Annotated in this window: 53 protein-coding genes and 8 pseudogenes (2 of these 61 running past the window's edge); 26 read left to right on the top strand and 35 right to left on the bottom strand. The window is 58.3% G+C overall.

From position 1 onward, the window contains the following. From ACVTFQ_RS29280 to ACVTFQ_RS29265, 4 genes and pseudogenes are all read right to left on the bottom strand, one after another. Positions 1 to 146, bottom strand: the beginning of a protein-coding gene (locus ACVTFQ_RS29280; protein WP_112436993.1) for a ChrR family anti-sigma-E factor. 508 nt of this gene lie to the left of the window's left edge; the window shows 146 of its 654 coding nt (coding positions 1-146); the start codon lies at positions 144 to 146; the stop codon falls past the left edge of the window. After that, positions 143 to 820, bottom strand: a complete 678-nt coding sequence (locus ACVTFQ_RS29275; RefSeq protein WP_470424376.1) for a sigma-70 family RNA polymerase sigma factor — start codon at positions 818 to 820, stop codon at positions 143 to 145. The genes ACVTFQ_RS29280 and ACVTFQ_RS29275 overlap by 4 nt, the downstream gene beginning before the upstream one ends. 110 nt (positions 821 to 930) lie before the next feature. Then, complete coding sequence (locus ACVTFQ_RS29270) at positions 931 to 1,347, bottom strand: DUF2177 family protein (protein WP_111565251.1); 417 nt, start codon at positions 1,345 to 1,347, stop codon at positions 931 to 933. Between the two features lie 182 nt (positions 1,348 to 1,529). Beyond that, positions 1,530 to 1,958: pseudogene (locus ACVTFQ_RS29265) on the bottom strand (NAD(P)-binding protein); the annotation flags it as partial. A gap of 746 nt (positions 1,959 to 2,704) precedes the next feature. On the opposite strand from ACVTFQ_RS29265, the gene ACVTFQ_RS29260 reads away from it, so the two are divergent. The 3 genes from ACVTFQ_RS29260 (at position 2,705) to ku (ACVTFQ_RS29250) (ending at position 4,950) form a co-directional block, all read left to right on the top strand. Beyond that, positions 2,705 to 2,983, top strand: a complete 279-nt coding sequence (locus tag ACVTFQ_RS29260) for a hypothetical protein (protein WP_113037631.1) — start codon at positions 2,705 to 2,707, stop codon at positions 2,981 to 2,983. A gap of 258 nt (positions 2,984 to 3,241) precedes the next feature. Next, positions 3,242 to 4,126 carry a non-homologous end joining protein Ku gene (gene ku, locus ACVTFQ_RS29255; RefSeq protein WP_111565253.1) on the top strand — a complete coding sequence of 295 codons (885 nt, stop codon included), beginning with the start codon at positions 3,242 to 3,244 and terminating at the stop codon, positions 4,124 to 4,126. A gap of 2 nt (positions 4,127 to 4,128) precedes the next feature. Beyond that, positions 4,129 to 4,950, top strand: coding sequence for a non-homologous end joining protein Ku (gene ku / locus ACVTFQ_RS29250; protein ID WP_470424375.1), 822 nt, complete (start codon positions 4,129 to 4,131; stop codon positions 4,948 to 4,950). A gap of 604 nt (positions 4,951 to 5,554) precedes the next feature. Here the strand turns inward: ku (ACVTFQ_RS29250) and ligD are convergent. The 5 genes from ligD to ACVTFQ_RS29225 all read right to left on the bottom strand — a co-directional run bounded on the left by ligD (position 5,555) and on the right by ACVTFQ_RS29225 (position 11,399). After that, entirely contained in the window at positions 5,555 to 8,206 is a 2,652-nt protein-coding gene (gene ligD / locus ACVTFQ_RS29245) for a DNA ligase D (protein ID WP_112436997.1), read from the bottom strand. Between the two features lie 581 nt (positions 8,207 to 8,787). Continuing rightward, positions 8,788 to 9,528 (bottom strand): DNA polymerase III subunit epsilon, encoded by a 741-nt coding sequence (locus ACVTFQ_RS29240; RefSeq protein WP_111564333.1) that lies wholly within the window; start codon positions 9,526 to 9,528, stop codon positions 8,788 to 8,790. Positions 9,529 to 9,561: 33 nt separating this feature from the next. Beyond that, complete coding sequence (locus tag ACVTFQ_RS29235) at positions 9,562 to 10,599, bottom strand: NAD(P)-dependent oxidoreductase (RefSeq protein WP_111564190.1); 1,038 nt, start codon at positions 10,597 to 10,599, stop codon at positions 9,562 to 9,564. A 32-nt stretch (positions 10,600 to 10,631) separates the two neighbouring features. Then, entirely contained in the window at positions 10,632 to 11,165 is a 534-nt protein-coding gene (locus tag ACVTFQ_RS29230; protein WP_470424627.1) for an IS5 family transposase, read from the bottom strand. 33 nt (positions 11,166 to 11,198) lie between these two features. Further along, the gene (locus ACVTFQ_RS29225) at positions 11,199 to 11,399 is read right to left on the bottom strand and encodes a transposase (protein ID WP_470424374.1); all 201 of its coding nucleotides are present in this window, start codon (positions 11,397 to 11,399) and stop codon (positions 11,199 to 11,201) included. A 238-nt stretch (positions 11,400 to 11,637) separates the two neighbouring features. On the opposite strand from ACVTFQ_RS29225, the gene ACVTFQ_RS29220 reads away from it, so the two are divergent. The 3 genes from ACVTFQ_RS29220 to ACVTFQ_RS29210 are packed head-to-tail and all read left to right on the top strand — an operon-like array spanning position 11,638 to position 13,520. Then, on the top strand, positions 11,638 to 12,009 hold the full coding sequence (locus tag ACVTFQ_RS29220; RefSeq protein WP_413396732.1) for a type II toxin-antitoxin system VapB family antitoxin: 372 nt from the start codon (positions 11,638 to 11,640) through the stop codon (positions 12,007 to 12,009). Beyond that, the gene (locus ACVTFQ_RS29215) at positions 12,006 to 12,179 is read left to right on the top strand and encodes a type II toxin-antitoxin system VapC family toxin (protein WP_283193642.1); all 174 of its coding nucleotides are present in this window, start codon (positions 12,006 to 12,008) and stop codon (positions 12,177 to 12,179) included. Before ACVTFQ_RS29220 ends, ACVTFQ_RS29215 begins: the two co-directional genes overlap by 4 nt. Before the next feature lie 18 nt (positions 12,180 to 12,197). After that, positions 12,198 to 13,520 carry a hypothetical protein gene (locus ACVTFQ_RS29210; protein WP_111564191.1) on the top strand — a complete coding sequence of 441 codons (1,323 nt, stop codon included), beginning with the start codon at positions 12,198 to 12,200 and terminating at the stop codon, positions 13,518 to 13,520. A gap of 3 nt (positions 13,521 to 13,523) precedes the next feature. Here the strand turns inward: ACVTFQ_RS29210 and ACVTFQ_RS29205 are convergent, their stop codons facing one another. The 3 genes from ACVTFQ_RS29205 to ACVTFQ_RS29195 are packed head-to-tail and all read right to left on the bottom strand — an operon-like array spanning position 13,524 to position 15,248. After that, positions 13,524 to 14,096 carry a hypothetical protein gene (locus ACVTFQ_RS29205; protein WP_111564192.1) on the bottom strand — a complete coding sequence of 191 codons (573 nt, stop codon included), beginning with the start codon at positions 14,094 to 14,096 and terminating at the stop codon, positions 13,524 to 13,526. Next, entirely contained in the window at positions 14,086 to 14,631 is a 546-nt protein-coding gene (locus ACVTFQ_RS29200; RefSeq protein ID WP_111564193.1) for a hypothetical protein, read from the bottom strand. The genes ACVTFQ_RS29205 and ACVTFQ_RS29200 overlap by 11 nt, the downstream gene beginning before the upstream one ends. A gap of 14 nt (positions 14,632 to 14,645) precedes the next feature. Then, a complete protein-coding gene (locus ACVTFQ_RS29195) occupies positions 14,646 to 15,248 on the bottom strand; it encodes a hypothetical protein (RefSeq protein WP_146618535.1) in 603 nt (200 codons plus the stop codon). Between the two features lie 1,176 nt (positions 15,249 to 16,424). Here ACVTFQ_RS29195 and ACVTFQ_RS29190 point away from each other — a divergent pair. The 7 genes and pseudogenes from ACVTFQ_RS29190 (at position 16,425) to ACVTFQ_RS29160 (ending at position 22,508) form a co-directional block, all read left to right on the top strand. Beyond that, entirely contained in the window at positions 16,425 to 17,678 is a 1,254-nt protein-coding gene (locus ACVTFQ_RS29190) for a cation:proton antiporter (RefSeq protein WP_111564195.1), read from the top strand. Further along, positions 17,627 to 17,887: a PQ-loop domain-containing transporter gene (locus ACVTFQ_RS29185; RefSeq protein ID WP_111564196.1), complete on the top strand. Its 261-nt coding sequence runs from the start codon at positions 17,627 to 17,629 to the stop codon at positions 17,885 to 17,887. Before ACVTFQ_RS29190 ends, ACVTFQ_RS29185 begins: the two co-directional genes overlap by 52 nt. A 1,067-nt stretch (positions 17,888 to 18,954) precedes the next feature. Beyond that, positions 18,955 to 19,182, top strand: a complete 228-nt coding sequence (locus ACVTFQ_RS29180; protein WP_111564198.1) for a hypothetical protein — start codon at positions 18,955 to 18,957, stop codon at positions 19,180 to 19,182. A 1,018-nt stretch (positions 19,183 to 20,200) separates the two neighbouring features. Continuing rightward, entirely contained in the window at positions 20,201 to 20,452 is a 252-nt protein-coding gene (locus ACVTFQ_RS29175) for a GlsB/YeaQ/YmgE family stress response membrane protein (RefSeq protein WP_111564199.1), read from the top strand. A 719-nt stretch (positions 20,453 to 21,171) separates the two neighbouring features. Next, a pseudogene (locus ACVTFQ_RS29170) lies at positions 21,172 to 21,327 on the top strand (transposase); the annotation flags it as partial. A 243-nt stretch (positions 21,328 to 21,570) separates the two neighbouring features. After that, complete coding sequence (locus tag ACVTFQ_RS29165; protein WP_111564200.1) at positions 21,571 to 21,882, top strand: PepSY domain-containing protein; 312 nt, start codon at positions 21,571 to 21,573, stop codon at positions 21,880 to 21,882. Positions 21,883 to 21,905: 23 nt separating this feature from the next. Further along, positions 21,906 to 22,508 (top strand): general stress protein, encoded by a 603-nt coding sequence (locus ACVTFQ_RS29160; protein WP_111564201.1) that lies wholly within the window; start codon positions 21,906 to 21,908, stop codon positions 22,506 to 22,508. Between the two features lie 396 nt (positions 22,509 to 22,904). Here the strand turns inward: ACVTFQ_RS29160 and ACVTFQ_RS29155 are convergent, their stop codons facing one another. Beyond that, positions 22,905 to 23,030, bottom strand: coding sequence for a hypothetical protein (locus ACVTFQ_RS29155; protein ID WP_283193637.1), 126 nt, complete (start codon positions 23,028 to 23,030; stop codon positions 22,905 to 22,907). A gap of 239 nt (positions 23,031 to 23,269) precedes the next feature. On the opposite strand from ACVTFQ_RS29155, the pseudogene ACVTFQ_RS29150 reads away from it, so the two are divergent. Next, a pseudogene (locus tag ACVTFQ_RS29150) lies at positions 23,270 to 23,794 on the top strand (transposase); the annotation flags it as partial. Positions 23,795 to 24,529: 735 nt separating this feature from the next. On the opposite strand, the gene ACVTFQ_RS29145 reads toward ACVTFQ_RS29150, so the two are convergent. After that, complete coding sequence (locus ACVTFQ_RS29145) at positions 24,530 to 24,907, bottom strand: response regulator (protein WP_111564335.1); 378 nt, start codon at positions 24,905 to 24,907, stop codon at positions 24,530 to 24,532. 371 nt (positions 24,908 to 25,278) lie between these two features. Between ACVTFQ_RS29145 and ACVTFQ_RS29140 the strand changes: the two are divergent. After that, positions 25,279 to 25,716 (top strand): annotated as a pseudogene (locus tag ACVTFQ_RS29140) (Mu transposase C-terminal domain-containing protein); the annotation flags it as partial. A gap of 329 nt (positions 25,717 to 26,045) precedes the next feature. Further along, positions 26,046 to 26,600 (top strand): hypothetical protein, encoded by a 555-nt coding sequence (locus ACVTFQ_RS29135; protein ID WP_470424373.1) that lies wholly within the window; start codon positions 26,046 to 26,048, stop codon positions 26,598 to 26,600. Between the two features lie 358 nt (positions 26,601 to 26,958). Here ACVTFQ_RS29135 and ACVTFQ_RS29130 read toward each other — a convergent pair whose 3' ends face one another. The 3 genes from ACVTFQ_RS29130 to ACVTFQ_RS29120 form a co-directional block, all read right to left on the bottom strand. After that, positions 26,959 to 27,450, bottom strand: coding sequence for a hypothetical protein (locus ACVTFQ_RS29130; protein ID WP_111564203.1), 492 nt, complete (start codon positions 27,448 to 27,450; stop codon positions 26,959 to 26,961). A gap of 178 nt (positions 27,451 to 27,628) precedes the next feature. Next, positions 27,629 to 27,838, bottom strand: coding sequence for a hypothetical protein (locus tag ACVTFQ_RS29125; protein ID WP_111564204.1), 210 nt, complete (start codon positions 27,836 to 27,838; stop codon positions 27,629 to 27,631). A gap of 167 nt (positions 27,839 to 28,005) precedes the next feature. Continuing rightward, a complete protein-coding gene (locus ACVTFQ_RS29120; RefSeq protein WP_111564205.1) occupies positions 28,006 to 28,215 on the bottom strand; it encodes a cold-shock protein in 210 nt (69 codons plus the stop codon). Here ACVTFQ_RS29120 and ACVTFQ_RS29115 point away from each other — a divergent pair. Beyond that, complete coding sequence (locus ACVTFQ_RS29115; RefSeq protein ID WP_162746484.1) at positions 28,214 to 28,444, top strand: hypothetical protein; 231 nt, start codon at positions 28,214 to 28,216, stop codon at positions 28,442 to 28,444. The genes ACVTFQ_RS29120 and ACVTFQ_RS29115 overlap by 2 nt on opposite strands. On the opposite strand, the gene ACVTFQ_RS29110 is transcribed toward ACVTFQ_RS29115, so the two are convergent. The 3 genes from ACVTFQ_RS29110 to gcvA form a co-directional block, all read right to left on the bottom strand. Further along, on the bottom strand, positions 28,433 to 29,302 hold the full coding sequence (locus ACVTFQ_RS29110; protein ID WP_470424372.1) for a transglutaminase family protein: 870 nt from the start codon (positions 29,300 to 29,302) through the stop codon (positions 28,433 to 28,435). The genes ACVTFQ_RS29115 and ACVTFQ_RS29110 overlap by 12 nt on opposite strands. A 78-nt stretch (positions 29,303 to 29,380) precedes the next feature. Further along, entirely contained in the window at positions 29,381 to 30,469 is a 1,089-nt protein-coding gene (locus tag ACVTFQ_RS29105) for an extracellular catalytic domain type 1 short-chain-length polyhydroxyalkanoate depolymerase (protein ID WP_470424371.1), read from the bottom strand. Between the two features lie 442 nt (positions 30,470 to 30,911). Further along, a complete protein-coding gene (gcvA, locus tag ACVTFQ_RS29100; RefSeq protein ID WP_113177662.1) occupies positions 30,912 to 31,853 on the bottom strand; it encodes a transcriptional regulator GcvA in 942 nt (313 codons plus the stop codon). A gap of 236 nt (positions 31,854 to 32,089) precedes the next feature. Here gcvA and ACVTFQ_RS29095 point away from each other — a divergent pair, with 236 nt between their 5' ends. Both ACVTFQ_RS29095 and ACVTFQ_RS29090 read left to right on the top strand, forming a co-directional pair. Then, a complete protein-coding gene (locus ACVTFQ_RS29095; protein WP_162718203.1) occupies positions 32,090 to 32,251 on the top strand; it encodes a hypothetical protein in 162 nt (53 codons plus the stop codon). A 12-nt stretch (positions 32,252 to 32,263) separates the two neighbouring features. Then, positions 32,264 to 32,716: a VOC family protein gene (locus ACVTFQ_RS29090; protein WP_113177660.1), complete on the top strand. Its 453-nt coding sequence runs from the start codon at positions 32,264 to 32,266 to the stop codon at positions 32,714 to 32,716. Positions 32,717 to 33,037: 321 nt separating this feature from the next. On the opposite strand, the pseudogene ACVTFQ_RS29085 reads toward ACVTFQ_RS29090, so the two are convergent. The 4 genes and pseudogenes from ACVTFQ_RS29085 to ACVTFQ_RS29070 all read right to left on the bottom strand — a co-directional run. Then, positions 33,038 to 33,250: pseudogene (locus ACVTFQ_RS29085) on the bottom strand (transposase); the annotation flags it as partial. Continuing rightward, positions 33,248 to 33,473 (bottom strand): annotated as a pseudogene (locus tag ACVTFQ_RS29080) (XdhC family protein); the annotation flags it as partial. The pseudogenes ACVTFQ_RS29080 and ACVTFQ_RS29085, both read right to left, overlap by 3 nt. A 72-nt stretch (positions 33,474 to 33,545) precedes the next feature. Continuing rightward, entirely contained in the window at positions 33,546 to 34,658 is a 1,113-nt protein-coding gene (locus tag ACVTFQ_RS29075) for an FAD binding domain-containing protein (RefSeq protein WP_112980588.1), read from the bottom strand. Between the two features lie 2 nt (positions 34,659 to 34,660). Continuing rightward, the gene (locus tag ACVTFQ_RS29070; protein WP_112980589.1) at positions 34,661 to 35,896 is read right to left on the bottom strand and encodes an MFS transporter; all 1,236 of its coding nucleotides are present in this window, start codon (positions 35,894 to 35,896) and stop codon (positions 34,661 to 34,663) included. Positions 35,897 to 36,001: 105 nt separating this feature from the next. Here ACVTFQ_RS29070 and ACVTFQ_RS29065 point away from each other — a divergent pair, with 105 nt between their 5' ends. After that, positions 36,002 to 36,922, top strand: coding sequence for a LysR family transcriptional regulator (locus ACVTFQ_RS29065; protein WP_111564213.1), 921 nt, complete (start codon positions 36,002 to 36,004; stop codon positions 36,920 to 36,922). A 4-nt stretch (positions 36,923 to 36,926) separates the two neighbouring features. On the opposite strand, the gene ACVTFQ_RS29060 is transcribed toward ACVTFQ_RS29065, so the two are convergent. From ACVTFQ_RS29060 to ACVTFQ_RS29025, 8 genes and pseudogenes are all read right to left on the bottom strand, one after another. Beyond that, the gene (locus ACVTFQ_RS29060; RefSeq protein WP_111564214.1) at positions 36,927 to 39,170 is read right to left on the bottom strand and encodes a molybdopterin cofactor-binding domain-containing protein; all 2,244 of its coding nucleotides are present in this window, start codon (positions 39,168 to 39,170) and stop codon (positions 36,927 to 36,929) included. Continuing rightward, a complete protein-coding gene (locus tag ACVTFQ_RS29055) occupies positions 39,167 to 39,640 on the bottom strand; it encodes a (2Fe-2S)-binding protein (protein WP_111564215.1) in 474 nt (157 codons plus the stop codon). The genes ACVTFQ_RS29060 and ACVTFQ_RS29055 overlap by 4 nt, the downstream gene beginning before the upstream one ends. Continuing rightward, positions 39,637 to 41,016 carry a cytochrome c gene (locus ACVTFQ_RS29050; protein WP_470424370.1) on the bottom strand — a complete coding sequence of 460 codons (1,380 nt, stop codon included), beginning with the start codon at positions 41,014 to 41,016 and terminating at the stop codon, positions 39,637 to 39,639. The genes ACVTFQ_RS29055 and ACVTFQ_RS29050 overlap by 4 nt, the downstream gene beginning before the upstream one ends. 112 nt (positions 41,017 to 41,128) lie before the next feature. Further along, on the bottom strand, positions 41,129 to 42,307 hold the full coding sequence (locus tag ACVTFQ_RS29045) for an alkene reductase (RefSeq protein WP_470424369.1): 1,179 nt from the start codon (positions 42,305 to 42,307) through the stop codon (positions 41,129 to 41,131). A 329-nt stretch (positions 42,308 to 42,636) separates the two neighbouring features. Further along, positions 42,637 to 43,678 (bottom strand): annotated as a pseudogene (locus ACVTFQ_RS29040) (LLM class flavin-dependent oxidoreductase). 32 nt (positions 43,679 to 43,710) lie between these two features. Continuing rightward, on the bottom strand, positions 43,711 to 44,136 hold the full coding sequence (locus tag ACVTFQ_RS29035; protein WP_111564218.1) for a DUF1622 domain-containing protein: 426 nt from the start codon (positions 44,134 to 44,136) through the stop codon (positions 43,711 to 43,713). 44 nt (positions 44,137 to 44,180) lie between these two features. Continuing rightward, a complete protein-coding gene (locus tag ACVTFQ_RS29030) occupies positions 44,181 to 44,858 on the bottom strand; it encodes a YoaK family protein (protein ID WP_111564219.1) in 678 nt (225 codons plus the stop codon). A 177-nt stretch (positions 44,859 to 45,035) separates the two neighbouring features. Next, positions 45,036 to 46,062 (bottom strand): annotated as a pseudogene (locus tag ACVTFQ_RS29025) (MFS transporter); the annotation flags it as partial. A 577-nt stretch (positions 46,063 to 46,639) separates the two neighbouring features. Between ACVTFQ_RS29025 and ACVTFQ_RS29020 the strand changes: the two are divergent. Continuing rightward, entirely contained in the window at positions 46,640 to 46,852 is a 213-nt protein-coding gene (locus tag ACVTFQ_RS29020) for a hypothetical protein (RefSeq protein WP_162746483.1), read from the top strand. Between the two features lie 223 nt (positions 46,853 to 47,075). Here the strand turns inward: ACVTFQ_RS29020 and ACVTFQ_RS29015 are convergent, their stop codons facing one another. The 3 genes from ACVTFQ_RS29015 to ACVTFQ_RS29005 all read right to left on the bottom strand — a co-directional run bounded on the left by ACVTFQ_RS29015 (position 47,076) and on the right by ACVTFQ_RS29005 (position 49,440). Further along, the gene (locus tag ACVTFQ_RS29015) at positions 47,076 to 47,747 is read right to left on the bottom strand and encodes a GNAT family N-acetyltransferase (RefSeq protein ID WP_283193627.1); all 672 of its coding nucleotides are present in this window, start codon (positions 47,745 to 47,747) and stop codon (positions 47,076 to 47,078) included. Between the two features lie 185 nt (positions 47,748 to 47,932). Next, positions 47,933 to 48,724, bottom strand: a complete 792-nt coding sequence (locus ACVTFQ_RS29010) for an aldolase (protein WP_283193626.1) — start codon at positions 48,722 to 48,724, stop codon at positions 47,933 to 47,935. A 14-nt stretch (positions 48,725 to 48,738) separates the two neighbouring features. Continuing rightward, positions 48,739 to 49,440, bottom strand: coding sequence for a haloacid dehalogenase type II (locus tag ACVTFQ_RS29005; RefSeq protein ID WP_113177654.1), 702 nt, complete (start codon positions 49,438 to 49,440; stop codon positions 48,739 to 48,741). An 88-nt stretch (positions 49,441 to 49,528) separates the two neighbouring features. On the opposite strand from ACVTFQ_RS29005, the gene ACVTFQ_RS29000 reads away from it, so the two are divergent. From ACVTFQ_RS29000 to ACVTFQ_RS28980, 5 genes are all read left to right on the top strand, one after another. Further along, positions 49,529 to 50,383 (top strand): LysR substrate-binding domain-containing protein, encoded by an 855-nt coding sequence (locus ACVTFQ_RS29000; RefSeq protein WP_113177652.1) that lies wholly within the window; start codon positions 49,529 to 49,531, stop codon positions 50,381 to 50,383. Between the two features lie 737 nt (positions 50,384 to 51,120). Continuing rightward, positions 51,121 to 52,155, top strand: coding sequence for an ABC transporter substrate-binding protein (locus tag ACVTFQ_RS28995; protein ID WP_113177650.1), 1,035 nt, complete (start codon positions 51,121 to 51,123; stop codon positions 52,153 to 52,155). Between the two features lie 8 nt (positions 52,156 to 52,163). Then, positions 52,164 to 52,973 (top strand): ABC transporter ATP-binding protein, encoded by an 810-nt coding sequence (locus tag ACVTFQ_RS28990; protein WP_409527926.1) that lies wholly within the window; start codon positions 52,164 to 52,166, stop codon positions 52,971 to 52,973. Further along, complete coding sequence (locus tag ACVTFQ_RS28985; protein ID WP_113177646.1) at positions 52,970 to 53,803, top strand: ABC transporter permease; 834 nt, start codon at positions 52,970 to 52,972, stop codon at positions 53,801 to 53,803. The genes ACVTFQ_RS28990 and ACVTFQ_RS28985 overlap by 4 nt, the downstream gene beginning before the upstream one ends. A 71-nt stretch (positions 53,804 to 53,874) precedes the next feature. After that, positions 53,875 to 54,781, top strand: the 5' portion of a protein-coding gene (locus ACVTFQ_RS28980) for an FAD-dependent oxidoreductase (RefSeq protein ID WP_113177644.1). It continues 452 nt past the right edge of the window; only the first 907 of its 1,359 coding nucleotides appear in the window; its start codon is at positions 53,875 to 53,877; its stop codon lies beyond the right edge, outside the window.

Raw genomic sequence — 54,781 nt, 5'->3', positions numbered from 1 at the left:
CCGCCAACGCTTTCGAGGACCGACAGCTTGGATCTGCATGCCGGGCACAAGGCGAGATGGGTCGCAACGGCAACGCTCCAGCCTTCGGCCAAGGTTCCAGCCGCGTATTGCAGGAGCATATCGTCATCCAGGTGATGTTCGATCATTTGGCTTCGTCCTGAAGGGCTGTACGCAGTTTCTCGCATGCAAGTCGTATCCTCGATTTCACCGTACCAATTGGGAGGTTTAGTTTTTCCGCGATCGTCGAGTGGGTAAGACCCTCGAAAAACGACAGGCGCAGCACTTCAGCATATCCGCCTTTTAAAGTCGCCATCGCCCGACCCAGCGCCGCAGCACTTTGCTGCCGCTCGATAAGCACGTCCGCCGCCTCGAACTCATCTGGCACGAATGCTGGATCGTTTGGATCAAAGTCAGGCTTAGAACTTTTACGCACCGAGTCTATCATCTGATTTCTGGCGATCGTGAATATCCAGGTTGAAGCCTGCGCCCTGGCCGGATCGAAAAGCCCCGCCTTGTGCCAGACGCGCATCATCGTCTCTTGTGCTAGCTCCTCGGCCAAAATCCGATTTCCCCTCGTCATCTTCACCATGTAAGAGCGCACGCGTGGATAAAAATAGCGATAGAGTAATTCAAACGCGCCGATGTCGCGCGAATCCGCGACCGCGGACATCAAGGCCTTTAACCGTCCCGCATCCAAGCTAACGGGTTCTTCCTCCAATTTATCGCCCTCTCGCGCCCCGCCCGACGACGTCGGCCACACTTTCGCCTCGGCGCTTAAGGCTCGACGTAGCTCGGTTCTAAGCGGCATCTGCATGTTCATGGCGTTAACTACGCAGCAGCATGCTAGTGGATCAAAAATAAATTCGGAAATTTACCCTTAAGCCCTTACTTGGGCTACGATGACGCTGGCAGCCGGCGTAGCGCCGACCGTTAGAGGCGAGCAACCCCGAAGATTCGTTGCGTGAGCCAAAACCCGAAGCCCGATGCTGCCGCTGACAAGACGGTTCCCCAGATAAGATCGGCGATCGTCAAAAGAAGCGACCAGTTTTTCAGCGTCGACTGGTTGGTGAGGTCATAGGTGGCATAAGCCGTGAGGCCGATGACAGCGCCGTGAAGCACGGCTGTCGTCATCGATCTTGAAATCAACCCCGTCCTGACCGCGAGGAAGGTCAGCCCGGCGGCGTAGATCAGGTAGAACGCCAATGCCGGCGCAAGTCGAAACTGCGGCGCCAAGATTTCGCCTAGTGTCGGCCTATAGAGACGGTCGGCCATGGTGCTCAGCCAGACAAAATCGATCGCGACGAAGGCGATCAGCGTCGCGATGTAGGCGGTCAGATAAGTTTTCATAAGGGGCTCCCAGATGGATGGATTTTAGGCTTAGTTTAAGCGCGTCCAGTCCACGTCCTTGTGGATCAGACCGGAGACAACACAACCTTTAGGGACGATCGCCAGCGTGATCATCATGCAAATGCCTCCCAATCAGAAGGGATTAGACCGTTGCGAGAAGGACAGTCGCTAAGGGATAATGCCGGTGCGTAACGATAGAAGCGCAAGAGATCGCGCATCATCAACAAAAAGCGGCGGATGGCGATGGTTGACCACTGAGCGAATAAGCCCAGTTCCCTGCGGGCGGAATATTCAAATTGACCTCCGTTGAGGGACGGCGCGAAAGACATATTGGAAGCAGCCGCCGGAACGCTAAGGACATCGAACAATGCTGTCAGATTGGAGTAAGTCACTTCGTTGTAGACAATGAAGCCGGTATCGACAGCAGTGTCGCCGCTCTCTGACTTAAACGTTATCGTGTTACAGTGACCGCCGATCCAATCCCGTGCCTCGAATACCGTTACATCATGATGCTTCGCGAGAAGCCAAGCCGCGGAAGGACTTGATATAGCCGTGCCAATAATTCCAACGTCGAGGCGGCGCGACCGGGTGCCGAATGCTTCAAATTCCATACAAAGCCTCTCGCGGATCCAATCTCATGCATTATCGACCTTTACGCTGGGAATTCGTGGCGGTTTTCTAGCTAGCCGCTCTTTTTCGCGATTCCGCCCATTATCGCGAACCGCGGCGATATTTGCTGGGCGTCCCCCGCCGACCCACCGACAGCCGTTGAACCGAATGACAAGATCGAAACAGTCGATGGCACGCGCGTCGCGCGAGAAATGAGCCGTTGCCACCCAAGCGGCGGCTCAGACGTTCGTGAAAGAGTTCTTGCCGAATTTCGGTGAGACGCAAGATGCCATGCTGAGCGCGGATCCGCTTTCAACCACGCGTTCTTATCGTTCTACATCAATGTCGGCCCGCCCGATCCATTGACCCTTTAGCATATCAGTGTGGGTTGAAAATTTGGGGCAGCTGTGTACGCTTGGAGGAACCACATTTATAGCACTCGGATTTTCCGCTAAGCGGGATCATGCGCTGCCGTGGTTGTGTACCAGGCAGTAGAGCAGCATTTCAGTTGGCGGCAATTCAACAAGGATTCCGGGCAGTGAGCTTCGGGGCTGTCGGCGGCAGTTGCGGGTCGGGGCTTCCGTGCGGCTAACATCATCGCCGCGGTGATGGAGCGGTATAGGGTGATGGAGCGGTATAAAAGGCTCTATCCGGAAAAATTCATCAATGAGATCTTCCGGCGGACTTATTTGAAGATTGGCTGGAGCGCTTCGGCAAATATTGAGACGGCACTGCTAAGGAGGGACAAATGAATGCCACGCAATCAGTTCGTGGAAGAAAAATATATCACTTGGCTGTCCAAGAACTCTGTCTCGGCGAAATCGTAAAGGCAGATCCGGCGATGAAACTCATCCGTGGCCTGACCATTGCGATCATCTTTTGTCCGGTTTTTGGTTGCTCTCATCAAGGCAAGGTCGTTACCAAGCCTTATCCGGCGAAAGACCAAGTGAGGATGACCTCGCCCCTCGTGGAATCGTGTCGAGGCAAACCGAATTACGAGGGAATGCTGCGGACACTTTGTTACTAGTGGTAGAGAATGGTTGGTGGACGAGTACTGTTGAAACAAGCGCCCAATGTTTTCAAAATGAAGCAGCTGGGGCGAGGCAAGATCCGTGACCTCAGGAGACCCTTAAAGAAGCCATGCACGAGCTTTGCGCGACAGATACCGTATTGGTCCGAGCAAAATCACTGTCTGAACCGGCTGTCTCGCCGCACTCGCGGGGCTGCGGGAACTATATTGAAGGCGATTTAGTTAGTTGTCTTGAACAGATGGGAGAGACGTGGAATGACCGCGCACCGCGCTCAATGGAAAGGCCACCTAAAGATTGGCGAACTTAGTTGTGCTGTAGGTCTTTACACCGCCGCTTCGACTTCCGATCGTATCAGCTTCCATTTACTAAACCAGGAGAACGGAAACCGGCTGAAGCGGCAATTCATCGATAGCGAGACCGAAGAGGTTGTCGAGCGGGAACAACAGGTGAAGGGTTTCGAGACCGGAAGCGGCGACTACATCATGATCGACCCCGAAGAGGTCGCGGCCGTCATCCCAGATTCGGACAAGATGCTTGAAGCAGAGGCTTTCATCTCCTGCGGGGAAGTCGATGGTGTCTATTTCGACAAACCGTACTACCTGGTGCCAGTCGACGATGAAGCAAGAGACGCATTCACCTGTATCCGCGACGCCCTGTCCAAGACGAACGTGACAGCAATCGCCAGGACCGTTTTGTTCCGGCGAATGCGAACCGTTTTGATCAGGCCACACGAAGAAGGCCTGATCGCAACCACACTCAATTTCGATTACGAAGTGCGGTCTTCCAAGGAAGCGTTCAAGGACGTTGCGAAGGTCAAGGTCGAGGGCGAAATGCTCGACTTGGCCAAGCACATCATCGACACGAAGATCGGGGAATTCGACCCCGCCAAGACTGACGATAGATACGAGACCGCTCTCGCCGCCTTGGTGAAGGCGAAAGCGGAAGGGAAAGCACTTCCCAAGCCAAGGGCGGTCAAGGTCTCCAAACCCAATGATCTTTTGAAGGCACTGAGGCAAAGCGCTGGAGTGAACAGGGCTTCGTCCAGGAAGCCAAGCGCCGCGAACGCCAATACTGGCAAAAGGAAACCGAAGGCGGATGCCAAGGCGTCGTCCAAGACCACTCGCAAGAAAGCAAGCTGACCATGGCTCCTCGTCGTCCATACTGGAAAGGCTACTTGAAGCTGTCTCTCGTCACCTGCCCCGTGGCGATGGTCCCAGCGACCTCGGAAAGCGAGAAAGTGCGGTTTCATACGCTTAACGAAAAGACCGGCAATCGGGTTGTTTCGCGGTATATCGATAGTGTAACGGGCAAGCCGGTCAAAGATGAGGACGAGGCCAAGGGCTATGAGCGCGGTAAAGACGATTACGTCATTCTCACCGATGACGAACTGGGATCCGTTGAGCTCGAAAGCGTCCGCACCATCGACATTGAGAGATTTGTGCAGCGAGAGGAGATCGAGTGGATCTATCTCGACACTCCGTTTTATCTGACGGCGAACGAGAAGATCGGCGACGAGGCGTTCGCCGTCGTTCGAGAGGCCATGAAGGCTAAGGACGTCGTCGGCCTCTCTCGCGTGGTTCTCGGGCGTCGAGAACATGCCGTGATCCTTGAGCCGCGCGACAACGGCATTGTCGTGTGGACTCTCAGGTTTGGTGACGAAGTTCGGCCAGAAGGCGAGTATTTCACTTCCATCGGCAAGGGTTCGGACACCAAGGGTGTCGCCGCGCTCGAAAAGTTCATGAAGAAGCGGACCCAAAAATGGTCGCCAGCGATGACGTCCGATCCGATCCAGGACAGCTTGCTGAAGCTTATTGCTTCAAAGAAAAAAGCTCACGAGCCCGTAAGGAAAGCGACGTCCAAATCGAAGGAACTGCATGACGGTAAGCAGAGCAACGTTGTAGACATAATGGATGCGCTGAAGAAGTCGGTCCAAAAGGAACTGAAATCGCGCAAGGCTGGTTAACAAGTCGCCCCACTTACGTGCGACCGCCGCGCGCGCGGCTCGGATCCATTTTTCATCTCGTTTCGAAGATCAGCCTCTCACGCTGTCGTGGCCTTGGCGGTTACTAGGTTGCTTCACCACGGTCGCAACGCTCTTGGGACGTCAGCGCGTTCCCGACCGCAACTTAATGATTGGGAACAATGGGACCGGCCCGAACGACCTCTTCACCGACAAGAGAGAGGCGGGGAGCGTCCTTCTACGTCCACCCAGCGGACGCGCTGTTAAACCCCGGGATGACTGGACAGATCGAGGAGCTCACCCACGGTGTCTGGTCTCGAACTACCAGGGAGGTTTGAGCGGCGGTGGCTGGGTTGTCTATTAGCGCAATTGCCGTCTGGAAGAAGGAAAAAAGCCCACGACGTGGACGCGTGGGCATTTCAGTTCTCCGCTGTTGAGGGGCAGCAGAGTGAAACAGCCTTCGAGTTCGCCGGGCCCGTTCAGTGGGATAACCGGGTCCCCGATCAAAGCTTCTTCCAGGCAAGATCCATCTATGGTGTCCGTGGTCAGAGAAGCCATGCTTTTCGAATTCGATAAGCGGCCAATCGCCCGGCGGGCGACCACCCGCTCAGTCATCCCGCCTTTTGCGCTGCTTCAATCGCTTGATGGCCTGTTCCAAGGACCGCTGGCCGTCGCAATAATCCTGCCAGGCCGTGCTGCTCTTCAGGATGCCGGGCACCGTTCTGATCGTGAACCGCTTGGGATCAAGCCCCGCCTTGACCTGCGTCCAATTGAGAGGCATCGACACCGTCGCTCCCGGTCGGGCCCTTGGCGAGAGCGGCGCGACCGCGGTCGAGGTGCGGTCGTTGCGCAAGTAATCCAAGAAGATACGCCCATTCCGAAGACTTTTCGTCATTTTGATCAGGTAAAGGTCCGGGTTGTCCCTTGCCATTTCCTGACAGACATCGTGCGCGAAGGCCTTTCCCTCGTCCCACGTCAGCTTCCTACCTTTCGGCACCGACAATGGCGTCACGACATGGAGACCCTTGCCGCCGGTTGTCTTGCAGAAACTGACAAGGCCAAGCTCCTCCAGTCGATCTCGTATCTCGCGCGCACCTTCGACCACGGTGTCGAAATCAACGTCCGGACCGGGGTCGAGATCGAACACCAGGCGCCCGGGAACCTCGGGCTGCTCGGGTTCGCAATTCCAGGGATGCAGCTCCGTGCCCCCGATTTGGGCGATGGCGACCAACCCCTCGACGCGGTCAATCCGCAGGTACGGCTGTTTATCGCCCGTTACTTTAACCTGCTCGATCAGGTTTGATGTTCCCTGCATCGCATGCCTCTGAAAGAACTGCTCACCGCCGATCCCGTCTGGCGTCCGGATGATCGAACAAGGCCGCCCCCTTATGTGGCCGATCAGCCATGGTCCCACGGCCTCATAGTAGTGAGCCAGATCAACCTTGGTGACGGGCTGCTTGTCCAGGGCATTGGGCCACAGTGGCTTGTCGGGGCTGGATATCAGGACGCCCATAACATCGACCCTGGCCCCCTTGCGAAATTTCGACGCCTTTGGCGGTTTGGGTGCGGCCTCGGGGTCGGGAACATCCGTTTCGTCTGGGCTCGCGGGCCGCTCTGCCTCAACCTCATCGGCGGGCTTGTCCTCACGTAAACCCTTGAACGCGGCTTGTCGGACCTGGCCATCCGCCGTCCACCCCGCGAACTCGATTTCAGCAACCAGTTCGGGCTTTAGCCAAACAATATCTGGTGCCTTCCTCGGAGCGCCGATGCCGGTGAACGGAGATTTCGTTGCCTCTACCTTTTTCAGTCGCGGCAACAATTTTTCGACGACGCTCGCCCCGTAACCGGTTCCAACGCGGCCAACATAGACGAAGTGGTTAGCGCGATTGACACCGACCAGGAGCGACCGAAATTTACCGTTGCTGGTGGCATAGGCACCAATCACCACCTCGTGGCCCGCTCGGCACTTTGATTTTGCCCATGTTTTCGTTCGTCCCGACACGTAAGTCGCGTCGGCCTGCTTCGAGACGATGCCTTCGAGCGACAACTTGCAGGCCGATTTCAAAACCGCGTCACCGCCGGTCTCGAAATGCTCGACGAACCGTATACGCGGGTCGTCGCCCGCCTCGGATAAAAGTGAAGCCAACCGCTTCTTGCGTTGCGTGAGCGGCAACTCACGAAGGTCGTCATCGCCAGCGAACATAAGATCGAAGGCGAAGAAGACGAGCTCATCGGTCTTGCCCTCGGACAGCGACGCCTGCAGTGACGCGAAATCCGGTGCACCGTTCTCGTCGAGGGCGCATATCTCGCCGTCGATGATCGCGTCCGGGAGACTTTCGCCAGAACTCGCGATAGCAGAATACTTCTTGGTCCAATCAAGGCCCTTGCGGGTCTTGAGGGTGACCTCACCACCTTGGATTCGCATCTGTATGCGGTAGCCGTCGAACTTGATCTCGTGAATCCAGCCTTTGGCCGACGGTGGTCGTTCCAATGTTTCGCAGAGCTGCGGCTCAATGAAGAGAGGCATCGCGGCCGCGGCGGCCTTTGTCGCGGATTTCGGCTTCTCCTTGCTGCCTGCCTTTCGTTCGTCGGCGGCAAGCCCTTCGTTGCTGTCCCAGACCGCGTCTGCTTCAACGGCACCGCCCGATGTCATGAACGGCTTTGGCTTTCGGCCTTTACCAGATGCGATGGCATCCATGGTCCGTCCGGAGGCGACAGATGTTTCATTCTCTTCGAGCACCCTCGCGCCGCCTTCGTCGACAGAGAAATCATCGTGGTGTTTGATCAGAAGCCAATTTGTTCGCTTCTCGCCCTCTCGTCCACGCATTCGCACAAGGACGAAGCTCCCGTGAAGCCGTTCGCCTTCAAGGGTGAACTTGAAATCGCCCTTGGCGAGCGCCTGCTCTGGCGTCTTGTTTCCCTCTGGCTCCCAGTAACCCCGATCCCACAGCATGACCGTGCCCCCGCCATACTGGCCCTTGGGGATCGTACCTTCAAAATCGCCGTAATCGAGCGGGTGATCCTCGACTTCCACCGCCAGACGTTTGTCCTGCGGATCGAGCGATGGCCCTTTCGTGACCGCCCAGGATTTGAAGACACCGTCCAATTCCAGCCGCAGGTCGTAGTGAAGGCGAGTGGCGTCGTGCTTTTGGATGATGAAGCGTCGGCGGTTCGAGGGCTTTACCTGAACCTCTCCGCTTGGCTCGGCGGTCTTTTTGAAATCGCGTTTCGCGCGGTATTTGGAGAGGTTGTCGGCCATGGTTTTTCTCGCGGATCGGTCATTAATCCAAATGCGGAAACGCGTCCACGGTTCCAGGACAGACTGACTTTATCGGCGACGTTCCGGCTGATCGTGTGCCGCAACGGTGGCATGACGGCCTATCAACATGGCCGATCCGCGCGCCCCGCATCTAAGGAAGCCCATCGAAGGTCACAAGGACCATGCGCGAGCGTTGACGCCGAGGCGATCAAGGGGCCGCGAGGGTCATCACCACGTGGGTCGGACGCCGGTTGCCCGGCCGCGCTTAACGTCGGCCTTGTGCCTTGCCCGCCGTTCGCTTCGTCGTCCGTGCCGAGTTGGTCTTGGTCCTTAGGTCCCATCTTCCCCGCCGGTGGCCGCGATAGTTACGGGCGCTCGACGCACCGTCGCCCAGCGGTCGCCCGGGGTGGCATTACGCCGAAGTGAGTACATGCATTTCCGCAACCTTTCGCCGTCGCGAAGATTGATAGATCGCCGAGCCCCACGTCCGTTAGCCTGTTGCGGACGTCGGCCACAGAGGGGGGTCGACTAACATCGGCCCTCCTCGCTAGTTATTTTCTTGTCGTTCGTGCCCGCACCCGCTAGAGGAGCCGGCCTTGAGCTGGGACACGTTCCCGAGCAGGCTCGCCGCCCCGTCTCGTGATCTCCGTCTGGGCGGTGAAGCGTACATCTCGATCTCGGTCGGAAAGGAAATGCCGCACGACCTCCATGTCGACTTCATCCCAAGTCTTTCCCCGTTCCGTTCCGGATGGAATGCGGGGTAGAAGACCCGGCTCGGCACTCCAAGCAAGCAACTGACCTAGCGAAGCTTCATTGAGCATGTCACGGAGATGGTGGGCGGTCACGTATGCGTCGGGCAAAGCCCTGTGGGCCGGGAGGCCTAGCTCGTGAACCAGCCCGTCGGGCATTCGCAGGTAGCGAAGCATCTGGTTTGAAAAGCGCGGTAGGTCTGGCCACAGTCTCAACGCGCACTTCCATGTGCAAATCCATTGCGCACCTCCGCTCAGACGTGGAGTGCAATAGCGTTGTTCGAACGCGGCGCGGTGAGCGGCAAGTGCTAAAGGACGCCGACGCGGTTGCAGCACCGACGATGCGACTTCCCTCCACAATGGTGCTCCGGCGACGTCACGGTCGAGGATGTGATGAACGGCCATCGTTTCCGCCGAGATAGCTCGCCCCGGATTGACCATCAATGAGCCACGCTCGACATCGAGCTGCCACCGACCATCCCGGCTTTGGACGACGTCCTGCCAACCGATCTCGCACACCTCCTGCTGGCCACTACCTCCTGTTTCAAGATCGACGACGCGGACGACAGCCATTTGTGCCTCATTTCCTAAGGTCATCGGAAGCTTTCACGTCCTCGTGCTTCCCGCTTCGCTGGTCACGGTAGCTGAGATCGGGTCACCAGCCGGAAAGCTGGCCTCAAGCCCCTCTTCCAGTTCAGCTCTATCCTGGCTTTCACGAGCGCTTGGGACCGGTTCGAGGCACTTGCTGCCTTCGTCAAAATTACGGTTGCTCAAGGCATCGTACCGATTGAGGCTACCTTCTGGTCGATCCGCCAGCATCTCGGACAAGGTCGTCGCTATCTCGCCGTTGCCCTTGCGGTCGTTTGCCAGTCGTTGGAAGACAGCCGCCATCCCAGAGAATATATCCGCGGCCGGGTCATCTGCTCCCAGAAACGCGGCAATCTCATCCATGTCCTCGACCCAACGGTATTCTTTCGGGTACATGTCGGGAATGTCCTTGGCGAGCTTCGCCACGAGCCGAGACTGATTTTCAGAAAGCTCTGCCATTAGAGCTTGCTTCGCACCGCTCCGCGCGGCGGCCAAGAGCATCGAGGCGCCAAGACCGATGAGGCCCTTGTTGATGGCCGCGTAGCACATTTCAAGGGCGGACGCGGCACCAACGTCTCGGTCCAGGGCACGTGCATCCAAGCCGTATTCGACAAGAACAGGAATTGTGTCTCGCGCGCCCCCGCTAAGATAGAAGCGTGGACCTGGCTTTGCCACCTCCGACGGCCCGCCGATGATGCAGCCGTCAAGCACCTTGGCATCGGCGTTGTGTAACACCTGAGCGACCTTGCCCATCGTCTCAGTTGAAATGGCATTGCAGTCGACAAAGACCGCGGAAGAAGACTTGAAAGAGCGCATAGCGGGTGCGACAAGGTCAGCGACCGCTAGAGCCTGGGAAGGCGGCAGAACCGACAAGATGACGTCCGCGTCAACCAACGCCGTCAGCTCAACTTCCCGTATGCTCGCAGCGGCCACGCGTTCACGTGTCGTAGATGATCGTCCCTCCAGGTAGGTGACAATCTCCGCGCTCGATGACGGGAGCGCCTTTGCAATGGCACTTCCCATTGCTCCCATTCCGACAACGGCAATCCTTGACATGGTCACCTTCCGCGATTCCACTCACATAAGAACTAGGACGTGGACTCGCAAACTGAATTGATCCAAATTCGTGTCGCAACGAGTTTCAGTGCAGCAAGGTAATTGTCAGGGCGACGGTCGTAGCGCGTGGCCAGGCCCCGCATGTGTTTGATACGATTGAAGAACCTCTCCACTTGGTTTCGCTGCCTATAGACCCAGCGACTGAAGCTGAAGCTCTGCTTCCGATTTATCTTTGTTGGGATGTTAGCCCAAGCCTTGCGGCCTTTCACAAACGCTCGGATCGCATCCGTGTCATACGCTTTATCTGCAAGTAGCGTCGTGCCTGGTTCGATGTCAGATATCAGCCTCTCAGCGACCGGAGCATCCGCTGCCTGGCCTGCTGTCAGCTCCATTCGTAACGGTCGGCCATCCGCATCGACCATGGCATGGATTTTGGTCGTCAGGCCGCCGCGCGAACGTCCCATGCAAGGATCGGTAGAGCCCCCTTTTTTGCGTTGGCACCATGCTGGTGAACGCGCACACACGACGAGTCGATCATAACTATATCGCCGTCGTAACGCCTTGATACCGCTTCAAGAAGTCGGTCCCAAACGCCGGCTTTACGCCAGCGCGAGAACCGATTGTAAAGTACGAGGGCCGTAGCGCTCAGGGATATCCCGCCAAGAGCAGCCAGTTCTGAAACGCCACAAAATGCCATTGATCACCCGGCGGTCATCAACACGTTCGACACCACGGCTCTTATTCGGCAAAAGTGGTGCGATAATCGCCCACTCTTCATCGCTAAGTTCATGACGGCGCATATCAATCTCCTTCCAAGGACATTGAATCATCATCCTGACTAAAGCGAAACCCTTTAATGGGGACGCGACCTAGCGGCGGTGGCGCTAGATGCAACCCAAGCGGTCCATGTGACCGCTGAAGCGCTCGGCGCCCCAACTCCGATGAACGGCTTCTCGTCGGTCGTCTAACGGGCGGTATCTCTCCGTATTGATAGCGTCGCCATTCATTGAGCCGGTGCAATCGCCTCGAGGTCAATTAATGCCGCCATTGCCGTTGCATCCGATCATGCTGGCGTATGCCATCCAAACCGAAAACGTTGCCATCTCGCGTTGCTTCCCCGATATTCGCCGCATAAAAAATCAGGTCCGCCGCATGTCTGAACCGCAGCTTTCCGTTCGCAGCAGCAAGGCCCGCGATCTGGCCCATGCCCTTTCCAGCCGCACCGGGCAGCCGATCAACCGGCTGGTGGAGCTGGCGCTCGAGCGTTACGACCAGGCGCTGCGCGAAGACAAGATCCGCTATCCAATGGACGCCGTTTGGGATCTGGCAGCCAAAGATCGGCGCAACATCCCGGCCGGCACGACGTCGGCGCACGACGAATTCTATGACGAGAACGGTCTACCAATATGATCGCCGTCGATACCTCGGTGATCATCGCGATAGCGGCTGACGAGCCCGAGGCTGAAGTCTTCAGGCCGCTGATCGGTCGAGAGCCGGTCATCATTGGCTGGCCGACCTTGCTGGAAGTGCGGCCCCCAGAGGCTGGGATCGACAAATCCAATCTTGGCCATGAATCCTAGCAATGGTATCAGGGAGAAATGTCCTACTCCGCTCAGGCGACTACCTTAGACGGCGGCTTCAAGACCGCATTGCATCAACTGCGATTGACCGCCTCTCTCGTCTGGCGTTTCTGGCCGCAATTGGCAGCCCTCTGGCTGCTCGGTTTCATCGGCAATCTTCTACTGAACGAATTCGCTGCCATGATCGGGCGCTGGAGCTCGCTCGCTGGTCTTTCCGTTCTCGCCTTGGTCGTGCTGTTGAAACTTGTCGTCATCATGGCCCTGTTTGAGACGGTGCGGCGCGGCCTTCCGGCGCTGAATGCCGCCTCACATGGATTGACGGATCGACTCGAAACGACGACCGAGGTTGAGACGCCCCCGCCCCCCGGCGATTTCGTCAGTGCTCTGGCGCTCAGCCTTGTCCCCTTCTTCGCCTTCTACACCGCCTGGGGTTTTCTCGCCGACACGGTGCGGGACTATTCCAAACTGTCGCTCAGCCTTTTCTTGGCCGGCGAAAGCGCCGGTTTGCTGGATGTTTCCCGCGGCAAGTGGCTGATCATCCCTGTCATTGTCGCCTGGGTGGTGAGACGGTTCGCAAAAACCATGCACAAGCGTTCGCAGGCGCCGATCTGGCCGATCCTCATCGTGGTCTGCGAAGCCAACTGGGCGTTTATCGGTCTGTTCGTCCTGTCGGAGTGGCAGGATGAGATCAGGGCCTGGTTCAGCCATATCCCGGAATCGATCGGCACACTGGTCAGCCTGCTTTCGCCCGTAACAGACGCCATTGCGCAACGGGATGTGCCGATTCCACCCGAATTCGCGTCACCGCCGATCACAGCGCAGCTCGTCAGCCTATTCTTCTATGCGCTTTACCCGGTCGTCTGGCTCACGCTCGCTGCCGTCGTGTACGGCTATGACATCGATAGCGTGCGTATGCCCGGCGAAGGGCGCCTCGCCCGCGCCGTGTCCCGTTGGGAAGCACTGCCGAAGTCGGTGCGCGATTTCATTTCGCACTTCATTGCAGGCACGGTGAAACGCTATCGCGCGCTTGCCGAAGGGATAGGCTTGGCGCTGAATTCCGGTATTGGTTCGATCCTCGTCGCCATTATCGGCTATCGGCTGTTGGATTGGGGCTCCGCCTGGAGCTGGTATTGGCTGACACAGCTCATCGGACCGCATGACTTGCCGCTGTGGCAGGTCATCGCGCAGACGATTTCACCCTTCGTCGGCACGCCAAGTGATCCGGGCGAGGGCCTGCTGATCACACCGATCAAGATTTGCCTGCTGGCGGCAACGCTGGAGATCGGCTTTGCCCAGGGTCGAGTATGGAGGGGGCGAGAATTGCGCCTCGGTGAGGCGTGATTGTCAGTTCAACGCGAGCGGGAAGCCGATCGCCCGCGGCCGCAAGGCCGCGACGCTCAACCTTACAGACAGCGTGGGGATTGCCGCGTCAGGAACGACGAACTTCTCCTCGATCAAGGCGGCATGGTCTTGATGAGGCGGATCGAGCGACGTGATACCGCAGCCTTTTAGGGGCTCGTTGTCAGGCTCCAGATCGCGGCTGATGTCGCTCGATAGAATGACGTCGAGCGGCAACCAGCGGCGCCCCGTCCCATCCACCAGGCTGACCTCGCATTGGCCCCAGCCGTCACCGATATCGCGGGCGGCGGTTGCGACCATGCGAACGATGATCAGCCGCATCTCGCCGGGAAGACGCAGTTGCGCGTCGCGCCCATCACCAATAAGTCTCACCTTCTCGAGGCGCCACGCCGCGCCGGCGTAGTCGAGCTGGCCGGATCCCTGCTGGATATCCGTCTCGATCCGATGCCGGTAATCCTCGATGTTGCGCCATGCATTGACGACAACAGCTGCGACTACGAGAAGCGGCAAGCTTGCGAGCGACAGCAACCAAGTCCTTCTCTCGCGGTCAAACGCCATCTTTGCGAATCTCCAGCCTAGCCTGCGGTGCGGTCTCGATCGTCTCCAGCGACACGCTAATCTCATCCTTCAGCTGCGGATCATACTGTTCGGAAAGCACAAGCTTCATGTTGCGGAGCTCGTCCTCAGGAAGCTCGAACACCAACAGGCCCGTCGTCGGCAATCCGGGTTGAACGGTTTTCGTCGAGAGAACGTTTGGCGCATCCCCTGCCCGTCGCGATTGACGGTACATTCGACCGGATGAACCGATCAGCGTCGCGGCGCGAACCGGCACGGTTTTCTGGAACGCCTGCAACTCGGCGGAGACCGCCACCCAGACGCCGGAACTCTGGAGATCCACCGCTCGTCCAAATTGCTTGTAGGCAATGCTCTTCGCCTTCAGGACGCGGTTGATCTTTACACTGAACGTATCACTCGAAACCGTGTCGCTCTGACGACCCACGGTGCTGATTGGCCCGGTCAATGTGGCATAGGGTGGCGTCGTTGCCTGGAGTGCCGCAAGCAGAGCCGCTGCTCCAAGAACAGCCGGAATCATTGGTGCCGCACGCCTCAAGGTTTTGTCTCCGACGTCTCGCCATCCAGCGGCAATGCGATTTCCGCGACCGTCCCCAAGGGGAACCAGCCCGGCGCGTTATAGAGATTGTCCCTCGGCTTGAAGAACTCGCCCTCGACCCGCAGCCTTAGAACATCAGGCAATGCGACATTCGCGGGAACCTCCCATACCGCAGTTACCGCCTCGGGCATTCGAGGCTGCAGATCCCAAAGGATGGCCCGGTCGCGGCTCAGGTAATATTGCGGCTTCGGCGTGTCGGGCAGATTGGTGGGCTTGATCAAGCTTCCATAGAGATTGGAGCTCTGTGCCGACAGGTTTTCTAGCATCATGCTGACAACGATGGCCTTCTTGCCCGGCGATATCTTCGCTCCATTCGGCATCTCTTTGGCCAAAGCGCTTCCGGCGAAAGACACCTTCCAACGCCCAGCATCCACCGGTGTCGCAACTTCGACCTGAGGGACGACATCGGCCTGCCTGCGCTCATACAGCGTGTACCCAAGTGAAATCGAAGCCGCCAACAGCCCACCGGCACCGGCAAGCAGCTTGGTTAGCCACGCCTTGCCCGTTTTTGATCGCATTGCTCGTTTCAGTCCGCCCATCTTGTGAATATCTATCTCAGACAGCGGCTTTCGGCTAGGTTCGACCAATAGGAAGGTCTATGATTATGGCCTTCCGTAACCGCTCGCAAAACGAGGTTCGGTACGTAGCGGCCAAGACCGGCCCAAATCGACGATCCGGCTTTGGAACTGGTGACATTGCCCAACGTTAACTTGCTTCGAGACAGGAGCAAACCGATGTCCCGCCCCAGCTTTGAGGATCCAACTGCACCTGAAGGCAGTCCAAGCCTCAGACTTCCCTTGATATCCAGGATCGCTCCATCGATCGGCGGGCCACGCTCCACGAGGTCCATCGCATCGCCAAGGGTTGCCGCGGGACCAACTGTCTCGGCGACGAGTTCCGAAAAACTGTCGCATGCCTCCATGGCGAACGCCCAACAAACGTCGTGGAGCTAATAAAAGGACCGACCCGATATGTGTCAAACACCAACCCTGGAAAGTATATTTCGTTGGCCGGGCACCTGATTATGTGTAAGGCTTGCCTAATTAAACAGGCCGGCTGGAGGATCGCGATGACAACGTTTGGTTTGTCTGACGGCATATTCGCGCCACACGACTTTCAAGACACCGCCTGTGATTGCTTGGACGAGGAACTCGCGAAAATTGCCGATGCCGCTCGCGACGCGCGCAAGCACTCAGGGAGGGCTCCTCTGACCCGAAAATCAGGGGTGGAGTTCGGGGGCCGAAATACGGTCTGGCCACGGATCAGATCGCGGTTCACCACACCATTGGCCAGACCCGGACTCACCGCGAAGAGAATGGCTCGGGAAGCGAGCAAACTTGCCCGGGTGGGTCATCGAAAAGCTTCAAGAGGGCAAAGAGCGCGAGAGCGGTCCTGGAACAGGACCCGAGGTGTCGGGCCGCAGTACTCGACACAAGTCGTCTTGGACGCGGTCTGTTATCGGTCATTATTCATGGTGACACCGAACGCGCCGAGAACGTGCGACGTTCGGTGGCGAATTGGCTCAAATCCATGCTGTATACCGGCGGACAGACCCGCCGAGGTGGACCGCCATGTCGGTTACCGGGAGCCCCGCGCCACCAATCAAGTTTCTCATGACATGGCCGAGGACTTTCAAGCAAGCGTGAAGGTCGTGGCGCGGAGGTCGCCAGATTGCCGCTGGAACGGGCTTAAGCCGACGCGGGAGAAATAGCCGATTGAACAGCTACGTCATTACACTTTTCATATTCGGGTTGATCGTGCTTCTGACGACGTGGCTGCCGCTGGCCTTGAAACGCATGCCGATATCTCTGCCCATCTGTTGCATTGTCATCGGCATGTTGCTGACCTGGTCGCCATTCACGCCCCTTCCACGCTTCAATCCCCTGGAAAACACCAGCTGGGCCGAGCATCTCACGGAACTGGTGGTCATCGTGGCTTTGATGGGCGCGGGCCTGAAGATTGACCGAGCGCTAGGATGGAAACGTTGGATGATCACCTGGCGTCTGCTCGGCATCGCCATGCCTCTTTCGATCGCCGGCATCGCTCTTCTTGGGTGGTGGCTACTCAGCTTGCCACCCGCCTCGGCGCTTCTGCTTGGCGCGGCACTCGCGCCCACCGATCCGGTCCTTGCCGCCGATGTACAAGTTGGACCGCCGCAAACCGGCGAGGAAGACGATATTCGGTTCTCCCTAACGTCGGAAGCAGGGCTGAATGACGGGCTAAGCTTCCCCTTCGTCATGGCCGCGATCGCCATGGCGACAAGCAACGGACAGGAGTGGATCGGTTACTGGTTGGCCTTCGATGTCGTCTGGAAGCTCGCGGCCGGAATTGGGGTCGGATGGCTCATCGGTCGATTGCTCGGTTATTTGACCTTTAAACTGCCCGAGACCAGACGGATCGAAAAAACCGGGGATGGCTTGGCCGCGCTAGGTTTCACGTTTCTGTCCTACGGCGCGACGGAACTCCTGCACGGATACGGGTTCGTCGCGGTATTCGTGACCGCGCTGACCATTCGTCACGTCGAGCGCAAGAGCCGCTTCCACAGTGAACTGCACGATTTCGGGGAACAGATCGAGCGGCTCTTGATGATGGTCCTGCTCGTCTGCTTCGGATCTATCGTCGCGGAAGGATCGCTGCTGGATCTAGTCGATTGGCGGGTCGCCATCGTCGGGGCAGCGACACTTGTCTTCGTTCGGCCTCTCGCCGGCTGGTTAAGCCTTGCTGGATGCGGCCACCCAACAGCCGAAAAGCTAATCGTGTCGGTCTTCGGGATCCGGGGTCTGGGATCGATCTATTACCTTGCCTACGCCTCGGGCAAGGCTGACTTCACCGGCATGGAAACCGTTTGGGCGACGGTCTTTGTCATAATCTTGGCATCGATCTTTCTGCACGGGATCGCGGTCACTCCCGTCATGGGATGGATCGATCGCAAACGAGGCGTGGACGCCACGAAGCCGACGGCAATGTAACCGCACTGGAGCAAGTCGTGATGGATATGGCGACAATGATCGGTTGCGGCGCGTCCATGTGCTCGGTCGCTAGCTTCATTCCCCAAGCCGCCAAGATTATTCGCAGCCGCGAGACAAAAGAGATATCAGCGAAAATTTACGTCCTCACCATAATGGGGTCTCGGCGTTCAAACTCCTCGGTCTTGTACGCGATCGCGGGGGATAGATGACGGATTTTGGCCGAACATTCCGTTGTCTACCGCGAGAAGCATCACTTCGCCGCCTGGCCAGCCGATTATGGGCTCTGGCGCTGGGAGGAAGAGGTTCTCGCCGTGTTGGTTGGAGGATCAGGGTGAGCTCCACGCACGCGATAAAAGCCACAACTTCGTGCCTAGGCAGGCCCGTAGCAAGGATGGGGGGGAAATCGTGGATGGTGGAGGAATTCCACGGGCACGCGCCGGGCGGTGAAAGTCTTTCCGCGGATGAGCACGTTGCAAGACGCCTTCGGTCCGGGCCGAGGCTTCATGATGGACACTTCGATCGCGTCACCGCGCCAAGTGATTTTCTTGACCCGGAGTGCATTTGCTGGCGGCTCGAACAGACCTTGGGATCAATGCTAGGAGCTGGTTCTACCTCAGCCGGGACCGAGGCGCGCACTGGGACGGACCTTTTGGGTTCAGCGGGCATGATATCGGCGGCGCCGCCACCAGAACCGACATCCTTCCCATATCATCGCAACATGCATTGTTCATGGTGACCTGCGCGAAGCCTGACGGTCAGGAGGGAAGAACGCTGTGCGCCGAGAGCTTGAACGGTGGCAGGTCGTTCCAGGCCAAGTGTCGGCTTCCCTACGACGACGAAAGTTACAGCATAATGCCATCAAGCGTGCGATTGGACGATGATACCGTGCTGACTGTCATTCGACGAGGTCGCGGGCCGGGCAGGATGGCTGGCTGGAAGCATTCGTCGGAAGATCTGGGGAAATCATGGCGCCCTGGGTCTACCGGTGGAGAATACTGGCTTCGGCGGCAATCCCGGTAGCTTATCCCTGCTGCCCGGCGCATGGGACCGTGCTGGCGGTTCACTGCACTAATGCTGGAAAGGAGCGTTTCATGGTGGCGCCAAGAATTCGCATCACCGACTAGTTTCGATCATCATGCCATCGCCTTGCTGCGTGCTGCGGTCCAACTTCCTGGCGACCGGCCGGCAGGGCGATGGTACGGTACCCGACAAACGCCAACCATGGCGTTTCAAGAAAATTCTGATATCGTCGGCGCACCCGTGGGGAGTGAGCGTGATGACGAGATTGGTCCCAGATGCGTTTTATTGGGCGCGACCGCGAAAGCATGCAAAGGGAAGTGCAACAGTCGTTCAAGTGTCCACGATCTTTGGCGAGGACCCAGACTATTGGACGCTAGCGGTGACCGGTTCCGACCAGCACCACATGATCGAGGACTTCGATATAATCGCGCCGATCGAATTGCTTGACGCCGTCGCGGCGGAACTCAGGGTCGCTGCCGAGTAACCTTGCCCGTTGGAGCCTCCGCTTTACCGGAGAGCCCCAGGGAACTATGCGTTTGGTCGAATGACAACCCTCACGCAGCCGTCCTTCTTGTCGCGAATCTTCTAGGCCTCTGCCCTCCTTCTAGCCTGGTCCTATGCGTGAGGAGGGAAGATGGATCGTTCCTCCCTTCGACGATCCGATCCATCAGCGGGCGCGGGCATCTCTGAAAATGGGTCCGCCCCCTCTTTAGCGTGAGGGCTTTGCCGTGGAATGCACCAAAGGGCGCCGCGATGGCCGACCCAACGAACATGCCAGGCGATAAGACGATGCCGCCTGGACGACATGCAAGGACCGCTTGCCACAAGGCGTAAAGAGGCTCGATGCTGGAGCTTCGATTGCATTGTTTCCATCAATCTCCCCGCCCCATGGCTTTCCATGCCAACATGCCTCGATCACCGCATCCGCCCCTACCGTCCGTCAGGTCGAGCATACGCTCATGGAGATTCTCGTCGGTGTAATCGAGCGTTTCGGCGCCGATCCCCGTGCTAGCGCCAACCGGTCAGCCATGGTGTCGATCCCGATCTCACGCTCGGCAGGGATAAAAAAGGTCGATTTGACGGCGAACAGCCCAGCGGGCAGTTGATGTCGCGATTTTCCGCGGCCATTTATCCCGTCGCAAGTCATGAGACCCCAGTCCAATGTGGAAAACGCCACTGGGTTCCCAACGATAGTCATATTATCCACCCGTCTTAGATAGCGCGGTTCTTTCCAATCACGCTACGAAGCCCCCGCGAATTTCGCGAGGGCTTCACCCGACCGAAGGATATCGGGCAGACATCCGGGTAGCAAAGGACGCCTTCGTACCGAACAAAAGGCGATTGAATAGGTTCCCTGTGTCGGGATATTCGCCAGCTGGACTGAAGGGGATAATCTGCCGAGGGCTGCTCATCCGCGGAGCTTCACGAACTGGTCGGATTGACGGCTTCGCGACGAGCCCTAACTCAAGCTGACGACCAACGGCTTCGATGGAGCAAGCAACATGGAACAGGCAGGCATTGGCTGGTTAGCGGCAATAATCATTGGTGGAATCGCGGGTTGGCTCGCCGAGCAGTTCATGAGGTCCAACATGGGCGTGATCATGAACATCATACTAGGCATCGTGGGCGCAATCGTCGCGAACGCTATCCTTTCCGTTTTCGGTGTCGTGCTTGGAGGTTGGATTGGATACCTCATTGCGGGTTTCGTCGGCGCCTGCATCCTGATCGCGATCGGACGAATCTTCCGGCGTTGAGGAAATCACGGTTGCTCTCAAACCAAGCCCCAAAAGCGCGCGGCGACGCGGCGGCCCATTAAAGTTTCCTGGGCCATGCAGCGTTGCCGTCGCCTCGCTCCTAACGGGGTCTGTCCGGGGCGGCTCGAACGCGATCGCGTTCTGTCGGCGCCGGGTCACCGTGGGGCGGCGCGTGAGGTCATCTGGACATGAGTCTGACGGCGGGACACAACATCGCAATTCAAACGGATAAGCTTTGGACAAGGTGACGACTTCCACTGCCGTCGGTTAAAGTGCGCCACAACGCCGTGATAACGCTTGGCAAGGCCCACGCGAGACCCCGCAAGTCTCGAAAATATGTTTGGCTCGTGGGAAGAAACGCGTGGCGTGGAGCAGATGCGGCTTCGAAGTTTCAGATGGACCAAAAGACTTCGGTCGCTTTTCGAGAGGTCAGGAAAATACACCGCGACCGGCTGGTGAGTCCGCGTAGGGGCGATCCGGTCTTGAGGTGGGTCTAGATCTTCACGGCGCACGCGTGATTCGAGACAGCTCGGAAACGTTTTCCAAACGAGTTAGGCGAATTCTTCCAACGACTGAGCTCTGGTCGGTTCCGGTAGCCCATCCCTTTCCATCAGGAGGTTGTCGTGATCGCGGTCACCGTGGGGACACGTCTCCCCACACAAAAATCAGATCCAAACGCGCGTCAGCCATCACCGCATGCCCTGGATCAAAGCCAGTGAGAGCTGCGTATCCCAAAGCTGCGTAAAGGGTCTTACTTCCCAACCTTCCTCGAGCCACGCCGCATGGCCGAGAAGGCGCTGACAGCTGTTATCCAGGAAGCTTGCATTCAGGGCATCTCGACGTGTTGCGTGGATGATCTCGTCAAGGCCATGGGGATGAGAATTTCATCGCGTAATCGACATTTACATCCACTCTCGTGATTATCAGGATCGTGGGCTCATCGGCTTTACCGGGATGGCCATCATCGTTGCGGTCTACTCGGCGAGACGGGACAGTATGGATTGTCACGCAGTGACTGCGCGATTGGGACCGAATAACCTTAATCAAACAATTTGTCATAAGCCTCGGAACAAACAGTCTTTTTCGAGGTTTCGTCCTCGTAACTCGAGGAGACACCAATGAAAAAGATCACAACGCTTTCCGCCGCCATAATCCTTTCGGCAACCGCCGCGTTCGCGCAGAGCGAGACCCCGTCCACCTCGCAGACGACGCCGGCCGTTAACACGGAACACAATCCCGCCGCCCCGGTCGCCGGCAAGAATAGCTTCACCGAGGATCAGGCGAAGTCGCGCATCGAAGGTGCCGGCTACACTGACGTCATGAGCCTAAAGCTTGACGACCAAGGCGTTTGGCGCGCCAACGCGAAGAAGGACGGGGCGGACGTCAAGGTTTCCCTGGACTTTCAGGGCAACGTGACGTTGGCCAAGTAAACAAAAGAAGAGGAGACAAAAACATGCGAACAGTTACTGGACTATATGACAGCTACGACGACGCCCGTTCCGCTGTGAAGGCGCTTGAAGACGCTGGCGTGCCGTCCGACGACATCAGTATCGTCACGAACAAGGCAAACGGCGTCGATGTCGAGGGACAGGGATCCCATGCGGCTGAAGGGGCTGGAACCGGCGCGGGTGTCGGCGCGGTTGCCGGCGGCGCGGGCGGTCTTCTGACGGGACTTGGAATGTTGGCCATTCCAGGTGTTGGTCCGGTCGTCGCCGCGGGATGGCTGGCGGCCACGGCAGCTGGCGCTGTCGCGGGCGCTGTTGCAGGGGGCGCGGTTGGCGGCATCGTCGGCGCCATGGTTCGGGAAGGCGTTTCCGAAGACGAAGCGAATTTTTACGCCGAGGGAATTCGCCGAGGGGGTTCGGTAGTTACCGCGAGGGTCGAAGAGAGCAAGGTCGCAACCGCTCAGTCCATCCTTACGCAGTCCCGTCCGGTTGATTATCAATCGCGACGAGCCAGCTATGTGGAACAGGGTTGGAACCGCTTCGACGAGAACGCTGAGCCCTATTCGGCGGAACAGATTGAAGCGGAGCGTTCGCGGTATCGTCGCGGTTGATCCATCGCGGTGAGGCAACGTCGAGCGGTCCATCTCGGGCCGCTCGAAGCGCGCCTTTATGGGGTCTCGCGGCGCCGCGTGGCGAAAAGCCAATGCACGAGGCGGCCCGGTTGGACCTGACCAACACACTGGCGCCCATGTCTTCAGGAAGCCGGTGGAGAGCAGTTGGATATGCTGAAGAGCCGACTAGGATCTATGCTTCGTGGCTGTAGTGAAGCATATCGGCCAATCATTAGAAGATTGTGCCTCCCCTTTAAGACGCCTCGCACGAGTTCGCGATCGTGTCCCCGAGCGTTCTCTGATCGCGGTTGTCAAGCTGGTCGCAGCTGGCATCGCGGGTCAGGCTCATGGTTCTCTTCGAGGTCGGCACTTTGACCGCCTCTTACCGAGAACGGTTCAAACGCTTCCAATCGCGTCTGGGCACGACGCTACTTTCCGCTCGGCCACAATCCTGCCTTCGTCATCAGCGATCCAGATTGATGTCGTTTGCTGGCTGACATCCAGTCCGGCATGATACTTCATGGCAGTTCTCCTCATAGCTTGGGCACACTGGCCACAGTTGACAAGAGACAGTGTGGAGAGTCGACGCCTGAGCCTAGGCCCTGAGCGATCACACTATGTGGTGTAAGTCGACGGTAGCAAAGCCGCTCGCGAGCGCGCCCTTAGCGCGCTGTAGCGAGTGAGCGGCTTTGCGGGCGGTCATCGATAATCTCCGGTATGGTTGGGTTGCTGACACTCAACCAGATACGAAGGATACATCGATGACCAACGACATAATGGACCTACGCAAGCTTGTGGAGAAGACCCCGGACGCGGATATTCTGCGCGACATGATCGGTTTTGCTGCTGAGCGACTGATGGAATTGGAAGTTAGCGCTGCAACTGGCGCGGCCCACGGTGAGAAGAGCCCATCACGATTGGCGCAACGCAACGGTTATCGCGACCGTGACTGGGAGACGCGTGCAGGTACGGTAGAGCTGCGTATCCCAAAGCTGCGTAAAGGGTCTTACTTCCCAACCTTCCTCGAGCCACGCCGCATGGCCGAGAAGGCGCTGACAGCTGTTATCCAGGAAGCTTACATTCAGGGCATCTCGACGCGTTCCGTGGATGATCTCGTCAAGGCCATGGGGATGAGCGGCATCTCAAAGAGCCAGGTTTCCCGCCTGTGCGAAGAGATCGATGACAAGGTCAAAGCCTTTCTCGATCGGCCAATCGAGGGCGACTGGCCGTACTTGTGGGTGGACGGCACCTACCTCAAAGTGCGGGCGCGTCAGGCGGGTGGGCGACACCAGGACGCAAGCCGTGAAGGCGACGGGGCCAAGCGGATCGCTGTTTGCGCGGTCCGAATGGGAAGCGCTGATCGAGAGCAACGAACCCGTTCTCGATCACACGAGCGGGCTGCCTGGGGAACTCGGTGGCGAGCTGAAGCTTGAATCCTTTTTCGACTTGATGATCGCGAGGCGGCTGTGGAATATCGTGGAGAATGGCTAACGGATAGAGGTGGCCCTTGATGAGGTTTACGCCATTTCCGCTGACCGCCGTTCTCCGATAAGGGAGGTCGAGATCGAACTGAAAGAGGGACGCGCGAGCGATCTGTTCGTTTTCGCCCCTAAGGTTGATACGGTCGCCAGCTTCCGGATCGGCGTGAGATAAAAGGCCGAGCGGGGCCCGAACGCCGCCGCCGCGTTCAAGGCGATCGCGCTCTGATGCGTTCGCCAGTATAGGCTCAGCGGGGATACTTTCCTCCAGCGCCAAAACCCCGCAGCCCTTCACCAGGCGAGGGTAGTGCTGCGCCGCCTGCGATCCGCGATCGTGGTTAAAGAGCGTCATGCCGGGTAGCGGTCACGCGGGCGCGCTGCAGTCATATCCCCGCGCGGAAAAAAGCGGACCCAGCGGTCCCAGTTTTTGTGGTTCTGAAACATACCGTGTACGAAAAAATCTGGGTTATCTCTCATCCACCATTTGGTTTCGAGACATCGAACCCGGCGCAGTCAAACCTGTTCCCCGCGTCGCCCTTGCCTTCAAGCCCGACGGCGCTTGGCGGAAGAGGTCATCTCATCGACCAATGACGCGATGGCCGTCACGCTGTAGGGCTTGGGTATAAACACCGCGCCTGTCGGCAGATCATCTTGACTAAGTAGATGCCCACCGGAGGCGACGATGACGGGGACGCTCGCGTGGTTTCTTGACATCATCCGCAGAAGATCGAGGCCGCTCAAGCCACCCGGCATATCAACATCGGTGATTACGGCATCAAGCTCTTTTTGCCCGAGGATTGCGACAGCCTCGAGAACGTTTCCTGCTTCCAGCACATCGTAGCCCCGGTCAAACAATGTGTCGGCGAGCACCATTCGGATCAAAAGCTCGTCTTCTACGATAAGTACGGTACGCTGGTACATGGCCGTCTCCATTCCGTGGACACGAGATGAACTCGCTCGCCCAGGTTTTCGATCGCCCCTCCGACGGGATTATTATCGAACATATTTAATAAAATACGAACGAACCGCCGGAAGGTGGCGTCCTAAAACCTCCAAGTATCGCGGCCTTGAAGATGACGGTGGCCGCAATCCCATGATACAGATGACCTCTGTGGCTTTTACTTCCCGATTTCAAACGGCAAAATGTCATAGGCAAGTTAGTTTTAGCGAATAGATTCGCGCGAATTTTCCGCTAACGATTTCAATGAAGCACTCTCTTGACCAAGCAATTGCGCGATCCAATAGTCGCAACTCGACCGATTCCGGATGAGCAATGGTCGGCCGCTCGCCGCTTGTCTCGAGAGCTGGACAAAATCCTCGATAGTGATGGCCCGCGGCAAGCTGCCATGGCTCGCGCCGCAGCGGAGCTGCGGCTGACGACGCGGCAAGTCTACAATCTCCTTGCCCGTTATCGCGCGGATCGAACGGCGACGGCCCTGCCGCCACGCGCCGCCGTCAGCCGGCGCAAGCGACTGCCCCAACAGATCGAGGACATCATCGACGCAACGCTGCGCGAGGAATGGGTGACGCTCGAGGCGCCTCCACTCACTCCTGTCGTTGCCGAGATCCAGGCGCGTTGCGAGGAAGCCGGTCTTGCCATGCCATCCTATGTCACGGTCGCCCTGCGCATTCCGGCATTATTCTCGCCTGAAGAGATTGCGAAGAAGCGCTCATCCAATCCGAAGCACCTGCTGCGCCTTAAGCCAAGAACGGGCTATATCCATGCACCGCCTCGGCGCCGGTGGCCTCGGGCGTTCGGTATTGCGTTCGACATTTTACGCGGACGAGAACCCGATGCCCACGCCGCCGAAAACCGTACGCGGCTCAAGCTGCACGTCTGGACGATCGTGGCTTTTCTCCTGGGCGGCATATTGGCTGTGATCGCCTATCGCCAAGTGGGTGGATATCTGTTGCTGGTCTGCGCGGGGCTGCTGTTTGCGATTTCTCTCAGCGGGATCCGACACGGACGCGGGACCTTTGCCACCACAGCAACCAGGCGTCTCCGGTGGCTACCGCAGCGCCGGCAATGAGGCCTCGATAACGCGAGAGGATTTGAAGCATGGACGCCTATGGACACTTGCGAGTTCTCGTCAGCCTGATCCTCGGGCTGTCGATAACCCGCGTGCTGTCCGGTCTGTCTCGTCGCCTGCAGGAGCCAGGAAAGACCGATAGGATGCATGCGCAGATCGTCTGGTCAATGGCACTTCTGCTTGGCGCCGTCCATTTCTGGTGGTGGGAGTTCGCGCTTCGCCTGGTCGAGACATGGAATTTCTGGATCTACATTTTCGTGCTTGCCAACGCTTCGTTGTTTTTCCTGATGTCGACGCCGCTCTACCCCGACCATCTTCAGGACCATGGTGACAGGGAGGTGTTTGTCATCCGAAGACGGCACGCCTTCTTCGCCCTCTTTGCCATATCCTTTGCTTTCGACCTGATCGACACGCTCATCAAAGGACGAGAGCACTTCGCCTCGCTCGGCGTCTGGTACATCGTGCGTGGCCGGGGCCGCGATCGCTCTGTTTGCAACGAGAACCGACGACAGCCGCAAGCTCATGTGGCCCGGGCTGGTCTGGCTCGCGGGGAGCGTCCTGTGGATCACCATGCTTTACAGTGAATTGCTCTGAAAAGTTCTTTGTGACTGCTCTCGAAACCGGGCAGGCGGCGTCCTGGTCGTTAAGTGTCCATCTCGTCCGCGGGTCATCGAACCTATGCCCTCACATTCTGATTGAAACCTGTTCGCGGTGGCTGGAGCGCGGCGATCAGGATAGGACGTCTTACCGACATTGCGCTCTGTACGGTCCCAGAGTTAGAGCGTCGTCCTCCAAGCGAAAGCGCTTTGGGGGAGTCGGCCCCCTTCATCCGTATGAAATCGGGTGGGAAGATGTTCAGTGCCGACTTCATCCCGTTGCCCTTCGCTTGAAATTTGAAGCTAAAGCTTCACCCGAAACTGGTTCCAGGGTTGGGCTCCTGTTTTATCGATCTTGGAGTAACGCTCGTAGGGCCACATGTTCAGGCCCGTTGGGTTTCAGATCGAGGAAGGCGTCGACCGACCTTCGTGTTTCGTGCCCGCCCGACGCCGGATTGGCCCGATGAAGGACAAAGGCACTTTCAGGCTTGCTCTGACCGCATAGGATCCAGCAGTCGCCATTGGAGCTCGCGGCGAATTCGATCTGCTCTTCCGGTTCACAGCTTTTCTCAACAGGATTCATCTCGTCCAGGCGATGCGCCTGCCCGTGCGAGATCGTTCCTTGATCCATCGGCTCGCCAGGGCGTCGCGTGTCAGCTTTGATTGTCGGCGCGGGATAGCCATCCGGTCGGATCATGCCGGATCGGATCTGCTCAATGAGAGTGCTCTCCGCCGCGTGGTTCGCTCCCGCTTCGGGCTTCAAGTCAAGCGTCGCGTAATCAGCTCTTTTGAGAAGCTTTCGAAGAAGAGACTGTTTCACGCCGGTTATACTCACCATAGCCAACCCTCCGAGATTAGGAACAGGATGTAGACGAAGCTTGTAACGGCGACAGCTACAGGAGCGGCGCTGGAAGGGCTTGGCCAAAAATTTTTAAAGGTGAGAAGCACCGTCTCTTTCCGTGAAAGCGTCGTCCAAGCAGCGGTTGGTCCCCGCTGATACGCCCTTATCACCCAACCTATGGTGCTGATTTCCGGCGCCGAGCAGGACGTATCGGTTTCAGCTCGATCGGCTGCGCTTCGCGCAACTGGCGCAGGCGCTCGGTTTTGCGGATCCGGTCGGCCGCTTCCGTTTCAATGATCTGTCGCGCGACTTGACTCGTGGTCGCAGCCTTATCGCGTGCGGAGATTTTCTCGGGCTTGAACAACTCCTGCGTCGTCGTGGTCATGATAATTCTCTTTCGGTGTGTAGCTCGGACGCATCCGAGACGTCGACGGTCGGATCGAAGCGGGAGACGAGGCCAGCCAAACAAAAAGGCCGGGCGCTAACCTCGACCTCTCATAGTCACTCAGCTCTGCTGCCAGTACATCCGTGGTCAGCGAGGCGAATGAAAACTTAAGCCGCCTGAAGATTTTCGGCGGAGCTTTTGCCGGACTTGCGGTCCCGAACAACCTCGTAGGAGATCTTCTGGCCATCTGAGAGCGAACGCATTCCGGCGCGCTCGACAGCGGACGCATGGACGAAGATGTCCGTGCTACCGTTATCCGGTTGAATGAAGCCGAAGCCTTTGGTGGAGTTGAACCATTTGACGGAACCAGTCGTCATGACGATCTCCTTTCAGAACAATCGTTGTGGTTCCCGCGATGCCTTGCGGGATAAGATCGATGATTTGAGGAAATCCGACGGGAGCGAAGCTCCGAACCAACATCACAAGCAATGGTCGATAAACAATATATGGGCACAAGTTCTGATTTTACAAGGGCGCGCCGGATTTATGTTCTGCCCATGGAAAATTCAACCGCTCCGTCTGTTGCTCGCACCGTCAAGCGATTAAAGCGATGTCCACGGCGACATCCATCAAAACGAACGCATCCGCAGGGCCGATAAACGTTCCCGACACAGGCATAAGCTGGGTAATGTCGCGTGCGACGGCCACCGGGATCAGGTTTGCGCTACCCATGCTCCTGTTCGTCGGATCGAACGCGATCCATCCTGCACCCGGGAGGAACACTTCAACCCATGCATGGGTCGATCCGCCCGGCGACGAACCGACGAGGGTTCTCACTGGGTCGTGGAGATATCCGGACACGATCCTCGCCCCGAGGCCAAGAACCCGCACAGATTCGGCAAAGAGTGTCGCAAGGTCCCGGCAACTCCCGGACCTTAGGCGAAGGGTTTCCAGCGGAGCCTGCGTCCCTTCAATATCTCGCCCCTGATAGGCAACGCCGTTCGCAACGCCGGCACTGAGGTCCTTCAACAGCGACAGCGTGTCGGTCGAGTTCCCCATGACGAAGCCCATGACCCACTGATGCAGTTCACCGGAAGGGTCGGGATATTGAGCATCCCTGAGAGAACCAAGATCCTTCCAATCCTGATCGTCGTAAAGGAAAGGGTAGGTGGCGCCCGACGCGGCGATGTCGAACACCGGCCAGGCCTGCGATTTCAGGTCGACGTCGGCATGGCTTACGATCTCCAGCCGGCGTGTCGGCTCCGAGAACGTCAGGGTCGCAATCGCGTTTCCGAATACATCCGTCGTCCAGGCCACCCTGCCTTCGGGCGAGACCGTAATCTGGTGATGTTGCAGCAAAAGATCCGGCCCTTCGCGCGGTCGCAGCAATAGCCGATAGGGCGTGAGTTGGACGGGAAACCGGTAGCTGTAGGTCGTCCGGTGCTTTATGGAAAGCTCTGCCATTTACGCTCCTCGCGCAGAAGGACCAAAAGCGCGCATGTGTTCAGGGATGGTTTCTCCCTCGGGGCAGCCAAGGAAATCTCATCTCATAAGCCCGGCGGATCGCAGCGCGCTCTCGATGACATCCTGGACATAGTTCGTCACATCCTTGCGGTCATCGCTTCCTATCTCGTTTGAGGTCGTCGCCCTCCCATCAGGTTGGACCCGACGCTCGAAGGAGGGCGTGAGACCCCAACTGCGGGCAATGTGTTCCGTCGAGGAGACGCCGACGTCGAGCATGTAGGGGGCTCGCGCGCCATAGCCGCTCGACGTGTCGATCGGAGTGCCGTGTCCCATGCCGCGAATGCGGTGAAGCTCAATGGCGTCCGCGCCTGCCCTGTTTGTCCAAATGTGATGTTCATGTCCATCCATAGCGTCGGACCGCGCCGGCTGATCGCCAACCTCGTGCATAGCCTTCCACTGCTCAATGATGGCCCGTGCGTTCAACTCATCGACGGTCTTGTCGGCCGTACCGTGCCAGACCGATATCGTGGGCCACGGGCCAACATGCGGCGATGCCGATCGGAGACGCTCTTGGAGCCGTTGGTGGGAGGGCAGGCCGTGGCCCCGCATCCGGTCAAACGCTTCCGGGACCGTGGATGCAACGCCATAGGGCAGACCCGCAATGATCGCTCCGCCGGAAAACACCTCCGGATAAGCAGCAAGCATAGCGTTCGCCATGGCGCCGCCGGCTGACAGCCCCGTGATGAACACTCGTGCTGGATCGATGCCGTGGTCGGAAACCATCGTATCGATCATCTCACGGATCGAGCGGACCTCTCCGCGATCCCGCTCAATGTTGCTTTCGGAAAACCAGTTGAAACAGAGGTTGGGGTTGTTCTGGCGGGACTGTTCGGGAAACAGAACGGCGAAACCGAATTCGTCCGCCAATTTCGACCACCCTGATCCGGCATCGTAGCCGGCCACGGTCTGGGTGCAGCCATGCAGGACGACGACAAGCGCAAGCGGGCCAGATCGATCGCCGTTTTCGGGAGCATAGTACCAGCCGAGGAGGTTGCCGGGATTAGCGCTAGCGATCTCCAGCTGCGTTAGTCTGGTTGGAGCCGCATCCACCACCGGAATGTTGCGGTATCGTTGCAAGCGCTGCAATGTATCCGAAAGACTTCTCATGGAGCATCCTCGCTGGTCGCGGAAGGCCAATCGACGTCCCGGATGTCGTAGGTAATGCTGCACTGCACAATTGCAAGTGCCGAACGTCGGATAGAGAAGCCGAGCCCACTGCAAACGCCGCATTCAACTGGCAGATAGGGCCGTTATCACGCTTCCTTCTCGGCCTGGCTGCAGGAAATCGCTGCGTTTCTCGTTCCAAGGCACGAGCCTGACTGACGCCGGGCTGTCGCGAATACCGACAGGACCAACGTCGGCAAGCTGAGGATGGTCGCGAAGTACCTAAGGCAGCCAATGAATCGGTATGCGTCGTCAAGATGGCGCCGAAAAGCATTATCTAAAGAATGGCCCAAATCATCGAGCAGAACAGGCAAAAATCACGTCGAGGAGAGCTCAGCGCCGGCTGACAGTGCGGAGGTGGCGCCGGCGGCGCAATGTGGCCAGATCAGACTGAGCTTTCCGCTGAATCGTTTGCCGACAGGCTTCTCTTGAGGCGGTGTTCATCAGCCGTCGTCTCGCTGAAGAGCCAATCTCGAAACGCTCTCAGCTTCCGATGCCGAAGCCCGCCTTCAGGGTAGACTACGTAATAGCTCCATCGGGATTTCAACGCGAGATCGAACGGGCGCACCAACCGTCCCGATGCCAGATCGGCTGAAACCAGCGCGCTGCGTCCAAGAAGAACCCCCTCCCCTTGCGCCGCAGCCTCGATAGCATAGGCCGCGGTTTCAAATTTCACGCCGCTTGTGTGGTCAATGCCGTATAGGCCCGCAGCCTGTAGCCAGGTCGACCAGGCAATGCGGAAGTTGTCATGAATGAGCCTGTGGTGCCGCAGATCCTCGGGCGTCCGCAAAGGATGCTTTCTTTGGAGGAGCTCGGGACTGCAAACCGGAGAGACGTCCTCGTCCATCAATAATTCCGACGTCACGTTGTCGTAATTGCCTTCGCCATAGCGGATCGCGATGTCGATTCCATCCCTGACGAAGTCGGCGAGCACTCCGGACGTTGAGAGGCACACGTCGATATCGGGGTGGGGCCGATGAAACCGATGTAGCCGGGGAACAAGCCACCGCCCGGCAAAGCCATCGGACGTGCTGACATTCAGCACGCCGGACGATCGCGAAGCGGCGGTTGCCATCGTCGCGACGCTTATCCGATCCAGGGCCGCTCCTACCTCTGCTGCATAAGCCAGGCCTTCCGCCGTGAGCTCTACTGAGCGCGTCCCGCGATCGAACAGCCGCACGCCCAGCCCGTCTTCGAGATGGCGCACAGCTCGGCTAATCGCGCCGTGGGTCACATTGAGCTCGGCAGCAGCCTTCGTGAAGCTGAGATGGCGGGCAGCAGCGTCGAATGCGGGCAATGTCGTCAGGGGCGGCAGTCTACGAGCCATGGCAAAGCCTGTGAGTAACAGTCACATATGATCGACTATTCATCGTTTGTCGTCCAGCGGTGCAAGGCTCAAAATCCCCTCATTACAGAACATTTTTCGCGCTGTCCGAAGGCAGCGCCACGGAAAGAGAATGACAAGCCATGATGAATACTCACTCAAACACGGGGGACTGTGGCGGTGCGCCGTCATCTGCTCTTGGCCCGGCGGTTTCCTCCCTGCTCTCGACGATGAGCGGAATGACCACGGGCCTGCTCTTCGCTCTGCTGCACCGCGTGGCGATGCGGCGCATCGAGCGGTTTTCAGATCGTCGGCTCAACGATATCGGATTCGAGCGCGACTGGGACAGCTCGGTGATCCACCGGGTCCGATCGTCCGCACCCCGTGGTCTCACGCCCTGAAGGAGAAGCGATATGAAAGTCTACCCCCATCTCTGGTTCAACGGACGAGCCGAGGAGGCCATGGAATTCTATATGTCCGTGTTCCGCGGATCCAAGGTCCTCGAACCCACGAAACTGCCCGACCCGGAACTGTCAGTCGTGCGGTTCGAGCTGCCAGGCCTGCCTGTAGCCGCCCTCAATGCCAACTCGTCTATCCCCTACAACGAAGCGTTCTCCTTTCTGGTGGAGACCGACGACCAGGCGGAGACGGACTACTGTTGGAATGCCCTCATCGCCGACGGCGGCAAGGAACAGCCCTGCGGATGGCTGACCGACAAGTTTGGCGTCTACTGGCAGGTGTCGCCCAGTATTCTTCTCCGGATGATTGCCGATCCCGACCAGGCGAAGGCCAGCCGGGTGATGCAGGCCATGTACAAGATGAAGAAGATCGTCATCGCGGATCTGGAGCGCGCCTACCAAGGCTAACTTCTATCGCAACGCTCCCCGACGCAAAACTCAACCCAAATCACAAGCTTATGGAGGCTCCCATGGCATCGCTTATGGAAAGAAAGTTATCGTAAATTGGCGGCAGTTCCGGCATTGGGCTGGGCGTGGCCGGCGCTGCGCTCGAGCGCGGTGCGGAAGTTGTGATCGTCGGGCGCGCTGAAGGACAAGCTCCAGGCAGCCGCTGGGACGCTTGCCGCAGGATCCCGCTTGCGCACCATGTCCGCCGATATGACACAGGAAGCCGAGATGAGCCGCCTATTCGGCGATATCGGCGCCTTCACCATCTGGTGTCGACGGCGGGCGCTGCACGGTTCGAATAAGGCCGTCGGGATACGAGCCGGGGTGTTTGACCTGCAAGCGTTCAAGAAACTCCCGCCAAGTTCGCCAAGGCTCCGCCTCGAACCATTCCGGGAGTTCAGCAGTGACGGCGAGTAGAGGATCGGGTCTGCGCCGCTCTCGCTTGGCTGCTGGCTTGGAACGGGCAGTCGGCTTCACTTCACCGCCACGCCAAGCTGCAACGGCGGTCTCGACACACCCACCCGACACATAGCCAACAAATCCCGCCATCCGCAACGATCGCAACTTGCGCTCCCAGCGCACGCGCTGCGCCGCCGCTTATTTCGACCAATGTCGCAAGGGCTGCTCCGCCGCGTTGCACAGCGGAGGCCGCAAAGGTGAGGATATCGACAGGACTGTCGGTGCTGCTTACCCTGAACGGGACGAGTATTTCCGTCATAAGGACCTATCCTCGTTAATTGGACAAGGTAAAAGCGTGAGTGCGTTGATTTCAGAGGGAAGTGCCCGGCTTCTAAAGAGCCGAGCCACCAAGTCGTTGCCCATAAGCAACGGTTTGCTCGTCGATGAACATGCGCTCCGACTGATATGCTGCTAAACCCTCCCGAAGTGAGCTTGCCCGCACCAAGTTTCGTTGCAGGGAAACTGCATCTGCGGCCGCCTTCGAAACTCCCATCGCGGTATGGGGTCGAGCAACAAAGGCCGCGTCTCCGACCAGCGCTACGGATTGGCCAACCATGCGATCAGCCGCGTAGTCAAAGATCGCCTGGATCGACGGCGTATTCTCTGCCTGAACGGCGAGCGCGAACGGTGTCGGCAGCATCGCCGCAGCATCCGCATGCAGGGCCTCCACCCGGCTTGTTACAATAGTGCCGCGCGGGAGGGAATAAGGATAGGCTGTTCCGTCACGATCGGTCAGGGTGCTTGCCAGCTCGGCGTCATTGACGGGGCGGTACCAGACCCAGTTGTAGCGCCTTTGTCCCGGCGTCGTTTCGCCGTTAGGGCCAGGTACTAGGTAGCCGAGAATATGCACACCGGACTGGATATAAAAGGCGAAACGATCGATCAGAATTGATGCTCCCGAAGGAAGTTCATTTTCAGGCAACAGTCCGCGCCAAGCGACATATCCCGCATATCGGTTATGCCAGTCCTCGTTGAGGGTCGCCCGAACCACCGAGCCGAGCCCGTCCGCACCGATCACCAAATCGGCTTTTTCGGATGAACCATTGGCAAAAACGATGGTAGCACCATCGTCGGCATCAATTACGGCCTCAACGGCACGTCCGGTTTGGTACCGTCCTTTTTCCAGACGTGCCAAGACTTCAGAGTAAAGAAAGTCCCACGAAATCTGCATCTGTGGCATCGACAGCTTCTGGGCGACCGAGCCATCGGCATTGAAGTAGATCCGTTCGCGGGCGATCACGCCGACATTGGCAGCGTGATCCGCGCCGATCATCCTCAGCATGTGAAAGACGTCTTCCTGGGGCACCAGTCCCGCTCCGCGTCCGGCAAGTCCGGAGTGAGAGCGCTCGTAAACAACCACATCATGACCGTCAATTTGCAACAGAATTGCGGTGAACAGGCCCGCGAGCGAGCCACCGACAACGCGAATACGCAATGGTTTCATGATTAGCGTCCTTCTTGTTCGCTGAAGGCAGCGCCTGAGCGTCGGTTGCCGAGGACCAGAACCAAAAGCGCGATGAGGGCGAGCATTCCACCCAAGATGCTGACGCCGGTCCATTCTCCTTGACTCCACGCGACGGTAGCGACTGCCGAACCAAATGAGCCACCAAGGAACATGCCCGTCATGAAGATGGTATTCAGACGGCTACGGGCTTGCTGGTCGAGCGCATAAATGAGGTGCTGGTTCGAGACGAGCGCACTCTGGATACCGAAATCCAATACGATGACGCCGACGATTAGACCGGCAATCGCGCCCCAAAGACCGAACACCACCCATGCAACCAGCGTCAGGATAGCACCACACCACACCACGAAGGACGGGCCATGCTTGTCGGCGACGCGACCGGCGAGCGGTGCTGCGAAGACGCCCACGGCGCCAACAATGCCGAACAGACCGGCCACATCGGCTCCAAGATTGAAACGCGGTCCCTGGAGGTAGAGTGCCAGAATAGTCCAGAACGCCGTGAACGAGGCAAACAGAGCAGCTTGAACGAATGTCGCCGTGCGCAGCGTTGGCAAGCGTGTCCAGAGATGTGCGAGCGAGCGGAGCGCCTTACCATAGGGCATGCTGGAGGTTGCCCGGTGATGGGGCAAAGTCACGAACATCAAGACGGCGGCGACCAGAGCCAGCGGTACCCCGATCCAGAACATTTCACGCCAGCCGCCGTGCTCTGCGACAAAGCCGGACAACGTGCGGCTGAAAAGGATCCCTGACAGCACGCCGGCCATGACAGTGCCTATCGTGGCACCGCGCTTTTCCGGTGTTGCCAGTGACGCCGCAAACGGAACAATCTGCTGCGCCACCGTGGCGCTCGCGCCAACGACGAGCGAGGCCATGACCAACATCCAGGCTGTCGGCGCAATTGCAGCCAGAGCCAAGGCGACAGCCAGCACGACAAACTGACCGACGATCAGCGGTTTGCGATGGAGGATATCGCCCAGCGGCAGCAACAGAAACAGGCCGAGCGCATAACCGAGTTGGGTTGCGGTCGGGATCAACGTCGCCGCGGACTGCCCAGGAAACTCCGCCTCGATTATACCGAGCATCGGCTGGTTATAATAGATATTGGCAACAGCGATACCGCTGGCGGCCGCCATGGCCAGCAGGCCGAGTTTACGGGTTCCTTTGGCGGTCACGTCACTGGGTAAGGGTGATGCTTTCGAGTTTTGTAAAGTTTTCATTTCGATGTCTCTCCAGGGTGGTTTCGTCAGCCACTTTTCTATAATTTAATCTTAATCAGTTTTAGTGGGTCCGATTGTTTGGCCCGAATATCGAGACTCGTTATAATGAATACCGATGATTTGCGCGTTTTCACCACTGCCGTCGACGCTGGCAGCCTTGCAGAAGCAGCCCGCCGGCTGGGCATCCCGGCCATGGCTGCAAGCCGTCGGCTGGCTGCGCTCGAAACATCGCTCGGCATACGGCTGATGCACCGCACCACCCGCGCGTTGTCGCTGACACCAGAAGGCGAAACCTTTCTGCCCTATGCCCGGTCGATCATCGACAATGAGCAGGAGGCCACATCGCGGTTGAGGTCCGATGGCCGGGGCGCGGGCGGATTGCTGCGCGTTTCGGTATCCGCGGCCTTCGGCCTTACATTTGTGGCGCCGCTTGTGCCCCGTCTGCTGATGGAAAATCCCGAGCTGCGCATCTCGCTCGACGTTACCGACACACTTCCTGATCTGGTCGCGACTGGTATCGATCTCGCCATCCGCATTGCTCATTTGCGCGACAACAGCTTGATCGCTCAAAAACTGGCCGACAATCCGCGGCTTCTGGTAGCAGCACCCGATTATCTTCAGCGACGTGGCCAGCCGGCTTTCGTGGGTGATTTGGCTTTGCACGATTGCCTTCCGCTTAACGGCATTAGTCATTGGACGATGCGGGACGAGAGGGCGCCGGAAAGTGAGCGGGAAAAACATATCCGCGTTCATGCGCGTTTTTCGTCGAGCAGTATTGCCATCTGCCATGCCGCCTGCCTGGCGGGCGGCGGCATTGCGTTATTGTCGCACTGGGCCGTCCGCGATGACCTGCGGGCGGGCCGGCTTGTGGCTGTCACTCTCGCCGACGGCGCGCCAGAGAACATGCCAATCTGGGCAGTGTATCCCACCACGCGGCTGGTCTTGCCTAAGGTGCGGGTATTCGTCCTGGCACTGCAGGAAGCCTTCGCCGCCTATGCTGATCAAGGGGGCCAAGTCGCAACTTGATCTGCTAGAGGGTTACAATCGCGGCTCTTACTTTCTCGGCAGTGATCGGCATGTGAGTGAATCTGACACCGGTGGCATCAGCCAGTGCATTCGCAAGTGCTGCGGAAGCTGGGCCTTGTCCACACTCGGCTACGCCCAGGAAAGGCTTTCCCGGCTGCTGCTGGACGGTGACAGCAATCTTTTCAGGTACGTCGCGGAAGCGTAAAATTGGATAGGTGCTCCAATCGAAGGCTGTGCGCAGAGTGCCGTCATTGCCCGATGCTTCGCGGGTGCACCAGCTCAACGATTGAATAATCGCCCCTTCAACTTGATTATGGACACCGTCCGGAGAAACGACCTCGCCGCAGTCCACATCAGCCTGGACCCTTCGAACTGTCAGGCGACCCGTGTCGCGCTCGACTGTGATTTCCATGAACACGGCGCAATAGGCGCCCAGATTTTTGTAACGCGCGAACGCCATGCCGAACCCTTGCAGCGGCGAAGTTTTCTTGCGAGTTTTCCAGCCGAAGGCTTCCGAGGCGGTCAGCATGACGCTTCGTGCTCGGTCGTCGGCCATGTGAGCCAACCGCATATCCAGCGGATCCACTCCAGCCTTCAACGCAAGTTCATCAAACATGCTTTCGATAGAAAACACGTTCAGGTGCGCTCCGAGCGACCTCAGCGCGGAAACCCGTATCGGCATGTCCTTGATGAAGTGGTAGATGACATGCGTGTTTGGCAAATCGTAGAGCGGGTTCGAGTTGCGGCTGCCGTCGCCTTCCGGCATTGGGATCGGCTTGCCCTCCGGAATAGGAAACGATTGCGCCACCTCGTTTCCAACAAGCACGCCGCCCGCCCCGACCGGCCGGTTGTTGTGAGGATTGCTCCAGACATCGTAGTTCCATTTGACGATCCGGTCGCCGGCATCGATGGCGGCGTCGACTTCCGTCACCATTCCCGGACCAAGTGGTTCCCAGCCGAACTCTTGCTCTCGCATCCATTGTAACCGGATAGGCTTGCCCGGCATCGATGCGGCAATCAGGGCAGCTTCCGCAGCAACGTCATCCGCGCCGTTCTGTCCATAGCAACCGGCGCCTTCGACGTGGATGGCGCGTATGGTTTCTATCGGGCGATTGAGAAGCTCCGCGGCCACACGCCTGACGTCAAACGTCCCCTGACTGTGTGTCCATATTGTGAGCTGATCGTCTTGCAGCCATGCCAACGCGCAGGAGGGTCCAATCGACCCATGGCTGATCCAGTTTCTGGTAAAACTTTGGCTGACAGAATGCTTGGGGTCAGCAGTCGGTGTACTCGTATCCAGTATGACGATGTCGCGTGCAGGCAGCGCCTTCAATGTCTCGGCGACTCCTCCCGAGGGAAGAGGTTCGTTCGCGGCCGTGTACGGTAAGGCTTGCAGTCTCCGCATCAGCTTGACAGCATCCCACTCGCGCCGGGAGACGACTGCCGCAAAATCGCCGTTGCGGACAAACTTAACAACGCCGTCCATAGCTTCGATTTCGCTATCCGGCGGAAGCTTCAGCCGTGTGCCTATGCTTGGACCGCGAATGACCCGGGCATGCAGCATTCCCGGCAGGCGCATGTCCTGTATGAACGCCTCCCCCCCGGTCGTCTTTGCCGGGATATCCAGCCTCGGTAGGTTGAAACCCATCGTCCGAAACTGGCCTTTCTGGCGAAGAGGTGCATTGGGCAGCGCTTCCACATGCAGCGATACCGCCGCGGCAATCTCGCCATACCCAAGGCTGCGGCCATCGGCTGCGACAATGGTTCCATTCCCCTTTGTAGCAACATCGGCCTCTGCGACCCCGAGCGTTGCGGCGGCTTTCGCGAGCAGGAGCATGCGCACGTTTGCAGCAGCGTTGCGGATCGCGGTGCCACTGTCCTGCATGGAATGACTGCCTGCCGTCAGCCCTTCGTCCGGTGTGCGCAATGTATCGACCGTGACAAGTGTGACTTTGGAAGGAGGAAGATCGAGTTCTTCCGCAGCTACCTGCGTCAACGCTGTCCGTATTCCCTGTCCGAGCTCGGCCTTACCCGTGAAGACGGTGGCTTTCCCGTTTTGATCGAGCTGTATCCAGGCGTCAAGATAGGGCCAGGATTTCAGGCTGCCTGGCAGGTCGGCATTGACAATAGCCGGGCCGGCGCCCCCTTCTCCGCCTCCGGCCAACTGGGCTCGTGCAGGTCTTGCGAGAGCGAATGCTACCGCGATACCGCTGGCCGCCAGAAAAGATCGTCTGGTGATCGCGCTCATCTGGCCACTCCTGCCATGACGTCGCTGGCGCGCCGGACGGCGCGGAGGATCCTCGCATGGGTGCCGCAACGGCAGAGGTTGGGTTGCAGATGGTCGCGGATTTCATCATCGCTCGGATTGGGGATCTTGTCCAAAAGGGTCTGCGCACGCATGATCATGCCAGCGATACAGTAACCACACTGCGCGGCTTGCTCATCCTGAAACGCCTTTTGCAAAACGCCTGGAGCGTCGACAGAGCCGAGGCCTTCAATCGTTCGAACCGACCTTTCGCCAATCGCGCCTAGCGGAGTGAGGCAGGAAAAGACTGCCTTGCCGTCGATATGAACAGTGCAGGCGCCGCACTGCCCAAGCCCGCAACCGTATTTGGCGCCGTTGAGTTCCAGATCGTTCCGCAGCACGTAAAGAAGCGGTGTATCTGTGTCGCTATCGACCTGGTGTCTCTTTCCGTTGACCGTGATCGATGTCGTCATTGTGCGTTCTCCTTGCGAATATCGCGAACGGTGTCTTCAAGAGGCGGCCAGGGTGGTTGCGTTGTGAAGCGCGATCGGCCGTAGGCCAGCAGGTCCGCGATCTGTCTATCGGTGAGATTGTCGGCAAACGACGGCATGAACGGAGCGTCGCTGGACGGATCCCTTATGCCCTGCAGGACGGCCTGAACCGCATTGCGGGGGTCTTTCGCGTTCATGTCCGACGTCTCTGAAAGCAGCGGGCGCCCTTGCCTGCCCATCGGCGCGGATGGCTCGTGACATCCGCCACACGCACCATCGAACAGGTTTGTCCGAGCGTCCGGCAGCCCAGCGATGGCGGGCGGCGTCACCGTCGAAGACGGCGTGGTACCGGAATGAATTGTCGTATTGATGTAAACGGCAATCGCCCGTACGTCGGCATCGTTGAGCCTCGACAGGCCCTCGGTCACTGGCCCCATCGGGCCAGCTGCCGTGCTGTGGCCCTTCGCAGTCCCGGTTTTCAGATAGGCTTGAAGCGTATCGACGTTCCAGCGATCAGCTGACGGGTTGGAAGCGTCCAGAGGTGGCGCGTTCCAACCTTCCGCAACACCCCCAGCAAACTCGTCCGCCCACTTTTCCCCGCCCAGGATGTTTCGGGGCGTGTGGCAACCTCCGCAATGGGCGAGCCCGTCGACCAGGTATTTTCCACGGTTCCATTCGCTGCTTTCCATGGGTTCGGAGACCGTCGCTTCGTGCCGCAGAAACAACAGTTTCCAGCCGGCAAGAAGTGGACGAAAGCCCAGACCAGGGAGAAGTTCGTTTGGAGGAGCGCTCTCCTTGACCGGCTCGCGGCTCATTAGAAACGCGTAGATAGCATCGAGATCTGCATCTGTGACGCGCGTGAAATGTTCATAGGGGAGTGCTGGATAGAGATGGCTGCCATCGCGGGCGACGCCATCCTTCATCGCGCGGCGAAACGCATCTGCCGACCAGTTGCCGATCCCAGTTTCAGGATCCGGCGTGATGTTGTTGGAATAAAGAGTTCCAAATGGCGTAGTCAACGGCCGCGAACCGGCAAGCGCCGGGCCGTCATCGGCGGTGTGGCAGACGATACAGTCGCCTACGGTCGCCAACTGCTCACCCTTGCGGATCAGAGCCGGCGGAATCGAAGCCCGATCAGGGGGCGGGATTGTCGAAAGTTCCGGTTCGTAGGCGATCCACCCAAAGACCCCAAAGCCCACGGTGATCGCGAGGCCAAGGATTGAGGCCCCCGCCTGCAGTGTGCGTTTACTGTAATGCATATGGACTTGCCTCTGTATTACGAATGCAGGCGACGATCTGTCTGACAGCATCGCTGTGGCAGGCGCAAAGACTGAGCGCACCGTTGCCTCAGCATCCATGCCGTCATCCAGAAATCGATTTGTGAAGGTTTAACAGCCTCGGCGGATGGCGAAATCGCACTTTGGTTTGAACGACCTATACCTCGGTTTAGGACCGACCTCGCTTTTTCAGTCAGCCGTTTCCCGCACCGGTTTCGGCAGCCGCGTGGATGAGGGCTGGATAGTCCACATATCCGCGACTGTCGCCGCCGAAAAACGTTGAACTGTCAGGCTCGTTCAAGGGAGCTCTCGTGCGCAAGCGATCCGGAAGATCAGGGTTTGCGATGAACAGCCGTCCGAATGCGATAACATCGCCGCGTCCCTCGGCAATTGCTGCCTGGGCTTTCTCGTAAGTGAAGCCACCCGCCAAAATCAGGGGGCCTTTGAACCGCTCGCGAAGCAGCTTCATGATGCTGTCCCAACGAGGGTCGTAATTCTCATCGAGAACGGTTCCGACAATTTCCGGCTCCACCAGATGAAGATATGCAAGGCTGCGTTTGCTGAGCTCTTCGGCAATGTAGCCAAATGTTTCTTCCGGAGTGTCGTCTCCCATCCCCATGAAACGCCCCATTGGCGTCAAACGGACACCCACCCTACTGGCACCAATTTCCTTGGAGATTGCATCGGTGACTTCCAGAAGCAGCCGCGCGCGGTTTTCTGTCGAGCCGCCATATTCATCCATGCGATGATTGCTGTTGCTGTTGATGAACTGGTCCAAGAGATAGCCGTTGCCCGCATGGATCTCCACGCCGTCCATACCGGCAGCGATAGCGTTCCGGGACGCTGTGACATAGTCGGCAATGATCGTCTTGATGCCACTTGTGGTCAGTTCCTGCGGCTCCGGGATCTCTCCCCAGACGCCCTTGCCCGTTTCATCAACAATGAACGTTTTTCCAGGCACCGGCATTGTGGTCGGGGCCACCGGCAGCCCGCCGTTCGGTTGGAAGCTTGGATGAGAGACGCGTCCGACGTGCCAGAGCTGTTGGAATATTACCCCGCCCTCTTCGTGAACGGCTTTGCTGACCTCAAGCCAGCCGGCGATTTGCTCAGGCGTATAGATACCCGGCGTCCAGGCGTAACCCTGTGCTTGCTGCGAGATTTGCGTCGCCTCGGTAATGATCAGGCCGGCGCCCGCACGCTGACGATAATATTCCACATTCATCGTGGTCGGCACGTTACCTGGTTGCCCGGCGCGAGAACGGGTCAGGGGTGCCATCGCAATACGATGACGCAAGGTTAGCCCTGCTATTTCTATAGGAGAAAAAATGTTGGCGTTCACGGCTTTGTCTTTCAATTTGAAGTTTTGATACATGGCCCGAGACCTGCAATCTAACTTCACAACGATCGACGCTGTAGTGGTTATAAATGATCAGCCGGCATATCGGTTTCCGTTACAATGATGCCGGTGCCCCTTTTCAGTCCGACAGTAGGCACCAACATTTCCCTGGCTCTAACCATGCCGGCAGTCGCGTCGGAAAGAAATCCGGCCTATGAAACACCGATCGCGCCGATTGACAGAATCCCCTCCTTTGCCGACAGGCAAATTCTGCCTGCCCGTTTTCATTGGTGATCCATACTATAGCTGGCCGATTTGGAGCGGTGGTGAGGGCATATTTGACATGAATAACTCTTTACTCGCTTTCACTTCGGGGACTCGTCGAGCAAGGTGCGCGCCAGCGGCACGACCTTTGATCCATAAAGTTCAATGCTCTGCATAAGTTTGTCGTGATCCATGGGACCAGCAGAATACTTCATCTGGAACCGTGATATCCCAAGCGTCCGGACGGTGGTTGCGATCTTTTGGGCCACGGTCTCCGCCGATCCCGCATACAGCGAACCATGTTCGATCTCGTTCTCAAAATCCTGCTCGGTCACCGGCGGCCAGCCACGTTCCTTGCCGAGCCGGTCCCGGATCTTCTTGAAATGTGGGAACAGGTCACGGCGAGCCTGCTCATCGCTTTCGGCTATATAGCCTGGTGAATGGACGCCAATAGCGCCGAGCGTTCCCAGCTTGGTCGGAAGCCTTTTTGTAGAGCTCGACATAGGGCACAAACCGGGCTGGATCGCCACCGATGATGGCCAGCATCAGATTCATATCATACCGGACTGCACGTATGACGGACTCCGGGCTACCGCCGACACCGATCCAGGTTTTAAGCCGACCGTCTCCGATGGGCGGATAGATGCGCTGATCCTCCAGCGGCGCGCGCCAGTCACCGCGATAATTGACGACGTCTTTGGAGACGATCTCCGAGAACAGATCGAGTTTCTCTTTAAACAGTTCCTCGTATTTCGACAGGTCGTAGCCGAAGAGTGGGAAGGACTCGATAAACGAACCGCGGCCGAGAATGACTTCGGCGCGCCCGTTCGAAATCGCATCGAGTGTCGAGAACCGCTGAAACACACGGATCGGGTCGTCTGAACTGAGAACGGTGACGGCGGAGCCGAGCCGTATCTTGCTGGTCTGAGCCGCAATGGCAGCCAACACCACCTCCGGCGCGGAGATGGCAAAATCCTTGCGGTGGTGTTCGCCGACACCGAAGAAGTCGATGCCGTGCCGGTCAGCCAGAACTGCCTCTTCGACCACATTGCGGATTACCTGCGGCTGCGCAAGCAGGTCTCCGTCAGGGCCTGTTGTGACATCGCCGAACGTATCGAGGCCGAATTCCAAGGGTTGTGTCATGATATGTTCCAATCGGATAAAAGAAGACGTTGTTAGCGCACAGCTGGGAGTGACGATGAGGGCGAGCCGGATCCTGCTGACGAGGTCGCATTTTTCGTCCACGGCCACTGGCCATCGATCTCGGCTTCAAGGGAAAAACTGAGAAATGTCCGGATGAGCACGATCAGTCCGAGAAGTCCGACGCTTTCCCAGGTCAGTGGTGCGATGATGGTCGCTATGATGTCAGCACCGATCAGGATCTCCAGTCCCAACAAGATCCCGCGGCCGAGATTGGCGCGGTAGCGCTCATAGGCCTCGCGTTGGTCGATCGAGAAGACATCCCTGATGTATCCGACGGTTGCGACCAGAACGCCGACCAGGATCACACCCACGCCGAAGAATTCCAGACCGGTAGCCAAGGGCTTGAGAATGGGTGCTATCAGGTTGGCGATACCGCTTGCCTCACTGCCGATATCCATGATGATTTCCTCTTCAATTCAACAGAGCAGAAGCTGGTAAGGTTTCAGGATTCGGCTGCCGCGCTGCTTGCAAACAGAGCGACGACCGCTATGACAGCAGGCAGGGTGAAAGCGACAGCGGGTGCGTACATGTAGCCGACGGCACCAAAGCCGCAGCCAAGGGCAAAAGTCGCCACGGCAGCCGCCATCTTCTTTATCCGCGCCTTGGCCGTTGCAACCTCGTCGGCTTTCGGATCGGCCAGAATGTCGGCAAGATCCAGCATGATTTGCGTGGTCGTGCCGGTCATCAGTGTCGATGGCGGCGCTTTCGACAGATGCGCCTTGTGAAGCCCGTTCTGAATGGCCATCGCGGAAACCAGCGCCATGCCGACCGTAAGAGTGGCGACGCCTTCGTCTGCCCGGAACGGACCGTGATAGAGCGCGTAGGCGGCAACGCCGACGAATAGCAAGAGCTTGACCACAAGCATCGGACGGATCGGCGAGCGATTTTGGCTCGGCAGTTTCAGGCAGACCAGCCGTGAGGCAAAGACGACCAGGCAGAACACCGGCAGTGCCAGGAGTTTTGACCATGCGCCATCCAGACCGTGCGCCATGCTTGCGCCAAGCGTCACGAAGTTACCCGTGACATGCGCGGTAAACAGGCCGGACAGCGACAGGAAGCCAAGGGTATCGACATAACCGCCGTTGAAGCTCAGGAGGGTCGGAAGGGGGGGAGTTTTCATCGCTGTTCTCTTATCTAAAATCTGGTATCGCGATGTTCTGTCTCGCGATATGCCCCAGTTTTGCCCGCAAATCCTCCGTTCAACAATTGTATCAATAGTTTCGAATTTATTGCGCCGCGCGACATAATGAAAAGGGCGACCGAAGCCGCCCTGCCATTTGTTCTGATGCTGGTATCGTTATGCAGCACCTGGCCGATTGATCGTCAGGAAATGCCGGACGACCGGCTTTTCGGGTCCGACATGGTAGGTCAGCACCTTGCCCTGTAGGTCGGCGTCGGCATTGGAAACCCGCTTGTGCTGGCGAAGGTGCTCGGCCCAGGATTCCACCATGAACCATTCGACGATCTTTTCCGGATCGGCACTGTCTTCGGTGACACCCCATCCATAGGCTCCGTCGCGGCGCCGTTCCTGGGAGAGTGTATCGAGCGCATACAGGAAGGCGCTGCGATGCTGCCTCTCGATCTTGTATTCGATCAGGATCAGGACCGGACCACGATCATGGGCAAAAGGGCTCGGCAACGAGCGGCTCGGGCCAATGGTTGGACGGTACCATGTCGGCATCGCCGGCCGGAAGCTTGATACGGTGCATGATGAAGCCTGCCACGAGAAGACCGGCCGCACCGATGAACAGGCTCGTCTGGATGCCGACCGCGGTACCGACGGCGCCCCAGCCAAGGCTGCCTGCCGTCATCACACCGTTGAAGACGGTCAGATAGACGGAAAGACCACGACCACGCACCCAGTTCGGGAGCACAGCCTGCGCGGCGCCATTCAGTGTCGTCAGCGCGGTGATCCATGCGCCACCAAGGAAAAGAAGCGCAACGATGGCGACGATCTTTGGCGGAGCGAGCGATAGGACGGCCATGACGATGACGGTGAGAACCGCCGCGCCAAGTAGTAGGCCATCTGAACTCAGGCGTTCGCGCAGTTTCGGCATGACCAGTGCACCGCCGATCGCGTCGGCGCCGACCGCGCCCAGCAGAATGCCATGGAAGCTGGCGTCACCACCGAGCAACTGGCGGGCTACGAGGGGCAAAAGTGCCCAAACGGCGCTGGCGAAGGCGAAGAAGATCGCGGCACGCAACAGCACGACATGCAGTGGCCGGCTTGAGCGGGTGTAGCGAAGGCCTGCCCGGAATGCGCCGAAGAAGTTCTCCTGGAGCGCATCGTTGGCGTTCTTAGCCCGCGGCCACCAGACCAGCGAACGGCACTCTTCGTCCGCACGCGGCGCGGTCTGTCGCCGACCGACGCCGCGCTGGAGATTAGACGGCTTGCGGAATCGTTGGCCTCCGTGTCGGCGGCATTCCTTCGCACGGCCGAGGGGTGCGCCGGTGAAGTCAGTGGGACCGTGCGTATCAGCGCGAGCGAAATCGTGGGCATCAAACATCTGCCCTCGATCCTGACGCGGCTGCGCGAAGACCACCCGCAATCGCGATCGAACTCTCGCTTTCGAATTCCCTTGACGATCTCCTCCAGCGCAAAGCGGATATCGCGATCCGCATGGTTCAACCCGAGCAGCAGGCCCAGGTGGCGAAAAGGATCGGCGTCATATCCATCGGTTTACATGCGCATCGCCGATACCTCGAGCGCCGGGGCGTTCTCAACAGCATGGGGGCACTTGCGAACCATGATCCGATTGGCTTCGATACCGAAACGCCTGCGATCCGGGCGGTCGCGCAGCGCTACCCGGCCATAACCCGAGTGCCTTTGCGCTGCGCGTCGACAGCGACGTCGCCCAGCTTGCAGCGATCCGGGCAGCCTTTGGTATTGGTATCTGCCAGGTGCCGATCATCGCCGCGGATCCTGAGCTGGTGCGGGTGCTTCCCGATCGGTTCAACTTTGACCTAGAAACCTGGGTTGTAATGCACGAGGGTCTACGGGGCAGCGCGCGCTGCCGGATCGTGTTTGATGTGCTCGTCGAGGAACTGAAGAAACTGGCGCTTTCGTGTGATGGCTGCTCATGGGTGCTGACAATGCGGGATTGGCCACTGTGATCGGCACGCTCTGCCTGAAGGTAGGCAGAGGGCTAACTTTGAAAGCTCGTCTTTCGTTATGACAATAAGCCGTCGGTAGGTCCCCGCTGATTAAGAACCCGCCGAATGCGATGCTGTTCTCGACGAGCAAAGGACTAAGAGAGGTCAGCCTAGCCACCAGTCTAAATGAAGGGGGTGGCGGCTTCTAAAAGTCTCTCGAAATAGCGAGCAGGGGAAGTAGCACCTACTGTTTAAATGCTTGGCGAAGCGGTATTCTCTGCTGGCCGTCTTTTTCAAAATTCTCGGGATCTAGCCATTTGAGATAACCCCGACGCAATGCTTCCCATTCGGAATCAATGATCGAAAACCAGGCGGTGTCGCGGCTCTCGCCTTTAACCACCATGTTCTGTCGGAATATGCCCTCAAATTGGTATCCGTACCGTTCGGCCGCCTTCCGAGAAGGCGCATTTCGCGAATTACATCGCCACTGATAACGACGATATCCTAGCTTAAAGATATAGTCCGCAAACAGAAAGAAAGCTTCGGTAGCGAGGCGTGTGCCGGCCATTCCTGGGCCCCATAAAATATGCCCGATCTCCGCAGAACCGTGCGCGGTGCTGATATCCATCAAAGCTTGGCGCCCCACCACCCTGTCGGTTTCCTTGTCAAGGACGACGAAAAAAAGGGGATCGATGGATACCGCTTTTTCTTCCAACCAGTTCCGAAAGGCGTTCTTATCTTCCGGCACGACGTCTGGAAGCCAGCGATGCAGCCGTTCGGCGTCTGGCCCACAGACGGCATCGAACAATTGGTCACCATGTGTGTCGACGTTCAGTGGCTCGAGACGCACATAGCGCCCCTCCATAGCTATTTTTTCTGGAGCAGGTACACCATTCCAGTTTCTAAAGTCAGTCATTGGTAAAACTCCAAACGCGGGTCGGGATTAGCCACAATTTTTACCGCCGCTTGCTTTCGCTTTCGTCTCTTTTGCGAGTGCATGGCGACAGTTACCCTTGAACCACACCTACCAAGCTCCTGCCCCTGAAATCAGTCAGATCGGCTGAAGGATTTCTAGACGTGCCTGACGGCTCGAATTAACTATCAGTCGCGGTATCCCGGCGCTTCCTGGTCCAGCACCCGACGGATGCTCTGCAGATGCATACTGGCGCTTTCAGGGTCCCCTTCCCGCATCTGTCGCGCCGCTTCGGCTGCGACATCAGGCAAAACCGGCAGGAGCTTGCGGCCAGAGCTCATCGCCTTCAACTGAACTTCGGCCGCTCGTTCGAGATAGTAGAGATCATCCCAGGCTTCAGCGATGTTGGGCGCACAAACCATGACGCCATGGTTCTTCATGAACAGGATATCCTTGTCACCAAGCACGGAGGCGATCCTGTCACCCTCGCTCTCATCGAGCGCGAGACCGTTGTAGTTTTCATCCACCGCGACACGGCCGTAGAACTTGAGGGCCGTCTGTCCTGCCCAGACCAACGGCTCGCCTTCCACCATGCTGAGCGCTGTTGCATTTGGCATATGGGTATGGAAGGCAGCGCCCACCCGCGGTGACATCTTGTGCAGCCGCGCATGAATGTAAAAGGCGGTCGCCTCTGGCACTCCATCGCCTGCAACCACATTGCCTTCGAAATCACAGATCAGCAGTGATGAAGCGGTTGCCTCCTGAAACGCCCAGCCGAGGCGGTTGACGATGAAGAGATCTGGGTGACCGGGCACAACGGCCGAGAAATGGTTGCAGATCCCCTCTTCAAGACCCAGGCGAGAAGCCATGCGCAGGCAAGCAGCAAGATCAACCCTTGCCTGCCATATCTCGTCGCTATACATCTTCAGATTATAACTGAGACTGTGGTTCAACTTGGAAATATTCAGTTCATGCGCCATGCTTTCCCCTTGAGTTACATCCAACCTGCCGCAAGAAGGATGGCCGTCACCCTGTCGAGCGTCGGGACGATTGCATTGGGCTGGTAGTCAGACAGTGGTTTGCGGCACGTGCCGCGGTCAACCCAGACCGTGCGAAATCCAAGCTCACGCGCTGCGGCGAGATCCAGATGCGGGCTGGCGCATATATGGACGAGATCGTTCATGCCGATGCCAAAGCTGTTCCAGGCATGATGAAAAATCTGGCTGGAGGGCTTGTAAGCACCGGCCTGCTCAGCCGTGATGACACGGTCGATGGAACCGCCAAGCTGGGCGACATTTCCGGCGATGATAGCGTCGTCAGTGTTCGAGATGATCGCAAGGCGGAAACCGGCGGCCTTCAACGTTTCCAACGTTGCCACGACCTCGGGAAATGGAGGCATCCTGCCGATGGAGGAGGTCAGGATATCGGCATCCGTAGCCTCGAACGCAAGGCCGAATTCGCTCATGGCCCGTTCCAGCGCAAGGGCGCTGACCTCGGCAAACGTTCGGTGAGGGCGCTCCACTTCCAGCGCATGTTCATGCCGGTCATAAACCGCGATGAAAATCTTCTGATCGATATCGCCGCCTTTTGCGGACAGTATCCTGTCCATCGCCGCCAACAGGCCCTCGTCCCACTGGATCAGGGTTCCGTAACAATCAAAGGTCAGCCAGCCCGGCTTGGGTCCGGTCAAGTTCATATATGTTCTCCTAGCGTTTTCCCAAGATTGACAAAACCTGCGTAGATTGAGAAATTAAATCTTATTATCCCTATCATTGGCAAATCAAATGAGCTTCGGCTTCGATCTGGACCTCCTGAAAACCTTTGCCGCCGTCGTCGACTGCGGCGGCTTTACCAAGGCTGCCGAGCGGGTGCACCTGACGCAATCGACGGTGAGCCAGCAGATCAAGAAGCTGGAGGTCAATATGGGCAGCTGGCTGCTGCATCGGAACAAATCTTCCGGAACCGTCGAGACAACTGAGGCCGGGGAACTGCTGCTGAGCTATGCGCGCAGGATACTGGCAACCGCGGAGGAAGCCGCCGAGGTGATGCGCGAACCTTCGGCACCCCGAACCGTGCGCCTCGGGGTGCCGGAGGATTTTGCCGGGCGTCGCCTGATTGACCTGCTGTCGGGATTTTCCGCCGCGTCACCCCATATCAGGCTTGATACGGTCAGCGGCTGGAGCACGGAGCTTCGCCGCCTGCTGGATGCGGGCGAGATTGATCTGGCATTGATCAAGCGTGAGCCCGGAAATGGGGAATGTCTTGCCAGCTGGAAAGAACAATTGATCTGGGTGGAAAGTGCCACGCGCTCCGCCGAGGCCGATCCCGTGCCCCTCGCGGTATTTCCCGTCGGCTGCATCTATCGGGATCGCGCCATCCGCGCTATCGAGCGCAGCGGTCGGCGTTGGCGGATTGCTTATACGAGCCAGGGTTTGATGGGGGTACAAGCAGCCGTCGCTTCTGGTCTTGGCATCAGTCTCCTGCCTTCCGATGCCATACTTCCTGAACATCGGGAACTCGGACCGGAGGATGGCTTCGACGATCAGCCGGCATCCGAAATCGCACTGGTTAAAGGACGGGCGAGTCTCTCGTCAGAGGCTCAGTCCGTCGGGAATTTTTTGGCTGATATGTTGTCGTAGCGGTGTCCAGTCGATCGCTGCTCGCGTGCCGCTCGCAGTCAAGGTGCCCGAACAAGTTGCGTAACCGAAGTTTACCGAAAGCCCAGCGGCCAACCGAGGAGACCACCGATGTTATATGAACGGAAGGGAATTTCGTTTCGATGTCAGTCGGCGTCACCTCGAGAGCGAGACCCAGGTGGCTGCATGTGCATACGGTGGTCGAACCCACGACCTCTCCGATCCGTGGCTGGGGCTACCTTGTCTCTAACATGCTGCGCAAGAGCTTCCACTTCAGAATAGCCGTTAACTGACAGAAATGAGACATGGGAGCGCATGGCCTTTTCGAGGGCCCCGAAGCTGATTCAAGTGCGGCTTAACGCCTCGACTGCTTTGGCCATAAGGTTGGCAAAGCTATCCCAGACGTGAAACATGTTTGGACAGGCTTTTAAGGTGGCGCGCCAACTTGTTCGGACAATCGTTGCGCCAAGGCAATGTCACCGTTCAAAGATCAACTTGTTCTTACCGATCTAGTCTAGGCGAGGCGGCGCCCCGAACGACACTTTTCACTAACGAGGCGTCTGGAAGCTGACAAGCTCATTTATCGGGCGAGCCACCAGGGTCAAATAGCGTTGCCTTTTCGGCAATTCAAAGTGCGCATAATTGTTCTTTATTAGAACGCCAAATTCCCTCATCATCCGCTTCATTGGTGGATAAAAGACGAAAAGTCTGATCGCCCAATCAATAGGGGAACTATCAGCATGTCTCAATTAATGATGGATCGTCGCCGTTTCCTATCCAATTCTGCCTTAGTCGGGGGTCTTGCCGCGGCCCAGACGTTTATTGGCGTCCGTGCCGGCCATGCCAGCGATGAGGCCGCGGTGCGGATGCAGCTCGGATGGCTCGCCTCCAATGGCGTGATTGGCGAAGTCGCCGCGATGAAAAAGGGATTCTTCAAGGAACAGGGCGTCACGCTTACCATCGTTCCGGGTGGGCCGAATGTCGATGGCGTCGCCGGTGTCGCAGCCGGGCAGTCGACCATAGGTCAGCTCTCCTCAAGCCCGTCGATCATGCTGGCGCGTTCCGCCGGCGTTCCGGTCAAGGCTTTCCTCGCGGGCTACCGCAAGCATCCTTTTACGTATTTCTCGAAACAGGCCAAGCCTATCAGGACGCCGCAGGACATGATTGGCAAAACGATTGCGACGCCGCCGACCTCGATGGTCCTTCTCAAGGCTCTCCTGGCAAAGAACGGCATTGCAGAAAGCCAGGTGAAGATCGTCAATATGGGCTCCGACATGAACCAGCTGCTCACCGGCCAGGCCGATGCGGTGTCCGGTTGGGTGACGAACACGAACGCTCTTGCCGTGCTCGGTGACGATCGCGTCGACATGATGCTCTGGGATGCCGGCCTGCAGCTCTACGCCAACGTATATTATACGACCGATCAGCAGCTCGATGAGCATAGCAACGTGTTGGTTCGCTTCACCACCGCTGCGGCCAAGGGATGGGGTTATGTCCGCGACAATCCGGAAGAAGCGGTCGACATGCTTGTCGAAGCCTATCCCAATCTGGACAAGGCAAGCGAACTCAAGGCCGTGCGTTCGGTGATCGATTTCTCCTTCGGCGACAGCACCAAGGAAACCGGCTGGGGCGCGATGAGCAAGGAAAACTGGGCGGCGCAGATCAAGGCCTATGCCGACCTCAAGCAGTTTGCCGGAGCGGTGCCGACTGTCGACGACGTCGCGACCATGTCCATTCTTGAGGCAACCGCGGCTATCCGCAAAAAGGTCGGATGAGGGTCATGATGGGAGCGACATCAGCCAAACGGCCTGCGCCTGTGCCAGACGAATCAGGTCTGGCGGTTGCGGTCAGTCATCTCGATATCCGCTTCGGCGACAAAGATAACGAGTTTACAGCTCTCTCCGATGTAACGGTGGATATCCCACAAGGGGCCTTTGTCACCATGCTAGGGCCATCGGGCTGTGGCAAGTCGACCCTTCTGCGCTGTGTCGCGGATCTCGTCCATATAAGCGCCGGCTCGGTCTCCGTTCTCGGGCGCGGGCCGCAGCAAGCGCGGGAGGCACGCGATTTCGCCTTCGTTTTCCAGGACGCGACCCTGCTTCCCTGGCGCAGCGTCATCGACAATGTGTGCTTGCCGCTCGAAGTCGGAAAACACGACAAGTCCTCCTATGCCGATCCTTACAAGCTGATTGAAATGGTCGGCCTCAAGGGACGCGAGAACGCCTTGCCGCACGAGCTTTCCGGCGGGATGCGGCAGCGCGTGGCGATTGCCCGCGCCCTGGTAACTCGTCCGCGAATTCTTTTGATGGACGAACCGTTCGGTGCACTGGACGAAATCACCCGCGACAAGCTGAACGAGGAGCTGCTGCGGCTGTGGCAGGAAACGGGAACGACGATCCTGTTCGTCACCCATTCCATTCCGGAAGCCGCTTTCCTCGGCCAGTACGTCCTGATGCTGCAGGCTCATCCCGGCCGCGTGAAGGAATTCATGAAAGTGGACCTTCCCTATCCGCGTTCGCTTGCGATGCGCGACACGGTGGAGTTCATCAAGGTCACGGCGCATTTGCGCTCGCTCCTGGAGGAATGCCTATGAGCGACGTGGTACAAACAGGACAGCGCGGCATGGGCGCCGTCCCGCGCAAGATCGCGCTGATCGATGCAACGGTCGGCGTTCTTTCGAGAAACATTCCGGCGATTGTCGCGGCCGTCGGCTGTATCGTCCTCTGGCAGCTGGTCGTCTGGGTCTTCAAGATCCCGACATTCATGGCGCCGAGCCCGGTCGAGGTGGTGTTTGCCCTGCGGGACAATGCCGCGACGCTGATGCGCAACTTTCTGCCGACGTTGCTGGAGGCTGTGCTCGGCTTCATTTTCGGCAATCTCGTCGCCATCCTGCTCGCAATCTGGTTCGTGCACAGCAAAGTCGCCGAAAAGGCGTTTTATCCCATTGCGGTATTCGTCAAGGCGATCCCAATCATTGCGCTTGCGCCTATTCTGGTCTTGATCTTCGGAAACGGGATCACGCCAAAAATCATCATCGCGGGCCTGATCTGTTTCTTTCCGACGCTGGTCAACATGGTGCAGGGGCTGCGTTCCGCGCCGCCCGCCATGCTGGACCTGATGCGGGTTCTCTCTGCAAGCCAATCGGAAATCCTCTGGAAGGTGCGCATTCCGAGTTCCCTGCCGTTCCTGTTTGCGGCGCTAAAGATCGCCGCCACCAGCAGCGTCATGGGTGCAATCGTTGCGGAATGGATCGGATCGAGTTTTGGGCTCGGCGCGCTAATCATCGAGGCGACCTACAATTTCCGTTCGCCGCTTCTTTACGCAACAGTGGTGATCGCCGCTTTGCTGGCGGTGGTGCTTTTCTTCATCGTTTCGGTCGTCGAAACCAAGGTCGTGCGCTGGAAGCCCGCCGGGCAGCATTAACGCATGCGCAAAACAAGGATCTGAAACGCGACGCGCTTCAGGCACAAGCCATATAAATCAAGGGGAGACAAATGACCCAGGTTATTCATCAGCCTGCGCGGGAGATCCGTGTCGTCGATCGTTCGGATGTCGTGGTCGTCGGCGGCGGTCCCGCCGGCATTTCGGCTGCGGTTTCGGCAGCCCGCAATGGCGCCAGCGTCACCCTGCTCGAGCGCTATCCCTATGTCGGTGGGCTTGCGAGCGGCGGCATGGTGCTGGTGCTCGACGACATGATCAACCAGCTCGAGGTCACCGTGCGGGGCATCTGCATGGAGATGATCGAGCGGATGAAGCGCTGGGACCTGTGCGTCACGCCAAGCGATCGCGACCAGCTGATCGAATTTCGCGAGACGCCGGAAGCTTGGCAGCGCTGGGCGCGCTGGGGTCTTTTCGATTTCCATACGCAATCAATGCCGCACCCGATCTGCTTTTCGGCAGCCTTCGATCCCGACGGTTTCAAGCGTGCTGCCTATGACATGATCGGCGAGAGCCGGGTCAAGCTGCGGACGCATAGCTGGTTCTCCTCGGCCATCGTTGAGGATGACGCGATCAAGGGCGTCGTCTGCCAGACCAAGGACGGCATGCAGGCCATCATGGGCGATGTCGTCATTGATACCACCGGCGACCTCGATGTCGCGGCAAATGCCGGGGCATCGCATATCGAATCCAATTTCATCCTGACGACTGTTTCACGGTGGGGCGGTGTCGATACGGATGCGGCCGAACGTTTCGAACAGCAGGAGCCGGAAGTCTTCAAGGCGCTCGATCACGAAGCCAAGCGGCTGATCGGCGGATGCTGGTCCTTCTGGTGGCTGAAGACGCCGCTGCCAGGCGTCGTCTGGCTAAACTGCCCGCATATGCCGACGCTGAGTGGTCTGAAGGTCGAAGACCTGACGAACGCGGAGATGGAAGGCCGCTCGCGGATCGCAAAGCTGCTCG

Source organism: Rhizobium sp. O111 (assembly GCF_055616315.1).
Note: the sequence above shows the minus strand (reverse complement) of the source record. Positions and strands in the feature narration are given on the sequence as shown.

What these genes read in the sequence shown, in the direction of transcription:
- ACVTFQ_RS29275 (WP_470424376.1), bottom strand. Translation starts at nt 820, where the DNA reads ATGAACATGCAGATGCCGCTTAGAACCGAGCTACGTCGAGCCTTAAGC.
- ACVTFQ_RS29270 (WP_111565251.1), bottom strand. Translation starts at nt 1,347, where the DNA reads ATGAAAACTTATCTGACCGCCTACATCGCGACGCTGATCGCCTTCGTC.
- ACVTFQ_RS29260 (WP_113037631.1), top strand. Translation starts at nt 2,705, where the DNA reads ATGAATGCCACGCAATCAGTTCGTGGAAGAAAAATATATCACTTGGCT.
- ku (WP_111565253.1), top strand. Translation starts at nt 3,242, where the DNA reads ATGACCGCGCACCGCGCTCAATGGAAAGGCCACCTAAAGATTGGCGAA.
- ku (WP_470424375.1), top strand. Translation starts at nt 4,129, where the DNA reads ATGGCTCCTCGTCGTCCATACTGGAAAGGCTACTTGAAGCTGTCTCTC.
- ligD (WP_112436997.1), bottom strand. Translation starts at nt 8,206, where the DNA reads ATGGCCGACAACCTCTCCAAATACCGCGCGAAACGCGATTTCAAAAAG.
- ACVTFQ_RS29240 (WP_111564333.1), bottom strand. Translation starts at nt 9,528, where the DNA reads ATGGCTGTCGTCCGCGTCGTCGATCTTGAAACAGGAGGTAGTGGCCAG.
- ACVTFQ_RS29235 (WP_111564190.1), bottom strand. Translation starts at nt 10,599, where the DNA reads ATGTCAAGGATTGCCGTTGTCGGAATGGGAGCAATGGGAAGTGCCATT.
- ACVTFQ_RS29225 (WP_470424374.1), bottom strand. Translation starts at nt 11,399, where the DNA reads ATGCGCCGTCATGAACTTAGCGATGAAGAGTGGGCGATTATCGCACCA.
- ACVTFQ_RS29220 (WP_413396732.1), top strand. Translation starts at nt 11,638, where the DNA reads ATGCCGCCATTGCCGTTGCATCCGATCATGCTGGCGTATGCCATCCAA.
- ACVTFQ_RS29215 (WP_283193642.1), top strand. Translation starts at nt 12,006, where the DNA reads ATGATCGCCGTCGATACCTCGGTGATCATCGCGATAGCGGCTGACGAG.
- ACVTFQ_RS29210 (WP_111564191.1), top strand. Translation starts at nt 12,198, where the DNA reads ATGTCCTACTCCGCTCAGGCGACTACCTTAGACGGCGGCTTCAAGACC.
- ACVTFQ_RS29205 (WP_111564192.1), bottom strand. Translation starts at nt 14,096, where the DNA reads ATGGCGTTTGACCGCGAGAGAAGGACTTGGTTGCTGTCGCTCGCAAGC.
- ACVTFQ_RS29200 (WP_111564193.1), bottom strand. Translation starts at nt 14,631, where the DNA reads ATGATTCCGGCTGTTCTTGGAGCAGCGGCTCTGCTTGCGGCACTCCAG.
- ACVTFQ_RS29195 (WP_146618535.1), bottom strand. Translation starts at nt 15,248, where the DNA reads ATGGGCGGACTGAAACGAGCAATGCGATCAAAAACGGGCAAGGCGTGG.
- ACVTFQ_RS29185 (WP_111564196.1), top strand. Translation starts at nt 17,627, where the DNA reads ATGGATCGATCGCAAACGAGGCGTGGACGCCACGAAGCCGACGGCAAT.
- ACVTFQ_RS29180 (WP_111564198.1), top strand. Translation starts at nt 18,955, where the DNA reads ATGACGAGATTGGTCCCAGATGCGTTTTATTGGGCGCGACCGCGAAAG.
- ACVTFQ_RS29175 (WP_111564199.1), top strand. Translation starts at nt 20,201, where the DNA reads ATGGAACAGGCAGGCATTGGCTGGTTAGCGGCAATAATCATTGGTGGA.
- ACVTFQ_RS29165 (WP_111564200.1), top strand. Translation starts at nt 21,571, where the DNA reads ATGAAAAAGATCACAACGCTTTCCGCCGCCATAATCCTTTCGGCAACC.
- ACVTFQ_RS29160 (WP_111564201.1), top strand. Translation starts at nt 21,906, where the DNA reads ATGCGAACAGTTACTGGACTATATGACAGCTACGACGACGCCCGTTCC.
- ACVTFQ_RS29155 (WP_283193637.1), bottom strand. Translation starts at nt 23,030, where the DNA reads ATGAAGTATCATGCCGGACTGGATGTCAGCCAGCAAACGACATCAATC.
- ACVTFQ_RS29145 (WP_111564335.1), bottom strand. Translation starts at nt 24,907, where the DNA reads ATGTACCAGCGTACCGTACTTATCGTAGAAGACGAGCTTTTGATCCGA.
- ACVTFQ_RS29135 (WP_470424373.1), top strand. Translation starts at nt 26,046, where the DNA reads ATGGACGCCTATGGACACTTGCGAGTTCTCGTCAGCCTGATCCTCGGG.
- ACVTFQ_RS29130 (WP_111564203.1), bottom strand. Translation starts at nt 27,450, where the DNA reads ATGGTGAGTATAACCGGCGTGAAACAGTCTCTTCTTCGAAAGCTTCTC.
- ACVTFQ_RS29125 (WP_111564204.1), bottom strand. Translation starts at nt 27,838, where the DNA reads ATGACCACGACGACGCAGGAGTTGTTCAAGCCCGAGAAAATCTCCGCA.
- ACVTFQ_RS29115 (WP_162746484.1), top strand. Translation starts at nt 28,214, where the DNA reads ATGACGATCTCCTTTCAGAACAATCGTTGTGGTTCCCGCGATGCCTTG.
- ACVTFQ_RS29120 (WP_111564205.1), bottom strand. Translation starts at nt 28,215, where the DNA reads ATGACGACTGGTTCCGTCAAATGGTTCAACTCCACCAAAGGCTTCGGC.
- ACVTFQ_RS29110 (WP_470424372.1), bottom strand. Translation starts at nt 29,302, where the DNA reads ATGGCAGAGCTTTCCATAAAGCACCGGACGACCTACAGCTACCGGTTT.
- ACVTFQ_RS29105 (WP_470424371.1), bottom strand. Translation starts at nt 30,469, where the DNA reads ATGAGAAGTCTTTCGGATACATTGCAGCGCTTGCAACGATACCGCAAC.
- gcvA (WP_113177662.1), bottom strand. Translation starts at nt 31,853, where the DNA reads ATGGCTCGTAGACTGCCGCCCCTGACGACATTGCCCGCATTCGACGCT.
- ACVTFQ_RS29095 (WP_162718203.1), top strand. Translation starts at nt 32,090, where the DNA reads ATGACCACGGGCCTGCTCTTCGCTCTGCTGCACCGCGTGGCGATGCGG.
- ACVTFQ_RS29090 (WP_113177660.1), top strand. Translation starts at nt 32,264, where the DNA reads ATGAAAGTCTACCCCCATCTCTGGTTCAACGGACGAGCCGAGGAGGCC.
- ACVTFQ_RS29075 (WP_112980588.1), bottom strand. Translation starts at nt 34,658, where the DNA reads ATGAAACCATTGCGTATTCGCGTTGTCGGTGGCTCGCTCGCGGGCCTG.
- ACVTFQ_RS29070 (WP_112980589.1), bottom strand. Translation starts at nt 35,896, where the DNA reads ATGAAAACTTTACAAAACTCGAAAGCATCACCCTTACCCAGTGACGTG.
- ACVTFQ_RS29065 (WP_111564213.1), top strand. Translation starts at nt 36,002, where the DNA reads ATGAATACCGATGATTTGCGCGTTTTCACCACTGCCGTCGACGCTGGC.
- ACVTFQ_RS29060 (WP_111564214.1), bottom strand. Translation starts at nt 39,170, where the DNA reads ATGAGCGCGATCACCAGACGATCTTTTCTGGCGGCCAGCGGTATCGCG.
- ACVTFQ_RS29055 (WP_111564215.1), bottom strand. Translation starts at nt 39,640, where the DNA reads ATGACGACATCGATCACGGTCAACGGAAAGAGACACCAGGTCGATAGC.
- ACVTFQ_RS29050 (WP_470424370.1), bottom strand. Translation starts at nt 41,016, where the DNA reads ATGGATGCTGAGGCAACGGTGCGCTCAGTCTTTGCGCCTGCCACAGCG.
- ACVTFQ_RS29045 (WP_470424369.1), bottom strand. Translation starts at nt 42,307, where the DNA reads ATGTATCAAAACTTCAAATTGAAAGACAAAGCCGTGAACGCCAACATT.
- ACVTFQ_RS29035 (WP_111564218.1), bottom strand. Translation starts at nt 44,136, where the DNA reads ATGGATATCGGCAGTGAGGCAAGCGGTATCGCCAACCTGATAGCACCC.
- ACVTFQ_RS29030 (WP_111564219.1), bottom strand. Translation starts at nt 44,858, where the DNA reads ATGAAAACTCCCCCCCTTCCGACCCTCCTGAGCTTCAACGGCGGTTAT.
- ACVTFQ_RS29015 (WP_283193627.1), bottom strand. Translation starts at nt 47,747, where the DNA reads ATGACTGACTTTAGAAACTGGAATGGTGTACCTGCTCCAGAAAAAATA.
- ACVTFQ_RS29010 (WP_283193626.1), bottom strand. Translation starts at nt 48,724, where the DNA reads ATGGCGCATGAACTGAATATTTCCAAGTTGAACCACAGTCTCAGTTAT.
- ACVTFQ_RS29005 (WP_113177654.1), bottom strand. Translation starts at nt 49,440, where the DNA reads ATGAACTTGACCGGACCCAAGCCGGGCTGGCTGACCTTTGATTGTTAC.
- ACVTFQ_RS29000 (WP_113177652.1), top strand. Translation starts at nt 49,529, where the DNA reads ATGAGCTTCGGCTTCGATCTGGACCTCCTGAAAACCTTTGCCGCCGTC.
- ACVTFQ_RS28995 (WP_113177650.1), top strand. Translation starts at nt 51,121, where the DNA reads ATGTCTCAATTAATGATGGATCGTCGCCGTTTCCTATCCAATTCTGCC.
- ACVTFQ_RS28990 (WP_409527926.1), top strand. Translation starts at nt 52,164, where the DNA reads ATGGGAGCGACATCAGCCAAACGGCCTGCGCCTGTGCCAGACGAATCA.
- ACVTFQ_RS28985 (WP_113177646.1), top strand. Translation starts at nt 52,970, where the DNA reads ATGAGCGACGTGGTACAAACAGGACAGCGCGGCATGGGCGCCGTCCCG.